At 44.9% G+C, this 57671-nt stretch carries 57 protein-coding genes; 5 read left to right on the forward strand and 52 right to left on the reverse strand.

Going from position 1 to position 57671, the window contains the following annotated elements; translation table 11 throughout:
• Positions 1–115 precede the first annotated feature (115 nt).
• The 39 genes from ACTNDQ_RS02000 to ACTNDQ_RS02190 form a co-directional block, all read right to left on the reverse strand.
• A complete protein-coding gene (locus tag ACTNDQ_RS02000; RefSeq protein ID WP_441063473.1) occupies positions 116–751 on the reverse strand; it encodes a hypothetical protein in 636 nt (211 codons plus the stop codon).
• A complete protein-coding gene (locus ACTNDQ_RS02005) occupies positions 748–1236 on the reverse strand; it encodes a flavodoxin family protein (protein ID WP_441063475.1) in 489 nt (162 codons plus the stop codon). The genes ACTNDQ_RS02000 and ACTNDQ_RS02005 overlap by 4 nt, the downstream gene beginning before the upstream one ends.
• Before the next feature lie 20 nt (positions 1237–1256).
• A complete protein-coding gene (locus ACTNDQ_RS02010; RefSeq protein WP_441063477.1) occupies positions 1257–1586 on the reverse strand; it encodes a DUF1697 domain-containing protein in 330 nt (109 codons plus the stop codon).
• A 9-nt stretch (positions 1587–1595) separates the two neighbouring features.
• Positions 1596–2786: an erythromycin esterase family protein gene (locus ACTNDQ_RS02015; protein WP_441063479.1), complete on the reverse strand. Its 1191-nt coding sequence runs from the start codon at positions 2784–2786 to the stop codon at positions 1596–1598.
• A 118-nt stretch (positions 2787–2904) separates the two neighbouring features.
• Positions 2905–3957: a hypothetical protein gene (locus ACTNDQ_RS02020; RefSeq protein WP_441063482.1), complete on the reverse strand. Its 1053-nt coding sequence runs from the start codon at positions 3955–3957 to the stop codon at positions 2905–2907.
• A 278-nt stretch (positions 3958–4235) separates the two neighbouring features.
• The gene (locus tag ACTNDQ_RS02025; protein WP_427819996.1) at positions 4236–4751 is read right to left on the reverse strand and encodes a GNAT family N-acetyltransferase; all 516 of its coding nucleotides are present in this window, start codon (positions 4749–4751) and stop codon (positions 4236–4238) included.
• 41 nt (positions 4752–4792) lie between these two features.
• Positions 4793–5407 (reverse strand): tyrosine-protein phosphatase, encoded by a 615-nt coding sequence (locus tag ACTNDQ_RS02030; protein WP_441063484.1) that lies wholly within the window; start codon positions 5405–5407, stop codon positions 4793–4795.
• A 49-nt stretch (positions 5408–5456) separates the two neighbouring features.
• On the reverse strand, positions 5457–5654 hold the full coding sequence (locus ACTNDQ_RS02035) for a hypothetical protein (RefSeq protein ID WP_441063486.1): 198 nt from the start codon (positions 5652–5654) through the stop codon (positions 5457–5459).
• 171 nt (positions 5655–5825) lie between these two features.
• The gene (locus ACTNDQ_RS02040; RefSeq protein ID WP_154431779.1) at positions 5826–6425 is read right to left on the reverse strand and encodes a methyltransferase family protein; all 600 of its coding nucleotides are present in this window, start codon (positions 6423–6425) and stop codon (positions 5826–5828) included.
• 57 nt (positions 6426–6482) lie between these two features.
• Positions 6483–6899, reverse strand: a complete 417-nt coding sequence (locus tag ACTNDQ_RS02045; RefSeq protein ID WP_441063489.1) for a hypothetical protein — start codon at positions 6897–6899, stop codon at positions 6483–6485.
• Between the two features lie 6 nt (positions 6900–6905).
• Positions 6906–7661: a lysostaphin resistance A-like protein gene (locus ACTNDQ_RS02050; protein WP_441029870.1), complete on the reverse strand. Its 756-nt coding sequence runs from the start codon at positions 7659–7661 to the stop codon at positions 6906–6908.
• 48 nt (positions 7662–7709) lie between these two features.
• Positions 7710–8609, reverse strand: coding sequence for an alpha/beta fold hydrolase (locus ACTNDQ_RS02055; RefSeq protein WP_441025449.1), 900 nt, complete (start codon positions 8607–8609; stop codon positions 7710–7712).
• Positions 8610–8649: 40 nt separating this feature from the next.
• A complete protein-coding gene (locus ACTNDQ_RS02060; protein WP_441063491.1) occupies positions 8650–9477 on the reverse strand; it encodes an alpha/beta fold hydrolase in 828 nt (275 codons plus the stop codon).
• Positions 9478–9483: 6 nt separating this feature from the next.
• Complete coding sequence (locus tag ACTNDQ_RS02065) at positions 9484–10644, reverse strand: linear amide C-N hydrolase (RefSeq protein WP_441063494.1); 1161 nt, start codon at positions 10642–10644, stop codon at positions 9484–9486.
• Between the two features lie 165 nt (positions 10645–10809).
• Positions 10810–10962, reverse strand: a complete 153-nt coding sequence (locus ACTNDQ_RS02070; protein WP_441063497.1) for a hypothetical protein — start codon at positions 10960–10962, stop codon at positions 10810–10812.
• A 6-nt stretch (positions 10963–10968) separates the two neighbouring features.
• Positions 10969–11736, reverse strand: coding sequence for an EFR1 family ferrodoxin (locus tag ACTNDQ_RS02075; protein ID WP_441063500.1), 768 nt, complete (start codon positions 11734–11736; stop codon positions 10969–10971).
• 128 nt (positions 11737–11864) lie between these two features.
• Positions 11865–12011, reverse strand: a complete 147-nt coding sequence (locus ACTNDQ_RS02080; protein ID WP_441033182.1) for a hypothetical protein — start codon at positions 12009–12011, stop codon at positions 11865–11867.
• Positions 12012–12086: 75 nt separating this feature from the next.
• The gene (locus ACTNDQ_RS02085; protein WP_441038265.1) at positions 12087–12581 is read right to left on the reverse strand and encodes a hypothetical protein; all 495 of its coding nucleotides are present in this window, start codon (positions 12579–12581) and stop codon (positions 12087–12089) included.
• Positions 12582–12725: 144 nt separating this feature from the next.
• Positions 12726–13322 carry a TetR/AcrR family transcriptional regulator gene (locus ACTNDQ_RS02090; RefSeq protein WP_441063502.1) on the reverse strand — a complete coding sequence of 199 codons (597 nt, stop codon included), beginning with the start codon at positions 13320–13322 and terminating at the stop codon, positions 12726–12728.
• Positions 13323–13616: 294 nt separating this feature from the next.
• Complete coding sequence (locus ACTNDQ_RS02095) at positions 13617–15089, reverse strand: recombinase family protein (RefSeq protein ID WP_441063504.1); 1473 nt, start codon at positions 15087–15089, stop codon at positions 13617–13619.
• Positions 15074–16579, reverse strand: coding sequence for a recombinase family protein (locus tag ACTNDQ_RS02100; RefSeq protein WP_441063506.1), 1506 nt, complete (start codon positions 16577–16579; stop codon positions 15074–15076). The genes ACTNDQ_RS02095 and ACTNDQ_RS02100 overlap by 16 nt, the downstream gene beginning before the upstream one ends.
• A 317-nt stretch (positions 16580–16896) precedes the next feature.
• Positions 16897–17019 carry a hypothetical protein gene (locus tag ACTNDQ_RS02105; protein ID WP_441063508.1) on the reverse strand — a complete coding sequence of 41 codons (123 nt, stop codon included), beginning with the start codon at positions 17017–17019 and terminating at the stop codon, positions 16897–16899.
• Between the two features lie 10 nt (positions 17020–17029).
• Positions 17030–18271, reverse strand: a complete 1242-nt coding sequence (locus ACTNDQ_RS02110; RefSeq protein ID WP_441063511.1) for a relaxase/mobilization nuclease domain-containing protein — start codon at positions 18269–18271, stop codon at positions 17030–17032.
• Positions 18220–18600, reverse strand: a complete 381-nt coding sequence (locus tag ACTNDQ_RS02115; RefSeq protein ID WP_441063513.1) for a plasmid mobilization protein — start codon at positions 18598–18600, stop codon at positions 18220–18222. Before ACTNDQ_RS02115 ends, ACTNDQ_RS02110 begins: the two co-directional genes overlap by 52 nt.
• A gap of 506 nt (positions 18601–19106) precedes the next feature.
• On the reverse strand, positions 19107–19307 hold the full coding sequence (locus ACTNDQ_RS02120; RefSeq protein ID WP_291805719.1) for a hypothetical protein: 201 nt from the start codon (positions 19305–19307) through the stop codon (positions 19107–19109).
• Between the two features lie 81 nt (positions 19308–19388).
• The gene (locus tag ACTNDQ_RS02125; RefSeq protein WP_291805717.1) at positions 19389–19841 is read right to left on the reverse strand and encodes a hypothetical protein; all 453 of its coding nucleotides are present in this window, start codon (positions 19839–19841) and stop codon (positions 19389–19391) included.
• The gene (locus tag ACTNDQ_RS02130; RefSeq protein ID WP_441063517.1) at positions 19838–20782 is read right to left on the reverse strand and encodes a ParM/StbA family protein; all 945 of its coding nucleotides are present in this window, start codon (positions 20780–20782) and stop codon (positions 19838–19840) included. Before ACTNDQ_RS02130 ends, ACTNDQ_RS02125 begins: the two co-directional genes overlap by 4 nt.
• A 251-nt stretch (positions 20783–21033) precedes the next feature.
• On the reverse strand, positions 21034–21348 hold the full coding sequence (locus ACTNDQ_RS02135; protein WP_055260427.1) for a helix-turn-helix domain-containing protein: 315 nt from the start codon (positions 21346–21348) through the stop codon (positions 21034–21036).
• Positions 21349–21436: 88 nt separating this feature from the next.
• Positions 21437–21937: a TnpV protein gene (locus ACTNDQ_RS02140; RefSeq protein ID WP_441063520.1), complete on the reverse strand. Its 501-nt coding sequence runs from the start codon at positions 21935–21937 to the stop codon at positions 21437–21439.
• On the reverse strand, positions 21882–22787 hold the full coding sequence (locus ACTNDQ_RS02145; protein WP_291805706.1) for a ParB/RepB/Spo0J family partition protein: 906 nt from the start codon (positions 22785–22787) through the stop codon (positions 21882–21884). The genes ACTNDQ_RS02140 and ACTNDQ_RS02145 overlap by 56 nt, the downstream gene beginning before the upstream one ends.
• A gap of 697 nt (positions 22788–23484) precedes the next feature.
• Positions 23485–24042, reverse strand: a complete 558-nt coding sequence (locus tag ACTNDQ_RS02150) for a hypothetical protein (protein WP_441063523.1) — start codon at positions 24040–24042, stop codon at positions 23485–23487.
• A gap of 54 nt (positions 24043–24096) precedes the next feature.
• Positions 24097–25131, reverse strand: a complete 1035-nt coding sequence (locus ACTNDQ_RS02155; RefSeq protein WP_441063526.1) for an alcohol dehydrogenase — start codon at positions 25129–25131, stop codon at positions 24097–24099.
• 84 nt (positions 25132–25215) lie between these two features.
• Positions 25216–26364, reverse strand: a complete 1149-nt coding sequence (iadA, locus tag ACTNDQ_RS02160; RefSeq protein ID WP_278796381.1) for a beta-aspartyl-peptidase — start codon at positions 26362–26364, stop codon at positions 25216–25218.
• 32 nt (positions 26365–26396) lie between these two features.
• Complete coding sequence (yfcC, locus tag ACTNDQ_RS02165; protein WP_021650661.1) at positions 26397–27917, reverse strand: putative basic amino acid antiporter YfcC; 1521 nt, start codon at positions 27915–27917, stop codon at positions 26397–26399.
• Positions 27918–28231: 314 nt separating this feature from the next.
• Complete coding sequence (locus tag ACTNDQ_RS02170; RefSeq protein WP_279201513.1) at positions 28232–29449, reverse strand: carboxynorspermidine decarboxylase; 1218 nt, start codon at positions 29447–29449, stop codon at positions 28232–28234.
• Positions 29449–30708 carry a saccharopine dehydrogenase family protein gene (locus tag ACTNDQ_RS02175; RefSeq protein ID WP_022426348.1) on the reverse strand — a complete coding sequence of 420 codons (1260 nt, stop codon included), beginning with the start codon at positions 30706–30708 and terminating at the stop codon, positions 29449–29451. Before ACTNDQ_RS02175 ends, ACTNDQ_RS02170 begins: the two co-directional genes overlap by 1 nt.
• 42 nt (positions 30709–30750) lie before the next feature.
• The gene (gene speB, locus ACTNDQ_RS02180; RefSeq protein WP_279201515.1) at positions 30751–31608 is read right to left on the reverse strand and encodes an agmatinase; all 858 of its coding nucleotides are present in this window, start codon (positions 31606–31608) and stop codon (positions 30751–30753) included.
• Between the two features lie 3 nt (positions 31609–31611).
• Positions 31612–32466 (reverse strand): polyamine aminopropyltransferase, encoded by an 855-nt coding sequence (gene speE, locus ACTNDQ_RS02185; protein ID WP_022426350.1) that lies wholly within the window; start codon positions 32464–32466, stop codon positions 31612–31614.
• 5 nt (positions 32467–32471) lie between these two features.
• Positions 32472–33938: an aminotransferase class I/II-fold pyridoxal phosphate-dependent enzyme gene (locus tag ACTNDQ_RS02190; protein ID WP_279201516.1), complete on the reverse strand. Its 1467-nt coding sequence runs from the start codon at positions 33936–33938 to the stop codon at positions 32472–32474.
• Positions 33939–34510: 572 nt separating this feature from the next.
• On the opposite strand from ACTNDQ_RS02190, the gene ACTNDQ_RS02195 reads away from it, so the two are divergent.
• On the forward strand, positions 34511–35896 hold the full coding sequence (locus ACTNDQ_RS02195) for an MATE family efflux transporter (protein WP_278796311.1): 1386 nt from the start codon (positions 34511–34513) through the stop codon (positions 35894–35896).
• A 90-nt stretch (positions 35897–35986) separates the two neighbouring features.
• Here ACTNDQ_RS02195 and ACTNDQ_RS02200 read toward each other — a convergent pair whose 3' ends face one another.
• The 3 genes from ACTNDQ_RS02200 to ACTNDQ_RS02210 all read right to left on the reverse strand — a co-directional run bounded on the left by ACTNDQ_RS02200 (position 35987) and on the right by ACTNDQ_RS02210 (position 39630).
• Positions 35987–36361 (reverse strand): GGDEF domain-containing protein, encoded by a 375-nt coding sequence (locus ACTNDQ_RS02200; protein WP_278796309.1) that lies wholly within the window; start codon positions 36359–36361, stop codon positions 35987–35989.
• A gap of 212 nt (positions 36362–36573) precedes the next feature.
• Positions 36574–38310, reverse strand: a complete 1737-nt coding sequence (locus tag ACTNDQ_RS02205) for an adenine deaminase C-terminal domain-containing protein (RefSeq protein WP_320810501.1) — start codon at positions 38308–38310, stop codon at positions 36574–36576.
• Positions 38311–38325: 15 nt separating this feature from the next.
• Entirely contained in the window at positions 38326–39630 is a 1305-nt protein-coding gene (locus ACTNDQ_RS02210) for an NCS2 family permease (protein WP_278796307.1), read from the reverse strand.
• 114 nt (positions 39631–39744) lie between these two features.
• Here ACTNDQ_RS02210 and ACTNDQ_RS02215 point away from each other — a divergent pair, with 114 nt between their 5' ends.
• Together ACTNDQ_RS02215 and ACTNDQ_RS02220 are read left to right on the forward strand one after the other, a co-directional pair.
• Positions 39745–40653, forward strand: a complete 909-nt coding sequence (locus ACTNDQ_RS02215; RefSeq protein WP_288786882.1) for a LysR family transcriptional regulator — start codon at positions 39745–39747, stop codon at positions 40651–40653.
• Between the two features lie 215 nt (positions 40654–40868).
• The gene (locus tag ACTNDQ_RS02220) at positions 40869–42251 is read left to right on the forward strand and encodes an alanine/glycine:cation symporter family protein (RefSeq protein ID WP_278796305.1); all 1383 of its coding nucleotides are present in this window, start codon (positions 40869–40871) and stop codon (positions 42249–42251) included.
• 107 nt (positions 42252–42358) lie between these two features.
• On the opposite strand, the gene ACTNDQ_RS02225 is transcribed toward ACTNDQ_RS02220, so the two are convergent.
• From ACTNDQ_RS02225 to ACTNDQ_RS02235, 3 genes are all read right to left on the reverse strand, one after another.
• Positions 42359–42862, reverse strand: a complete 504-nt coding sequence (locus tag ACTNDQ_RS02225) for a gamma carbonic anhydrase family protein (protein ID WP_021650673.1) — start codon at positions 42860–42862, stop codon at positions 42359–42361.
• 100 nt (positions 42863–42962) lie between these two features.
• A complete protein-coding gene (locus ACTNDQ_RS02230; protein WP_021650674.1) occupies positions 42963–43994 on the reverse strand; it encodes a LacI family DNA-binding transcriptional regulator in 1032 nt (343 codons plus the stop codon).
• Positions 43995–44219: 225 nt separating this feature from the next.
• The gene (locus ACTNDQ_RS02235; protein ID WP_015524474.1) at positions 44220–45710 is read right to left on the reverse strand and encodes an AAA family ATPase; all 1491 of its coding nucleotides are present in this window, start codon (positions 45708–45710) and stop codon (positions 44220–44222) included.
• 276 nt (positions 45711–45986) lie between these two features.
• Here ACTNDQ_RS02235 and ACTNDQ_RS02240 point away from each other — a divergent pair, with 276 nt between their 5' ends.
• Positions 45987–47360 carry an MATE family efflux transporter gene (locus ACTNDQ_RS02240; RefSeq protein WP_441063536.1) on the forward strand — a complete coding sequence of 458 codons (1374 nt, stop codon included), beginning with the start codon at positions 45987–45989 and terminating at the stop codon, positions 47358–47360.
• Positions 47361–47482: 122 nt separating this feature from the next.
• Here ACTNDQ_RS02240 and ACTNDQ_RS02245 read toward each other — a convergent pair whose 3' ends face one another.
• Genes ACTNDQ_RS02245 through ACTNDQ_RS02255 form a run of 3 tightly spaced genes read right to left on the reverse strand, consistent with a single transcriptional unit; the run spans position 47483 to position 49880 of the window.
• Positions 47483–47863: a hypothetical protein gene (locus tag ACTNDQ_RS02245; RefSeq protein ID WP_278796303.1), complete on the reverse strand. Its 381-nt coding sequence runs from the start codon at positions 47861–47863 to the stop codon at positions 47483–47485.
• A complete protein-coding gene (locus ACTNDQ_RS02250) occupies positions 47848–48417 on the reverse strand; it encodes a UbiX family flavin prenyltransferase (RefSeq protein ID WP_278796302.1) in 570 nt (189 codons plus the stop codon). The genes ACTNDQ_RS02245 and ACTNDQ_RS02250 overlap by 16 nt, the downstream gene beginning before the upstream one ends.
• Positions 48414–49880: a UbiD family decarboxylase gene (locus tag ACTNDQ_RS02255; protein ID WP_173739523.1), complete on the reverse strand. Its 1467-nt coding sequence runs from the start codon at positions 49878–49880 to the stop codon at positions 48414–48416. Before ACTNDQ_RS02255 ends, ACTNDQ_RS02250 begins: the two co-directional genes overlap by 4 nt.
• A 278-nt stretch (positions 49881–50158) precedes the next feature.
• Here ACTNDQ_RS02255 and ACTNDQ_RS02260 point away from each other — a divergent pair, with 278 nt between their 5' ends.
• A complete protein-coding gene (locus ACTNDQ_RS02260) occupies positions 50159–50926 on the forward strand; it encodes a LysR substrate-binding domain-containing protein (protein WP_441063539.1) in 768 nt (255 codons plus the stop codon).
• Positions 50927–50936: 10 nt separating this feature from the next.
• Here the strand turns inward: ACTNDQ_RS02260 and feoB are convergent, their stop codons facing one another.
• The 4 genes from feoB to spoIVB form a co-directional block, all read right to left on the reverse strand.
• Positions 50937–53315: a ferrous iron transport protein B gene (gene feoB / locus ACTNDQ_RS02265; protein ID WP_092070408.1), complete on the reverse strand. Its 2379-nt coding sequence runs from the start codon at positions 53313–53315 to the stop codon at positions 50937–50939.
• A 409-nt stretch (positions 53316–53724) separates the two neighbouring features.
• Complete coding sequence (gene glgA, locus ACTNDQ_RS02270) at positions 53725–55170, reverse strand: glycogen synthase GlgA (protein ID WP_278796297.1); 1446 nt, start codon at positions 55168–55170, stop codon at positions 53725–53727.
• Positions 55171–55228: 58 nt separating this feature from the next.
• Positions 55229–56035, reverse strand: a complete 807-nt coding sequence (gene spo0A, locus ACTNDQ_RS02275; protein ID WP_015524464.1) for a sporulation transcription factor Spo0A — start codon at positions 56033–56035, stop codon at positions 55229–55231.
• A gap of 324 nt (positions 56036–56359) precedes the next feature.
• Complete coding sequence (gene spoIVB / locus ACTNDQ_RS02280) at positions 56360–57565, reverse strand: SpoIVB peptidase (protein WP_278796296.1); 1206 nt, start codon at positions 57563–57565, stop codon at positions 56360–56362.
• Positions 57566–57671 lie beyond the last annotated feature (106 nt).

The raw sequence follows: 57671 nt of genomic DNA on the forward strand, positions 1-57671 counted from the left end.
TAAAAATGGAGTAAAATACTCGCATGTCTGGCATCCTAGCGCAGGGTGCCAGATTTCAGTTATGGGGTACACCTTAAAACTGTGCGCTTACGCAAGACTGAAAGTTTCAAGCGCTTTACTTATCCCAACATTTTTTCAAATCTTTGACTTTTCCACCATTTGCTTTAATCATTTGACGCCATCCTCTTTGTGTTCCCATTTTATATAAGAAACGTGGAAATGCAATAGATACATATATATTTTCTCGTACTTGCTTCTTTAGAATAGCATTAGAAAGTTCTACTAATGCTTTATCAATCGGTGTTTTAGGGCCATATCCCGATTCCTTTTGGGGCATCATTGCCAGTCCACCTCCGCCACCGACACCTATGCCACCACTCCAAATAAAGCCTGTCTTTAAGCACCAGTTCTGTAAAATTTTCAGAGCATATTCAGCTTGTATTCCTTCATAAAAACCGCAATTCACAATACCATAAACGTGTATTTGAGGATTATGTATGCGAACTTCTTCTAACTGAACTAAACAAGATAACAAATGTCCCGGAATTCCATCAACATAGAGCGGACATGAAAACACCCATATATCTGTTTTCTCCAATTCTTCGATTACTTCTTGCGAAATTGTAGGTGAATGAAATCCCAACCGAGTGACTTCTGCATTCTCCCCTACATATCCTTTTATATCTTCCAAAAGAGTACTACTTGCACTGTTATTCACTTTTGGACTCCCATTGATTAATGCAATTCTCATAAGACAATGCCCTCCAATTCCTCTACAGATTTATAGAAGTAAATACCCTTTACCACACCGTCATAATTGTCTGCGTTTGCTTCCAACAATTCTCTGGCTGTTTCTTTCTCTATATCTGTAATATTTTCACCATAGAAGTGCGAAGACAACGTAATAGTATTTTTATATCTTCGTTTATGATGCATTTCACCTTTTCGGATTACAAAATCCGGATGAAAATATGAAATCGCACGGTCTTCAACCATTTTCACAAAAGGACTTACACTACCATAATAGCAGCGACTAATAATGATTAATTCCGTACATTTACTCATATCTACACCTGTTTCGTGATAACCATCATGAATCACACATTTTCCCGGTGTTTTTACCCAACATCCAAAACATCCAATACAATGACGAATATCTCCATTAGGCTTTATGATTTTATATTCTCCTTCTACTGGAATATTAAAATTTTCAATATCAGTTATGATAAGCTTCATTTTCATTTACTCCTTCAAATTCAAAGTTTCTGTTCCCTATAAAAAATAATTTTTCGGGATTTACCAAATCCACAATATTTATTCCTGTCGAAAGACCAAAAAATAGTGTTATCACAAATACATATCTGTTCCAATTCTTTTGTCGGTTCTCCAATTTTCTCCGCAATGATTTCAGCGGTAGCAGGAGACATCACAAAAATTAGATTATCGTATATATCTTTGTCAGATGTTCCCCACCAATCGGGAGCCTTGCTTAATATATCTTCTAACTTTTCCTGCAAAATAACAAAAACCGGAATATCCAAGCCAAACCTTTTCTGTATCATATCATCATTTGTTCCTCCCTCCATATTTTTTCATTAATGCTTTATATCTGTTGGTGTCGCATTTATCACAATAATCATTCCGTCATATAATTCTGCTGGGACATCATTGATTCTATAGCTATTTGGTAAGATCTTATTCAAAAAGCTATAACCCTCTCCGAGTGATCCCATCAGCATACTCTGATTGATAATTTTCTTTATTTTTTCTGATTTTTGCAGTTTATCAAAATCAAGATACGTCATATCCATCCCAAGGGCATACGCTGTATTTGCCAAAGGATCAGCAGAATAAAATTTTCGCGTAATTCTTTTTCCATTTTTTCCAGGCAAATTGCATTCTGTTTTGTAAAAATCTGTGCCAATGACAAAATAATCATCACCATATTTTTCAAACAGTTCTTCACCCATGAATGTAGTATATGTACTCTTCTTTGCCACATGTCCGTTATGCCCCGAAATCATAAGCATAGATTCGTTTGCTTTCTGAACATGCTCATAAATCCAGTCGATGTTTTCAGCCATATAATGATCCCTTATTTTTGCATAATCTACATTTGACGCATTACTAAGCTCCTGATTTTGCAGATAACATCTCGCTGCCTGCGCATACATTTCCATCCCTGGTATATTCTTTAAAGTTTCCGCAGCATCTTCCATATCGGTATACTGCATCTTAAGTTCTGAAAATGCTTCATCTACACATTTTTGATCCAAGTCGGAGTTTTGCATATCAAACCCATAAAAGCTTAACATCTCTTCCGGTTTTGCCTGTTTATTATAATCTGCCATATAGCGAATCAATGCCCTCATTTCATCCGTCTGGTAAATATGAAAAGCAAGTGCTTCCACTGCATCATCTTCCGTATTTTTCCCCTCACCGTGTATATATTGATTTACCAATAAGCATCCACCATAATCTGCTTCTAAGGCAAAGGCCTTACAGTTATATTCCTCTACCATTTTTCTAAATATATCAAGCTTTAATTCCTGAAATTCTTTATTTCCGTGGGTCGCCTCTCCAAGAGCAAATATCTTTACATTTTCCGGTATCGCAATATCATCGATTTCCTCTGCAACTTTCAGAAATTCTTCATTATTTACCTGTGTTCCGGAGTTCATGCCCCCATAAGATATATATCTTATGAATGCCATGATTGCAGCTCCAAATAGAAACGCCACGATTATCTTTCCAATATATCGCTTTTTTGCATGATCTTTTTTCATCCGTCAACCAACTCCTCTCATCTTTTCACGCTTATAATTTCGAAAAATCTGACACCTGATATCACACACGGCTCAATATGTATATGTTCAGGATATGTGATATTTACATTTTCAAAACTTACAATTTCCACTCCACCCCGTCCTCGTCGGTCCATGTATCCGTACCGTTATAGGTAAAACGGCGTTCAATGCGATCCATATAGGTGCCGTCCGCTAATTTATATACCGTTGTCGTGTCGCCGCGGAGATTCACAAGCTCTACCACATCCGCTCCCGGATAACCCGACTCAGCTTCATCGTCTCCACCCTTTCCTGTTTCGCCCTCGCCCTGCGACCAGCAAAGCAAGAGCCCCTTATATTCTGTGTACAGAAAAGTCCCGTCATCCGTTTTCTCAGCTGTAAGCTCCATTTTCATGGAGCTTTGGTCAAAGTCATTGGTCATGTCGGCGGAGAGAATATCGCCACTCAGCGAATATGTACCGGTTCCGCCGTCCGCTCCGATATACCATGAGATATGTCCGTCGCTTGTAATCTCCATGCTGCTGCCGAACTCCATAGCGCCGGGAAGCGCCTCAATCGCGGTGGAATTGTCTTTTTCATCTTCCGCCAAATGCCATGGACCGACCAAATCGTCCGCTGTCACGGCATCCGGATTATTATGCTCCTGCACCGGCGGCACAATGGAAACGGAGGTGTCTGTCGATTCCCTGGTGGGCACCTCAGCGGGAAGGCTTTCTTCTTCTACAGCGGAATTCGAAGGCTCCGGTGTCGCCGCTGGTTCCGTGCTCGCAGGCACTTTGTCCACATCAACGTGGATCCTGCCCTTTGCATTCTGCCCTGCGACGACGATTGCATAGGGACCGTCCACAGGAGCCTCCACGGTAAATTCCGTCACGGTTCCGTCCCCCTGATAGAGCGATGTTCCGTCCGGTGACGTAATCTTCATCTCCAGCGACCCTTTCACCGTCTCGAATAAAATTTTGAGCGTATCACCCTGCTTCAGCTCCAGGGTGTGGGTGTCCGTGCCGTTCATGATTTTGACATCCAAGTGGTATGAATCCGCGTTCTTTGCGCTGCTTCCGTCAAAGGCGGAGCTAGACGCGCACCCGGCCAGAGATAGCAGGAGAGCACAGACGGTCATAACAATAACGAAAAATTTTTGCTGTTTCATAATGGTTTCCTTTCAGGGTTCAGATTTGGTTTGATTGAACATGATCAAGTTACTATTTCTTATCCATATTCATCCGAATCACATTAAAAAGGTTTGACAGCAATATGCACGCCAATGCGATTGCCAATGGTGTCGTGGTCTCATTTCTGTCAAAAATGCTGACGCACAGAAAGATCACACCCGCTGCGATCAAACCTAAACTTGCTATGATGAAAAGTTTATTCAATATTTTTTTCATTTCATTTTCTCCTCTTTCAAAAAATCTTACTCATGACTGCTTAACGCATGTCCCGGTTCATCAGATCAAAGTCAATGTACTGCCCGTTCAGCTTAAAGAAGGCCGGGAAGGTACACAGCTTGCGGAAGCCGAACTTCTCATAGAGCCGGATGGCGCGGAGATTGTCGCTTCGGACCTCCAGATTGATCTGCTCAAAGCCGTTTTCCACAGCAAACGCAAGAACGGCTTCCATGAGCGCGGAGGCGGCCCCGTAGCCCCAATAGGCTTTTCGCACGCTGATCCCGAACTCGCCCCGATGGCTCATGCGCCTCGGCTTGCGGTTCAAACTGGCATCTCCGATGATTTGACCGTCCGCCCAGGCAAGATACTGCACATTGTCCTTTGAAGCGACCTGCGCGGCCAGATACTGCGTTTCCGCCTCTACATCCAGCGGTACGCCCTCCGGGCCGAAGCTGAGATTGTCCGTCTCTCCGCCGACGCATTTCAAATAGTCCAGCAGGGCGGCGGCGTCCTCCGGCCGCGCCTGCGTAATCATAAACGGTGCATTTTTCTCCATACTCACTTATATACCTCCAGGTTTGATCCGATATTTCGTTTCTATATATCCGCTTCTCCGGTAAAAACGCTTTGCGCTTTCTCCTCGATTTGGGAAAGGGCAGCCAAAACCTTTTTTATATTCTCCTCTCTTGGGAGAATGGTATGAATGTTTACCTCCGGATGCTCCGCAGCGAACGCTTTCAGGAAGTCCAACAGGTTGTCCTTCGTTTTCATGTAATCCTCGATGATCACGCTGTCGCTGAATCCGAGCTGTTTCAGCAGGATCGCGGAAACCACGCCGGTTCTGTCTTTTCCCGCGCCGCAAAAGTACAGCACATTGCTTTCCGCCTTCACAATGGCACAAATGATCCGCTCCATCTGTCCATCTATCATCTTGACATAAGCATCGGCAACAGAATCCGGAGCTTCTGGTACGGCTCCGCCCCCGGTAACAGGCAGATGATAGTAGGTAAACCCGCTTTCCGTCTCCAGTCTGCACGGCTTTTCTGCATATTCAGTCTTATCTCGCAGGTCAATGATTGTAGTAACGCCATTTTTTCGCAGCCAGCTGACTTCTTCATCCGAAAGGCACCCCGGATAATCGCTTCTGATATACCGCAAGGTTCCCGTGGGCAGCGCTCTCGTATTCCTCGTTGATTTCAGCAAAGAACCCATACGGCTGCCCTCCAATCCTCCTTTTGGCAAAAATTCATTGGTATCCTCCTCACAATTTTTTTACGCACATACCGACCAGCAGTCCGACGAGCATCCCCATAGACAGGGTGACGCCGATGTACTCCGGGAAAATGGTGCCAACGGTGGCCCCGAAGCACATCCCCAGGCTCATCCCCATGGCCTCATAGCCGTTTTTCTTTTCCTGCTTCTTTTTCTTTTCTGCCAGTCCGGCGAAGAACACAGCCAAGCGATCCCGGCCACCACCAGCGGCAGCGCCGCCATCATAAAGTCACGCATAAATTTTCACTCCCTTTTTCTTTTAAGACACCACTGCGCAAAGACCGCCTGACGGCTTTGTGAGGTGTTGCCTTTACTCTACTACAAAATCTGTCCAATCAATATGGTTATACACCATCCTTTATCGCCGCCCAAGATAGCGGAATGTATGCCGCTTGTATTCCCGGTACGCCGCGCCGAATGTTTCCTCCAGATACCGTTCCTCCTGCAAAATTTGTAAATGCAGCATCACAATGGCAAACACCGTAAGCGGCACGGTCAGCAAGTTACAGTACATCAGCATCACACCGATATACATGAGGTCAAAGCCGAGAAAGGCCGGATTGCGGCTGAACCGATAGATGCCGGATGTGACCAGCTCTGTGCGATCCTGATCCGGGATGCCCGCCCTCCAGCTATCCTTCATACTGAGAACGGAAAGGAGAAAGATCAGATCACCGATCATCCCGGTGCCAAATCCGGTAAAGCGAGCGTTTGCCGCAAGGCAGCTCCAGCCTAACGCTATGGACACAAGCTGTGCAATCACAACGCCCAGCGTGGCCATGCTCATCAGTAGTTCCACTGTGTGAATGGACTTTTCTTTCCGCTGTCCGATTTGCCGCGTCCGGATGCCGCGGCGCTTCTGCGCCAGCATCTTGGCAAAATATATGCCGTAAAACACTGCCAGCACAAAAAGGGCAAGCAGGGAATAAGGGAGAAGTTCTTCCATCGGATATTTCATTATGCAACTCCTCAAATGAATCTTGTTTTAGCCATGAGCAAAGCGCAAGGCAACCTGTTACTTTTTTTGATTCTTCCTTGTGCAGGCCACTCGGATAAACGGTACAAGCAGCAGAAGACATACCAGAACAGAGCCGCTCAGCTGCCCGTAGGACATCCACACATTTGATTCCGGCGGGCAGGGATAGATCGCCGCCACAACCACCCGGAAAATCCAAAGGGCCAGCAAAAAGCCGTAGAGATAGAACGCCTCCGGGTTTCCTGCAAACACCTTTTTGCCCCACAGGATCACGGTAAGGCTCAGCCCGGACAGCAAAAAGGAAAAGCACAGGTTTACATAATTGATGGGAACCACCAATGTCTCATAGGGGATATAGGAAGCCCAGCCAAACATCCACGGCACGGTAAAGTGCCACAGCCCCACCAGCAGGCTGATCGCAGCTCCCGCATAGTACATGACCTGATACTTTTTCATCGGTTTTCACCTGCCTTTCATAGCCGGTTCCCTTTTGCGAGCAGTTATTCGGAACAGATAGAGGAAATAGACCAGCAAGACAATAAACTGTACCGCACCCAGAAATATCTCAAACTGAGCGGAAGCCTCCCCGCTGATGAAGGAACAGAAGTCATGCAGAGCGTGGAGCAGTACGCAGGGGAGAAGACTGCCGCTTTCAGCGAAAATCAGGGCAAATACCATCCCGTAGACCAGAGCGAAGCAGATCTGGAGAACTGTTTCCCCCAATTCTGCACCGCCAGCTATGTTCAGGAGATGGCTGAACCCGAATAGAACAGATGAGATTATCATTGCCTTTCCCACGCCGCGCTCCAACCACAGGCCGCAGATGATGCCCCGAAAGAAGATTTCCTCCGCCATACCGATTCCAAGCGTCAAAAACAAGTTTGCTAAAATCAATGCCGCACCACCGTTAAAGTTTATTCCCGCCGTAAAAGGGGAAAGGGCAATGAGCAAAAGCGGCGAAAAATAGAGCATTCTCTTCGCTGCCCCTTTTTCCGCACTGCGAAATCCCAGCTTTAAGATTCCTTTGTATCGGATGATGGAATTCGCCAATGTGATAATCACAAGCCCCCAGATTACAGCACCCCTGATCAGCGCGGAGGGAATGCCCTCTATTCCCGTGATCACCACGATTGCTCCTTGCGCGAAAAAGAACAACAGCAGCACAAGCATTGCCCCGGCAGTTTTCAGTACGATTCTATCTTTCCGTTTCATTTTCATTTTGAGCCTCCTGTCCCATTCCCCGGCAATGTGCCAAAAGAAGTTCTGTCAATGCGATCTGTCTTCCACAAAATCGGAAACCGCTTCTTTGATTTCCTCTGCGTGTCCTGTCAGCAAATGCCCGCCACTTTCAAAGGAAATGAACGTGCAATTTGGGAATCTTGCTACCGCCCTCTCCGTTTCGATGTAGCTTGCCAGCTTATCGTCCTTTGCGTGGAAAATCAGCGTGGGGACCTGTAAATCCTCAATCGGATACTCCCCAAAGTCCCTCGCCATATCGGGGTTGGTAACGGAAGCGTCCAGTATCACGCCGACTTTTCTGTCGTTTATGGGTAGCATACTGTAAATGGTGGACTGCTCCATCCCCATGATCGGCTCAAACATAGGGCTTAACAGGAACATGACGTAATCGTTGCACAGGAACGGGGGCGGTCCGGCATATTCGGCATATTTCTCCGGCTTCTCCACAGGCGGCATGGCGGAGCAGTATAAAATCAGACCCTTCGTGCGCTGGGGATAATCAAGGGCAAATCGGATCGCGACGCTGCCGCCTGCCGATGTGGCCAGAAGGTGCACCTTGTCAATGCCCAGCTTGTCCAGCAGCTCCACATAGGCCGCCGCCTGACTGGCGGGCGTTCCGTCGCCGGAAACGTCGCTTCCCAGGTATCCGAACCGTGAGGGAGCGATGATCCGATAGTCGGAGCAAAAGTCCTTACAGGTGTCATAAGCCTGGTCATAGCCGCCGAAAATGCCGTGGACGGATAAAATCACCTCGCCCTCACCCGAATCGACATAGGTTATTTCGCCGTAGCTTAATGCCGCCGTCTGGGCATTGTAAGCGGCAAGACGATTTTTACTTTCCCTCACCGCCGCACCGCATCGTATCCCCTGGACAATGAAATACATTGCCAGGGCAAGGAATACTCCCCCCGCTATGTAACTCCACATTCGCTTACACCTTCTCTTTTCAGTCACTGATTTCGTAAAATCAAACCTCCAGACACTTCGCCCGCTGAGCCAGCTGTTCGATCAGCCGGTTTACGATTTCCGGCTGGTCGGTGTTGGAGTTGTGTCCGGCGTCTTTGATCCATTCCAGCGGTATGCCAGAATTTTTATGCCACGCCTTGTTGTATCGAACACAAGATCCCGCCTTGTCCTGTTCGCCGCAGATGAGCAGGGCGGGGCATTTGATTTCATAGGGCAAATCCCGCTCCACAGCCTCGGCAAGGATTCGGAAGCCGTGACCGGCAATCTTTGCGTAGCGCTCCTGGTCGCCGTCATACACCAGCATCAGGTCCCGCATCAGGTTCCTTCCGTATTCCGACAGGGCGACGCCCTTTGTCCCGGACTTTAAGAGGGCCTTCCACGGATAGTAGCGATAGACTGGCTCCATTCGTTTCAGCAGCCAAAGCTCCGGCTCTGTCATATACTTTCGTTGCAGCGGCGCGGAGTCGATGGACACAAAGCCCTTCAGCTTTTCGTGGTAAGTTTGCGCATACGCCTGTCCCACATAGCCGCCCATAGACTGCCCCACGATAACGGGTTTTGTGATCCCCTCCTGCTCCAGAATTCCGTCCAGCCACCTTGCCTTGTCCATCAAATCGAAGGCAAAGGCAAAGGGCCAGGAGGCGGCGTGGCCGGGGGCGTCCCACACAAGGACATTGTATTTCCCCTCAAAATACACGATTTGTTTCTCAAACAACCGATGATCCGCTGTCAGACCGGGCAGGAACACCAACGTTATTGCGTCCGGTGAAATCAGATGCACCCAATAATGGATTTTGCCCAATGGTGTCGTATATGTTCTCTCGTTCATACTTCCTCACTCTCCCTTTTTGCACCAATCCTTTTGTCCCAGGGAGAGGGTGTAGGGATGCGCCCAGTCCTCGGTGTCGTAGAAGGTGGCGGTCAATTCCAGCTGGTCATAGACGCAGCTCCAGCAGGTTTTCTCTCCGCCGTTCTCGCCGGGGAAGTTGCTCTGCGCCACAGCCGCCAGGGCGGCGCGAACGTCCTCGGCGGTCATTACACACTTTGCCGCATTCCTCCGCTGGGTGAGCGTGTTAAAACGCACATAGGACTGGCCGCTGCCGGAGGTGCCGTCGTCCCCGTGGAGATAGAAGTTGGTCACCACCGGGGTGTCGGTCACTACAATCTCGCCGTTTTTCCACTCCACCGCCACGCTCCGCCCGGCAGCGTCGGAGAGGGAGAAGTGCTGGGCGCGGCCCAGGGAAAAGTGCATATCATACTGCGAAAGCAATTCCAACGCTTCCGCTACATTCGCCGCCTTGTCCAGCAGCAGCCGCAGACCGGAGACAATGGTAATGTCGGGCTTATCGGTATTCTGGTCGACACCCTCCTCGTGGCTCACCATGAGATCAGCCACGCACAGACCCTTTTCGTTCATGCCGTCCAGGATAGCGTAGACGGAAGCCAGTGCCATGAACTTATCGCCCATGCTTCCATCGGGCTTCCAGTCCTCCCCAAAGCCCAGGAAGTCCAAATTGCAGGTGGCGATGGACTCATAGCCATTCTTGGGGATGGTATGTACCAGCATTTTGTCACATTCTTCCCAGTCGAAGTTGCGGCCAAAGAGGGCCGCACCGTCGGGACTTGTCGCCGCGACGGTGGAGCAGCCGTAGTTTCCCCCGGCGGTGGAGGTGTCCGGCTTCCAGAAGCCGTGAGAGAGGAATGAGGCGATGTAGTCTCCCATCTCGGCGTCGCTTTTTGCCCCGCCCTGCTCCAGAAAGCCATCGAAGCCATAGTCTCCCTTATATTCCATACTCCACAGATGATCATCCAGCTTCTCGATAGTCATGGCCGCCGTGAGCTGGGTGCCGAACATGGTCCACGCTCCCGCAAGGGCTGCAATCAGCACAGCCGCAATAACAAGAAGCGCGATTATCGCCTTTCCAAGTCTTTCCGAGGAAGACGAGCCCGCTTCGTTCGATTTACAAAGCTCTTTTTCCGAAACGATCATTTTCATATACTCCTTCCTTGCCCATCGGGGCGCATTTATCATTTTATTCTGTACCTGCTTATATCGTAAGTCATTGTCGTGTAAACGAGAATTTATCTTACCCTTGCCATATAGTAATCCAATTGGTTCATCAAACTCCAGAATTGTTCTGCTTCATCCACGGATAGTGTTCTATACTCCATTTTCATATCCTCGCAAATTTTGATTTTCCGGTGAGCCACTCATCTCTTGAAATTGCAAACACACCGGCTTTTCATTGCCCTCATCCGAAAACGCATCTACCATCCCAATTTCTCTATCCACAAAGCCGCTTTCCGCCCTCATGCACTTTCACTCCCCAGAGCCGTATTTTTCAAACCGGCACTGCTCTATTACCTCGTCCCCGAGCAGCGTGATGGCCTTTTGGGGACAGCGGCTGATACAGCGGTAACACATGGTACACCGGTCTTCCGCGGTGGCTTTCCCGTCTCGCAGGGAGAGATTTTTCGTAGGGCATAAAGAGACGCACAGCCCGCAGCCCACGCATTTTTCGCTGATTTTCAGCTTGTCTGTGTATCCCGCCGTCTTGCCGTAAAACCACAGCCGCTGTCCAAAAAGTCCCTTCAGGTGGGAAAAGAAGGACAGCCCGTCCTGGGGGTAGTTTCCTTGCTTGATCTGCCGTGCGACAGCTTCTATCTTTTGGTCGGCCTGACGGACGATCTCCCGGTTTTCCTCTGGCGTTTTCTTCAGCAGTTTGCTGTCGCAGACGGAATCCGGCATTTTGATCTGCAAACCGCCGAGTATTGTCGCCCCGCGTTTTCTTAAAATTCGAGCCGTACATCCTGTTCCATCACCGCTGAAAAGCCCCATCGTATTGACGCAAAAGACCTTTTTCCCATTCCATAGAGAAGAATGATTTTTAATAAAATCACGCACTATGATAGGGGCATTGGAAAACTGCGTCGGGTAGCCCAGCACAATGATGTCATGCTTTGTCAATATTTGAATCATCTCTGTATGTTCTAACGGAAAACTCTGAGCAGGTGCGTCCAACAGTTTGACTAACTTTTCGACACAATGTTTTGTATTTCCAGTTCCGCTAAAATAGATTCCAATCATGAACGCATCTCCTTCCTTAAATGGGAATTTGCTTTTTTACAGTGCGGTTACCCAAAAACATACTGCTGAAATTGCATAAAGCGGTGTCATAATAAACATTTCCTTTCTACTCCACAGCTTATTCGCAATCATTTTTCCTTTGATTTTGACAATCTATTTCTTCTGTTTTCCATCATTTTCTGACTGTTTTCGATTTTCGTTTTTCTTTTTTCTTTTAGCTTTTCCTTTGCCTTAAAAATGGCTTCAATTAACATCCGATTTGCTATCTGTCCCATATTGTCACCTCCCGTACAAAACATCAAAGCTATTTCTCCAATCTCATCCGACAAACAGAAAGCCCTGTTCGTTCTCTATCCCAGCACCGCCACAATCAGGGCGCACAGCAAGCAGGGAACGAGACCAAGCGCCATGCCGATCACCGAGCGCACTACATGATACTTCTTCTGGTGATACGCCTTGTCCATGTGCTCCGTTCCCGGCAAACGGATGCGCTTGACGTTGGCAAACAGCACCCAGTCCAGGAAAAAGCAGTCGTACCAGTCCACCAGCAGCCATAGACCGTATGCGTACAGGAAGCCGGTCTTGAAATCCGTCGCTCCTGCCGCAAGCGCCAATGCCGTCAGAATGGATAAAGCCAGCAACACTGCAAAGCCCTTTTTCAAGAACACCGGGGCACTGAGCACCTCGGTGGGAATGCGCTCATGGGTTTCAAAATATTTCTCCTGAATGTCCTTGGGGTAATCGTGGATCCACCAAACCGGATTTTTGCACAGCGGGATCATGATCATGCAGGTGAACAGGATCAGCGCCCCAACACATTCCATTCCATAAATCGTCCAATTCACTGTTTTGTACCTCCTATAATGCGTTCCAATATAACAATGCAATATATCTTTTCATTTTCTCTGCACAATGCCTATATTTGCTTTTACACATTCCGTAATTTTCTGTCATTCATCTGTTCACTGGTGATGGTTTGTACGATCAACTTACTTCATCCCATAAATTTCAATAAAATGTGACAGATGCACACCTATCTGCGTCCACATTTCGTCCGTCCTGTCAGGCTCCCGGTCTGCAATCTCTATCATCACTGTTACCGGTGCTACGATTTCCAGCGCAAGCAGATTGGCATCAAACCTGCGAATCAAATTCTTTTCCATCATTTTTTCTAACATCAGAGCATACATTTCCTGATTTCCGGTCAGCTGGTGCTTTGATGTAAGTGCCGCAATCTTTTCATTTCTATACTGCTCCTTTGTACAAAATCTTCTGACCTTTTGTATCTGCGGATCCTTCATTGTGAATTCAACTCGTCTCAGACAATCTTCCTTGAATTCATCCAGTGATTCCGGAATCTTATCCAAATGAGAGCTATTTCCGAAATTCTCGTCATATTTATGTTCCATCATGGCAATCAGGGAATCGAGAATATCTTCCTTTCCCTTATAATGTGCGTATATGGATGGACCTTTTATTCCCACAGCTTCTGCAACTAAATCAATGGATGTCTGGTCATATCCCTTTTCAGAAAATAAATCAAGCGCTGCGAAAAGTATTCTGTCCTTTGTTTTTATCTTTTTCATTTCGTTTCTCCAATCTTTGTATTCCTAATAGTCGTTAGGGATATTATACCTAATATCCGTTAGGAAATCAATATGTCATGAAAACGAATCACAGCAATCTTTCATCCTTGTTGTTCAATATGAACGATACGAGAAAAAGGCATCCAGCAAAACTGCCAGATGCCCCTTTCGAATCGTGTTTCTTCATATTAAATTGTAATCTCATTAAATAGTAATCTCAATCCCACCCCGGAAGACTACCGTGCTGCCTTTCTCATCAATGCGGATGTGATCCGCCAAACCGCCCCACAGTTCTCAGCGAAACTCTGTCTGTTCTCCTGTCAAATCTTCCAGCTTAGTGATGAAGTTCGTGAGTATCTCCTTCGTGTCATTCTTTTCCTGGATGAGTGCCTCCAGTTCCTGAAATCGGCTGTGCTTTTCAGCATACAAGGTGCGGAGTTTCTTTTCTTTCTCTGCCTGCTCCGTCTGATCCAGGTCTACACTTGCATTCTTCTGGATGAGGTTCGAAAGGTTCTCTGCGATAATTCTCAGTTCCTGTTTCAGGCGTTCCTGCTCTGCGCCAAGGGAGTTCATCTGACAGACCGTTTCAATCAATTCCTGCAAATTCTCTATGGTTTCCTCTTTCGCATCAACCAAGGCATTCAGTGCCTTGAGGAACAGCTTCTTGATTTCTTCCTCGCTCAAATGCGGTGTGTTGCAGGGCGGGGTGTCTTTGCCGTACTTCCGATTGCAGCGGTAGATGACCTTCCGGTACTTGTCGGTGGAATGCCACACCTTGGAACCGTACCATCCACCACAGCACCCACACTTGATTTTGTTTGAGAAAATGCTCACTCCGCTGTAACGACCATTCTGTTCCCGGCGGGCAAGTTCTGCCTGCACAAAATCAAACTGGGCAGGGGGAATAATGGCTTCATGGTGTTCCTCCACATAATACTGAGGGATTTCGCCGTTGTTGGTCTTTCTCTTCTTCTGCAGGAAGTCCGTGGTGTACTGTTTCTGGAGGAGTTCATCCCCACGGTACTTCTCGTTGGTAAGGATCGATTTCACCGTGCTGATGTGCCACCTGTCCTTGCCGGAAGGTGACTTGATGCCCCGGCTTTCCAGTTCCTTTGTGATAGCGTAGAAGGAAAGGCCGCTGATAAAAAGCCGATAAATCAGCCGAACCGTGGCTGCCTGTTCCTCGTTTATCTTGAAATCCTTGTCGTACCCAAGAAACCAGCTGAAGGCAACGCTGCCTTTGCCATCAGCAAACTGCTTTCGCTTGCCCCAGGTGGTATTCTCAGAAATGCTCCGGCTTTCCTCCTGTGCCAGGGAACTCATGATGGTTATCATCAACTCGCCCTTGGCATCCAGCGTCCAGATGTTCTCCTTCTCGAAATAGACCTCAATGCCTTTATCCTTCAGCTTTCGGATGGTGGTCAGGCTGTCCACCGTGTTTCGTGCAAATCGGCTTACCGACTTGGTAATGATGAGGTCAATCTTACCATCAAGGGCATCTTCCACCATCTGATTGAATCCGTCACGCTTTTTGGTGTTCGTGGCGGTGATACCCTCATCCGAATACATCCCCACAAACTCCCAATCCTCATGACCTTCAATGTAGGTCTTGTAGTAGGTCATCTGCGCCTCGTAGCTGGTTGCCTGTTCCTCACGATCCGTGGATACTCGTGCATATCCGGCTACCTTCTTTTTCCTTCTGACTGCCACCGGCTCCGATGTGAACTGGTTAAGGGTAGCATGTATTTTTCTTACTTTCTTTGCCATGTCTTTACCATCCCATCCTTATATTCAAAACCTACCTGGGTGTCAGAAATGATCACCCGGTCAATGTCTGCGGATACTTTCGCCTGGAAGTTCTCTCCGAGAAGGCTTTCTGCCGCCTCAAACAGTTCGCTCTCCGTCAGGCGTTTCATTTGGCACTGTGTCCTCGGCTGGGAACAGCACCAAATCTTTGTTTTCTTTTTCCCATAATTGTCCCTTTCGCATTTACATCCGCATGACGCGCACCAGACCTTATTGGTGAAAGCATTCTGGCCCCGGCGGCCGCTAAACTGCCGGATGATGGATTTCCTGTTCCCATTCAGCAGGGAAAACTCAATACGGTCGGAATATAGAGTCACTTGCTGTATCTCTTTTGAGAAAGCACTCTCATCAAAGGAGCCGCCCAGCACTGTCTCCGCAGCCGCTGTGAGTTCCGTCTCCCAAATCGGTCGGCACTCGCATTGCTTCATTCCTTTCCGTTCTCTGGTGTTGCAGACCCACCGCTTTCTTCCTCCGCTGGTTCTCCGGCTAACACCGCATCCGCAGTATCCACACTTCACTTTGCCGGAGAAAGGTGTAAGGTTGTCCTGATTGTTCGGAAACTGCTCCGCTCTCTGCTGCCGGATTTCCAATGCCTTCTGGTAATCTTCCTCCGAGACCAAAGGCTCGAACATCTCATCCACCAGGTACATGGGAAGTTCACCTTTGTTCCTTCTGCGGATGTGACCTTCGGTGAAGAAGTTCTTCTGAAGGACCATCGTTCCGGTGTAGGACTGGCTTGAAAGTATCTCCTTGATGGTTGTCTGCTCGATCGGCATTCCCATCTGCCCGGTCACGCCTCGCTCTGCAAGGGTCTTTGCAATGCCATAGGCTGATTCCCCGGCAAGGTACCTTATGTAGATTTCCTTCACCACCTCGCCCTGTTCGGGGATGATGCGGAACATCTCTCCGTCCCATTCATATCCGTAGGATGCTTTGTGGCCGTTTGGGATACCTTGCTCAAACCGCTTTCTGGTAGCCCATTTGATATTCTCTGAAATGCTCCGGCTTTCTTCCTGTGCAAAGGATGCAAGCAGCGTAAGCATCAATTCTCCGTCTTCTGAAAGGGAGTTGATCTTCTCCCGTTCAAAGTAAACCGATATTCCCAGGTCTTTCAGATGCCTGGTCGTGTTCAGGCAATCAACCGTGTCCCTGGCAAATCGGCTGATGCTCTTAACCAGCACCATGTCAATTTTTCCTGCATCGCAGTCTGCCACCAGGCGATTGAAACCATCACTGTGTGCTGTACTCGTTCCGGTAATACCCTGGTCAACATAGACCCCTGCGTATTCCCATTCGGGGTTATTCTGAATGAGGGTGCTGTAGTAGCTGACCTGCGCTGACAGGGAATGCAGCAGCACCTCACAATCCTCGGAGACACGGGCATACGCAGCAACTCGCATCTTACGCTTGAGCTGCGTCACACCCGGTGTGATTTGTCTGATTCTTGGCATGAAACCGCCTCCTTTCACAGTGACATATTCCCGTAATAACCGCACTGTATCAAGTCTATATTGGAGAATAATGTGCCGAATATCGGACGGTATTTTTCTTGCATCCTCCGCAGCATCCGCACTTGATTCTGTTGGATAAAATACTCACGCCACTATACCGACCATTCTAAAGCACTGGCTTTTCCATAAACTCGTTACCAAATGAAAACAAATATAATGAATAGTAAGCAACAAATTAATAAACCTAACCACCCGAAATCTCGCTGTTTTTCTATCTCCATGGTTTTCTTTTTCATTTGTCTTTTTGTTTTTTCAAGTTAACAGGCAGCATCTCTTCTTTCCATTTTCATCAGTAATTCCAATGAACACATCCGCTTTTCTGCTTCCTGTTGCTTTTTCAGTGCCTCTTCAACAGCCTCCACAGAAGACTGTACTACCATTTTCTCCAGTTTAGAGTTCCGGTCCTGTACGTCTCTTATTTTTTCTTCGAGCTGCTCTTGCTCTTTCCTGCTCAGCAGCCCGTTCCTGTTCCGCAAATCGTCGTTGCTTCTCTGCAGCGACAGATTGATATTCTGCGTTCTGGACAATTCGGTTTGCAGTTTCTGATTTTCCTCGGTTAGCTTCTGAAGCTCGTCTTGTAGCTTCTGATTTTCGGATGAGATCTTCTGAAGATTTTCTCGAAGCTCCCGCATCCGTTCCAGACATTTCTGGATATTTTCCTGATCCTTTCTTTGTATTTCCAGAAGTCTGTCCCTTTCTGTCTTTACTTTCGACAATGCCTCCGCTTGTTCCTGCAACAGCTTCCTCCACTTGTCGATAGTATCGTGCAAGATCGGCATCTGCTGTGTCGTCTCTGCCGGTAATACACCTTTCTTTTTGCTCATTTCTGATAAATTCATCCTCTAATTCCCCTTTACTGATTTTAAGATGGAAAGTTTTAGAAAGATTACTGTCACGTACTTTCTTCCCTTCCGAATTTTGAAACGTAATATGCTTTCTATTTTCTGTCCAGTTTACGTTCCATCCCAAATTTCCCATTTCTTTGATAAATTGCTCTCGGCTGATGCAGGACTCCATAACAGTTAAAACCACCATTGCACAGTCTGCAACAAAGCTATCCTTTTTCTGTTGCCGGAACAGATTATATTTATCTTTACTCCATGCAATGACTTCCCCCGTCTCAATCTGGCTGCCATCAAAATGTTTTCCTTTTCCAGCAACAGTAAGCCCCCGTTCCCGGCACATCTGGTTCGTCAGCTGCTTCATCCGTTCCAGATCTTTTCTCGAATTATGCAATTTTTTCCCGTTTTCATAGCTCACAGAATTTGTAACCAAGTGACAGTGGATATGGTCTTTATCCTTATGGACACTGACCACCGTCTGGAAACCAGAAAACCATTTCTCCGCAAATGCAATGCCAAATTCCAATGCCTGTTCCGGTGTAATCTTTTCATCCTTATGCCAGGAAATCACATTATGGGCATACATCCTTCCCGAATCCTTTCCCCACAATCGTTTTTCTTCCAGAAATGACTGGTACACCAGATCATAATTCACTTCTTCGTAAGGATATGGACCGATGATATGGACAAGATGCTGATCTGTTTTTCCTTCCCGGAGGACATATTCAATACAGTTTCTCATTGCCCCATGGGAATTTGTCCGCTTATTAATTGTCTTATTGATCGCCATATCTTTTCACACTCCTTCCGATATCCTGATATATTTTCGTTGAGACTGTTAAAAACATCTGCTCTGGGATAAAAACCTCCTGCATTCATATGATGCGCAATCTGGTTGAGATTGGTTGTAGCACCTCGAAGCTGCCGGTTTGTTTCTTCCAGTCTCTGATTTAATATTTTCAATTCTTCCATAACCTCTGATGATACTATCTCCACATTTTCAATCGCAGCAAGTACCACTGCCTGCTGTGTCTGTCCGGATTCTTTCATCTTCTGCCGGAGCAGGGTATATTCTTTGTCATTCATCCGTATCGTAACGGTATGGTTTCTTTTTCTCATAATCAATTCACTCCTTTTATCTCTGTGCTGTCATATATAATTTAGCCAATGGACTTCTGGCTGTAAGGGGATTCCATAAGGGTGCTAGACATCCTGTAGATGTCCGTTTAGCACCGACCGGAGTGGCAACGGAGACAAGTCCTAGTCAATAGCGTAAGTGTTCCTGTGGAATGTCCAGTGGACATTTCGCAGGAATACTTACGCTATTGACGGGCCGGGGTTCCAAGGGGCGGAGCCCTCTGGCAAGTTTAGGAACAGCCCAAAGGCCGGCTCCGGTGCAGAGTGGCCTGCCACTTTGCGAAACTTGCCTGTCATCTCTCCACCACTTAGCCAGCCCCTGCTAATCAGTTTTCTCCTCCATGCGATACCAAATTTTGATCGAGATGACAGTGGTTTTGTGGTGCAGAAGCAGACTGTAGAGGAAATAGAAAAGCTCCCCTTTCAACAAATTTTCTCTTTCCGAAGCAGGCTGATTATGCACCACTCCGATGCGGAGTATCGGACAATTATGTGCCGTATCCGGCACTCTTATCTTTTTCTCCCATGCTTATGCAGCGTTTCCCGGCTGCCAACGCTTTTCTGTCATAATTTCTCACTATTTCTGCTTCTTTTCTTCTCAACCATTCTCTTTTTCTGATGAAAGACATAAAAATAACAGCCATAAACATTTCCCCGATTCTCACCAATAGAAATGCTATCACTGCCATTGTCTTTTTCTTCTATTTTGTTTTCGCAAAACAATTTTGTACTGTCAGTCGGTTCTCCTGTTACTGCCATTTTGTAATTAGCTAAAAACTGTCTGCAAAATCCAATGCCGCATCCATATCTGCCTCCTGTTCCCAGTCCAGCGTATTATCTGTAGCCTCATTATCTGGTTTCTCCATCGTCATTGCCATATTCGGCAAATTATTATCTCCTACCGATTCCTTCACAAACGGTACAAGCATTTCCAGAAGATTCTTCGCCATAGCCATCGGGACGGATTCCTTCACACCATCCCGGATAGCTGTTTCCACTCTTTCCAGAAACGCATCTTCCTTTTCTCTGGTTTCCAGATACGGATCAGCTTCCTTTCGATATATTCTGGAGAAGTAATCATTCAAAGCCACCACAACCGCTCTGGTATAGGACTTATACTTCTGCCTGTCCATTGTCTGCAAATATTCCCATGCCTGTCTGTCCTGTTCATCACAGAGGTTCAAGCGAATATTTGTATTAATGATTTTCCGTTCTTTTCTCATACAAGCACCCCTCCGTTTTTCTGAATTTTTCTTGCTGTCATGGCTTCATAGCCTTTGGCTGTAGCACAAATATCACGCACGATGGTCACTCGGTCTTTATCATAGTCACCAAAGTTCTGAATCATGCAGCCGCCTCCACCGACCACATACAGACGCATCAGTTCCGGGTTGTATTCCCGTTCTCTCAACTTATGGAAAATCTCTTTTGTATACTCTCCGGCAGCTTTACGAATCACAGAGAGATATTTTTCTCCAATATCGGCAGTTCCTGTACGGATCACCTGCTCAATCACCAGATCATCCACCACCGTTCCCAGCTCCTTCAGCAATGATTCCCTGACAGCAAGCACACACTGATGTGTTCCATATTTCTCTGTAAAGCATTTTTTCTCTACCGGGCGAGAATTGTTGATATACATAATATTCATAGTTCCATTTCCGATATCAGCCAGCATATTGATTCCTTTAAAGTCCTGTAATCGGTAAAAAGCTGCTGCAAATCCCTGTGGATAAATATCAGCTCCGACAAACTCCACATGATATTCTTTATTGCGGAATGTGAAGTCCACGCTATCATTCTGGAGAAGATACTTCTGGAAGTCTTCTTTCTGTGAAGCCACCCAGGTCAGTGGAAGTCCTGCCGCAAGATGCACCTTCACCTGATTCATTCCCTTTCCGTCTAATTCTCTGGCAATCGCAGCCAGCGTCAGCACATAATAGTCTAGATCCTGTGTTTTCTCTGCACAGAACTCTTTGTGTTCTTCACCGATCTGGTAATACAGCCCATTATAAACAAGAAGGTTATTCTGAAAGATGGGCTCCTTCTCATATCTGACTACACCAGACGTAAAGCACCTGGTTGCTGTTTTCATGTTTCCATAACCGTGATCAATTCCAATCACCATAATTGTTTCATTTTTGTCGTTTTTCATCATTCTCATAATCATACCTCGTTCTTTCTTTTCTTATCCGATCCTATCAATACTTACGTGAATTGATAAGATGGATATTTTATTTACTGGTTCTTTAATTATTCATATTTGATAATATGGATTATTAATAGTGATGGATTTTCCAATATGGGATTACCCATATCTGGTTTTCCTGTTTTCTGATATCTGGAGATAGGAATTTCCTATGACCTGATTGTCCCAAATTGGACTATCCACCTTTAGGCTCTTCTCATCTCCATTCAATCATTTTCTTCTCCTAATGGAACTTCCCGGATAATATATTCGGTATCTCCATAAAAGCCATATTCGTTACGCAATCTGTGACGTTCCACATATCCATGATGCTCTAATTCCTTAATTGCGGAACGAACAGAATCAATTCCATCTCTGCTCAATGTTGCCAGTCCCTGCATGTTATAATTCCAATCGTCTGGTAGGCTTAACATCAGCGACAATAAGCCTTTCGCTTTCAATGTCAGATTCTTATTCTTGAAATGGTGATTACTCATTACCGTATAATTCTTAGTTCTCTCCACACGAAAAATCTGTGCCAAGCTCCTCACCTCCTTATGAAAAAAGACACAAATCAATTTTCATGACCTGTGCCTTTTCCTTCATTTATTCTGTTTATTTATTATTTCATTAAACGTAAATCAGTTCTTCTAAAATGATTTCCTCTGCGATTGCTCTGTGTTTGTTAGCAGCCCTTACCCAAGCCATCTGGTCAACCCCTTTCTCTGGCAATGGATCACTTTTTTCCAGCTCTCTCAGGATAATCTCTTCCCGTTTCCTTGCCGCCTGGTCAATCTCCAGAAGATGTTCTCCTATTGTGTCCTGTAAAAGCATTACCTGATATTTCGCCCGTTTATGATTTTTCAAATAATCTCTGCGGAGAAATCCATATTTTCCAAGTTGTGTCATCTGTTCTCCGGATTTATACTCCAGTTCTGGAAGCAAATATCCGTTTACATTCCTATAATTCAGTTCCATAGCTTCTTCACACTCCATTTCGTAATCATATATTGCGTCACCATCGTCTGACGTTAACTTTCTCCCAAAAATTGGAAAAAGTCTTTCTCTATAATACCTAATGCACATTACTTTTCCTATTCTTCTGTGCCCACCCTTTGAGTAACTTTTCAATCAAGTCTGCCTGTTGAGCCGGCGTATAATCTGCCGGGAAATACTTTCCGATCCGCTCAAGTGGGATTTTGATTTGTTCCCTCTGGTTCGGCTTGATTTCCTCCAAAATTTCGTAAATCATATCCATATCAAGACATTTTTGTTGGCTCATCCGCTTTAACCGGTTCGCCTGCGAAATGTTTGGGACACACTGTTCCAGTTCCATCACAGCATGAAGTTCATACTGTTCTGCTTCCGTCAGGAAGGAAATTTCCACCGCTGAACGAATTGCAAGCAGCTCCCGGTCAACCATATCCAAAATCTTTGGAATCAATTTTGTCAGACGGATATATCTTTTAATCTGTGTCACACTTTCCCCCACCATCCGGGCAAGCTGTTCATTGCTGCGATTGTTTTCCATATACTTCGGTCCCAATGGGTCCGAAGTCATATCATCTACTCTGCCTTGATGTTTCATTGCTTCTAGTCGCATCTTATAGGCAAATGCCTTTTCACTCGGCAGAATTTTTTCTCTTTGGAGATTACTGTCTACCATCGCAATGATTGACTGGTCATCGTCCAAATCACGGATAATGGCTGGCACTTCTTCCATACCTGCCCATATGGCTGCCGCCTTTCTTCTGTGTCCTGCGATAATTTCATAACCGTCACCATCCGTATTATGGCGGATTAACAGCGGAACCAAAACCCCTTCCTTTTCCATGCTTTGGCGTAATTCAAACAATTCCTGATTTTGCTCCACCTTAAAAGGATGGTCTTTAAAATCATGAAGTTCTGAAACCTTTACCAGAACAATACCTGCACCCGACTCGTAATCCTTTGATGAACACATTACTCTTTTCTTTGTCATCTCAATTATCCTCCATTTTAATCTGAATAAAAGAAAAGGACTCTTACCTCTCAGAAATTCTGAAAAACAAGCGTCCTTTTGACTGTTTTAACGATATTCAAATAAAAATGAAATTTTCTTTTTCATGTGTCCACTCATACCAGATGCAGAACTACCGATACCTCGATTCCGTCCATAATCTGCTTTTTTCGTCCCTGTTTACCTGTAGGTGCGAAACTCATATATCTCGCAAAGTGCCTAAAACAAAGGACTTCTACGAATTCACCCGATGTAGACAACATACCGTCTCCACATGGGCAGTGCAAGAGAACAAATCCATATATTATGGAAAGAAAACTTTTAATTTTGAAGTGTAGTAGTCACCTGGTAGAACCCGATTAACGATTATCAGCAAGGGGTGCATACAATATATACCCGATTAACGATTGCCCCTACATTCCCGAATTTAAAGTCGTTTATTTGTAGTCTCCTGGTAGTCTCACCCCCGGCGGACGCCAAATTATGCCCCAGTTTGCCCCATAATTCCGAGGATTGCGAGTAGTCATGGAGTTTGCCGTGGCAGATGAAAAATATTTTTATCATTGTTTTATTTCTCCTTGATTTGCCCGGAAATGCCCTGTTTTGCAATGGATTTCGGGGATTTGTGAAATGTGTGTTTTAGCTGCCATCTTGGCAAAATGGGGCAAGATTAAGCAAGTTATTGCGGGCTGTTAGTAGTAGAATTGAAAAGGTTACTACTAAGGATTTCTCCAATACCTGTCACGCTGAGAATAACTCCTGACAGAATTCCAATAAGCACCGGTGTTGACAGAATTCCTTTTATCGCTTCTCCTGCTGTCTGATGGCTTCCACCTGCACTTTTTACCATAGCCACGTAAACAGTAAAAATTGCAAGTACATGTCCAATATCCATCAATGCAAACTGCGTGATCTTATCATTTCCGAGCAGAATACCAAACAAAGCATATCCCAGCATTCCAGCCTCATATCCTGTCAGTGTAAAGGGAAAATAGACATCCTTTTCTTTTACAAGTTTACAAAGCAGCCTTTCTGCAAAAATCCCACCTGCGGTCACTACGAAGAAGATAACCGGAAATATCACAGTATCTGCTTTAATACTTGCCCGATAAAAAGTATAAAACAATGAGATTGGAAGTGTAAAATTCATAACCAATGCCTGAAGTCCTTCAATTCCCTCTGGGCGGATCAGTTTTTTCTCTCTGCAGATTATCCCAATAATAAGCATTATGATCACGGGTAAAATTACTTGTAATAAACTTACTATTGTTCAGCCTCCCGTACCTGTTTCTCAGCATTCCACTGCTACTTTAATCACACCATCTCTCTTATTTTCGAACAATTCATATGCCTCTTCAATCCTGTTTAACGGATAGGTATGCGTAATCAGAGGTTCCGTGTTGATCTTACCTTCTGATATCAGCTTCAAAGTTTCTTCGCAATCGCAGCCATCCACTCCACCTGTTTTAAAAGTAAGATTTTTACCATACATATCTGGGAGTGGTAACATCTGCGCTTTATCGTAAAGCGCAACCACTGTCACGATTGCATTTGGTCGGGCACATTCCCACGCCAGTTTAAATGTCGATTCTGCTCCGGCAACTTCAAGGACTGCATCAGCTCCACCATGCTTACTATTAGTCTTAACAAACTCTTTACAGTCTTCCGGTGAAACAGTAAGAGTCTCCGGATAATGCTCATTAATAAAGCGAATACGTGTCTCGTCCTTTTCACATATAATGATCTTCGCTGGATTTTTCAGCATAACACTAAGTAAAGTACATATTCCTGTTGGACCGGCTCCAATGATCAGTACAGTATCTTCCTCTGTGATTTCAGAAATACGTGCTGCCCAATAACCAGTAGCAAGAACATCTCCTACCAGTAAAGCCTGTCTGTCCGTAACACCTTCCGGGATTTTATTCAATCCCTGATCTGCAAAAGGAACCCGGACATATTCTGCCTGTCCCCCATCGATACGACAGCCAAGTGCCCAGCCACCATTCTTGTCGGTACAATTGTTTACATATCCTTTCTTACAGAAAAAACACTCTCCGCAAAAGGTTTCTACATTTACAGTCACCCGGTCTCCCGGTTTTACATGCGTCACCTTAGAACCGACTGCCTCAACAATACCTACCATCTCATGGCCAACTGTAATTCCCGGGACTGCACGCGGAACACTTCCGTGTTTAATATGCAGGTCACTGGAACAGATGCTGGCCAGTGTCACCTTTACAATGGCATCTCGTTCATGCATGAGCACTGGTTTCGGTTTTTCCATTAGTTCAAATTTTCCCTTTGAAACATATGTATAAGTCAGCATTATTTCGCCCCCATCTATTAGAATGTATGCTAGTAAAATATCCGGTACGGAACACATCTGTTCTTATACCGGATATTTCTGATTCTATTTTGTATACACTGTTTTACCTCTTGCTATTACCTCAACAAGCTGCAGGTCCTGATCCAGGATACAAAGATCCGCATCATAGCCCTCTTCAATCTTTCCTTTTCCATTAAGGCGAAGGATTTCTGCCGGATTGGATGTTATTGTTGAAAGTGCAATTTCCAACGGGATATCCGCTTTAAACACACACTCTTTAACTTCCTTCAAAAGGCAACTGGACTGTCCAACGCCCATTCCAAGGAATTCACCATCACTACTGTACATCGGAAGGCTTCCCTGTCCATCAGAAGAAATTGTCATGCGGTCAGGATTTACTCCTGCATCTAACATCCGTTTGATACCATTACATACTCGTACCTCATCACAGATAGTTTCCCAATAGTCAATATCTTCATTTCCGGTAAAATCTACTGCTCCGCCTTTCAGCGCATATTCCATTGACTTGCAGAAAAGCAGCTCATTTCGATTGATATGTGTTGGCAGTATTTGAGAAGTCGGTATCTCTGTCTCATCTACCACCCGTTCAATAAGATCTAAGCATCTCGGACTGTCACCAAGATGAACATTTACAATACCAGCTTTCCCGGAAAGAACACCACCAAGTCTTGTATCCGCAACGACACGTACAAATTCCTCAAAAGTCGGCTGTGAAGACCGATGATCAGAGATCGCGATTTCTCCAGTTCCAATGATTTCCTGAATCATCATAATATCTTTCACAATACTGTCAGTCAACGTACGAACCGGAATCTGATAACTGCCTGTATAACAGTATGCAGACATTCCCTGCTCATTCAATCCTTTTGTCTTTGCAACCAGTGCACATATATCACGACCGATCCCATCTGTTCCAAGGCAGCCAACAACTGTTGTTACTCCAAACTTCGTAAGTCCTTCCATAGTTGCTTCCGGAGTACGATTGGCGAATCCACCTTCGCCACCACCTCCTAGTACATGAACATGACTATCAATGAATCCCGGAGTTAAAAGTAACCCCTCTCCATTGATCATTTCTGCCTCAGAAAGAAATCCGTCTGCGGATATATAACCTGGATCTTTAATCTTAATAATCTTATCATTGATCATAAGTACATCTTTTTTCCCCAGATGCTGTGGAGCATAAACATCAATATTCTGAATTAATTTCATCATAAATCACTCCCAATTATCCAATACATGTTTTAGAATCCAATCCCAACTGCAATAAGAACTGTAATGATTGCACCAATCATTAAGACGCCAAGGAATTTCCACATGAATTTAATCCAGTTAGACCACTCAATCTTTGCAATTGCAAGAGATCCGATCAGACATCCGGATGTAGGAACAATCAGATTTGTAAATGCATCACCAAGCTGGAATGCAACTACAGCTGTCTGTCGTGAAACACCTAACAGGTCTGACAGTGGAGCCATGATCGGCATTGTGATCGCAGCCTGTCCTGTTCCGGATACAACAAAGAAGTTAAATACGGACTGGAACAGATACATAAGTACTGCTGCAACCGCTCCGGAAACTCCAGACAATGCATTTGAAATATTATACATAATTGTATTGATAACTGTAGGTGTGGTCGGATCAGATCCACCAAGAACCTGCATGATACCCTGTGCCATAGCAACAACAAGTGCAGCACCAATCAGATCTTTTGCTCCATCTTTGAAAGATATTGCAATATCATTCAGTTTCATATCGTTCAGTTTAAAGATAACTCCGATCACACCGGAAACAATTCCCATAATGAAGAACTGTGTAGCAATCTCCGGCATGTAGTATCCCTGAGTCATAACTCCCCAAACTACCCATACTACTGTAGCAGCCAATGTTAGAAGAACTAAAATGTGTCCAAGACCAAATGAATGTCCTTCGTCAATTCCTGTTTTTTCATTCTGCTCACGGAAATATGAATCAGTCTTATATGCGATTGAGATTGTCGGAGTCTTTTTGATCTTTGATGCATAGAACATAGTCATTCCACAGCCGAGTGCTGTAAATACTACCCACATTACCATACGGAATCCTGCTCCGGAGAATACGTCAATACCTGCAATACCCTGTGCAATACCTACAGAGAATGGATTCATCCAAGATGAACCAAAACCAATCTGTGTTGCAACATAAGTAACAAGAACTGCGATAACTGAATCATATCCAACTGCTACAAACAACGGACAAAGAATCATAGTAAACGGAAGCGCTTCTTCTCCCATCCCGAAAACTGCTCCACCAAGAGAAAACAGTACGAAAAGTATCGGAATCAGTAGTTTTTCTGCTCCCTCTGCCTTACGGATCAATCCGATCAATCCGGATTCAATCGCACCTGTACGGATCATGATACCGAATGCACCACCTACTACCATAAGAAATGCGATAATCTCGATTGCAGAACTATTTACGATTCCATTATACATATAGTTAAAAAATCCTGTTCCACCATCTCCACTAAAGAGTGCTACTCCTTCTGTTACTACATTTCCTGTATCATCTGTCAGATACTGGAAACTTCCGTCTTTGATTACTGTACGGGTTTTCTCAACACCATTGATCATATATGAAATATCCTGTGTTTCGTAAAATCCCTTTGGTACAAGAAATGTCATAAGTGCTGCGAAAACAACTACAAAAAAGATGATAATGTAGGTATCAGGCACTTGGAATCCCTTGTTAAAAGACTTTAACCCTTTTCCTTCGTTTTTGCTCATTTTTGAATCTCCCTCCCATTTTTGATATACTATATTAGTGTACCACAAAATGCTTAAAATCCAACTAAAACTTTACATATTTTATCAAATTTATTTATTTTATAAGAACCTGTCAAATCATCTTAACCAAATGCAGATCCACACCTTTTTGAAACATGAAATAATCCCAGTATTTCCTGTATTTATGACACCAATAGCTACACCATGTCAGATTATGATCATTGGACCAGACTATATAAAAAAATGGTGTTGGATATTATGTTCAGCACCATTTTTCATTAAACCTGTCAATATTATTTTTCAAAAAACTGCTCTTATTTCCTGCAGCGTCCAAGTCTGCCTTTAAAATCTTCATACCCAAAATCAGTAAGACGTTCCATAGTTTTATCGCCATGTCTCAGCCATATATCAGGCAAAGGCATTCCATTAAAGGTATTGTTCTTGCAGGTTGTATAAATGGCCATATCACCAAACATGAGGATATCTCCGTACTTCAACGGCTCTGAAAAGCTGTAATCTCCTATGATATCTCCTGACAGGCAGGTTGGTCCTCCGAGCCGGATTGTGACTGCATTTTCTCCCGGTTCATCTGCTCCAAGAAGAGGAGGACGATAAGGCATTTCCAGAACATCCGGCATATGACAGGCAGCACTTCCATCCAAAATTGCAAGCCGGGTATCACCATTTTGCAGCACATCCAGAACAGTTGTCAAAAAGAATCCTGCATTTAAGGCCCATGCCTCTCCGGGCTCCAGATAAACATCTACCTTCCATTCTTCCTTTGCTGCTCTGATGCACTTCTCAAGCCGTGCAATATCATAGCCTGGTCTTGTAATATGATGTCCACCTCCCAGGTTCAGCCATTTCATCTGAGAAATCAGATCTCCGAATTTCGTCTTTACTGCTGTAAGAGTAGTTTCCAGATCAAAAGAGTCCTGCTCACAAAGGGTGTGAAAATGAATACCATCCAATAATCCGATCAGCTCCGGATGCTTTCTCACAGCAGTCTCCCACTGTGCTCTTGTGGTACCCATGCGGCTGCCTGGGGCACAGGGATCATAAATAGCATGTCCCTCCTGGGTAGAGCATTCCGGATTGATCCGAAGCCCTGCACTTTTCCCGGCCTCCTTCACTCTTTTTCCAAAGCGAAGAAGCTGAGAAGGAGAGTTAAACACTATATGATCTGCAAAGCTAAGCAGCTCCTCAAATTCATCCTCACGATATCCGGCGCAAAATACATGTACCTCTTTTCCGGGCATCTCCTGGGCACCAAGCCTAGCTTCGTACAGTCCGCTTGCTTCTGTTCCTGTCAAATATGGTTCCAAAAGATGATAGCAGTCATAATTACTGAAAGCCTTCTGTGCCAGGAGCATTTTGCAGCCTGTTCTCTTGGCAATATTCCCCATTAATTCTGCATTTTTTATAAGCGCCGCTTCGTCGAGAACATAACAAGGTGTTTTGATCTTCCGCAGCTCCGGCGGAATAATTCCGCCGGACGCTGCAAAGGGTGGTCTTGTATCTGTTCTTTCCATTAATCCACCAGCTCCGGATCATGATTTTCGCTGCGTGGAAGTCCATATTTGTCAAGTGCTTCCAGGAACGGATCCGGGTCAAATTCTTCTACTGTGTACACTCCCGGGCGGATCCATTTTCCGGTAAGCATCATTAATGCTCCGCACATAGCCGGAACGCCTGTCGTATAGCTGATTGCCTGACTTCCAACCTCTTTATAACATTCCTGGTGGTCACAAACATTGTAAATATAATAGGTTTTCTCTTTTCCATCCTTTACCCCGGTGAAAATGCAGCCAATATTAGTTTTTCCCTTAGTACGTGGACCCAGGCTGGCCGGATCCGGGAGAAGAGCCTTCAAAAACTGGATAGGAACGATTTCCTGTCCATTATAGTTGATCGGAGTAGTAGAAAGCATTCCCACATCCTCCAGACAGCGCATGTGATCCAGATAGCTCTGTCCGAAGGTCATAAAGAAACGGATTCTCTTTACTCCCGGAATTGTCTGGGCAAGGGACTCGATCTCCTCGTGATGCAGAAGATACATATCTTTATCGCCGACCTGATCAAAATCATATTCCCGCTTGATCGCCATCGGAGGAATTTCCACCCAGTGTCCATTCTCCCAGTAGCTTCCGGGCGCACTTACCTCACGAAGATTGATTTCCGGATTAAAGTTGGTTGCAAATGCATATCCGTGGTCTCCTCCATTGCAGTCCAGAATATCAATGGTATCGATCTGGTCGAACTCATGCTTTAATGCATATGCACAATATGCCTGGGTAACACCCGGGTCAAAGCCGCAGCCAAGAAGTGCTGTAAGTCCTGCCTCTTCAAATTTCTTCCGGTATGCCCACTGCCAGGAATAATCAAAATATGCGGAAAATCCCGCTTCCTTGCAGCGTTTTTCGTAAATAGCACGCCATTTGGGATCATCCGTATCCTCCGGCTCATAGTTTGCCGTATCCATATAGTTTACACCACATGCCAGACATGCATCCATGATGGTCAGATCCTGATACGGAAGCGCAATGTTCATTACCAGATCCGGTTTGTAACTATTGATCAGCTGGATCAGCTGGTTTACATCATCCGCATCCACCTTTGCGGTGGTAATAACTGTTTTTGTTTTTCCTTCCAGTTTCCGGGCAAGTGCATCACATTTTTCTTTTGTCCTGCTTGCTATACACAGTTCTGTAAATACAGTATCTGCCTGACAACACTTCTGAATTGCTACACTGGCTACTCCGCCGCAGCCGATTACAAGTACTCTGCTCATGTTTTTTGTCTCCTTTTTTATACTCAATTTTCGTAACTGTTTTTATTTTGCCACCGCCAGCAGCAGTTCCCTGACCACCTTACATGCTGTAGCTGTGGAAACACCGCTTGGATCCAGCATAGGTGCCAGCTCATTGACATCTGCTCCCACAATATTTAATTCTGATACCTTCCGGATAGCAGCGAGCAATTCAAGGAAGCTTACGCCTCCTGCCTCCGGTGTACCTGTTCCCGGAAATACAGATGGATCCAGACAGTCCAGATCAATGGTAAAATATACCGGAACCTGCTTCCTGGCCAATTCCTGTACGGTTTCTTCCAGGCCTTCAAAGGTAAAGGGATGAAAATCTGTATGCTCTTTTGCAAACCGGAATTCTTCTCTCTCCCCGCTTCGGATACAAAACTGATGTATCCTCCCATCTCCCAGAATATCATAGCATCTGCGGATAACACACGCATGACTTAAATGGGCACCAAGATAATCGTCTCTTAAATCTGCGTGCGCATCAAAATGAATAATATGAAGTCCCGGATATCTCCTGGCGGCAGCTCTCACAGCAGCCAGTGTCACCAGATGCTCTCCCCCCAGAAGCAGCGGCATTTTTCCCTCTTTCAGAATTTCCTCTGCACAATCCTGTATATCAGCAAGCGCCTTTTCACTGCTGCCGAAGCAAAGCTCCAGATCTCCACTGTCAAATACCCGGATATCCATAAGGTCACGATCCTGATAAGGGCTGTAGGTTTCCAGTCCAAAGCTTTCATGACGAATGGCAGAAGGACCGAACCTGGCTCCCGGACGAAAGCTTGTGGTCGAATCAAAGGGAGCTCCGTAAAGAACAATTTCTGCTTCCTCAAAGCTGCTGTCACAACCGATAAAATTTTCAATATTTGGTAAGATCATAAATCAGCCCTCCACCTCCTGAAGCATTTCCTCCAGAAAAGCCGGAAGATAAAATGCACCTTTGTGAAGCCTTGTAGTATAGTAACGGGTGCGAAGATTCAGTGAATTCCATGCCTTCGAATCCAGGTCATCCACAGGATGATATTTTTTACTTGCAAAGCCAAACAGCCAGTAGCCGGCAGCAAAGGTAGGAATATGAGCCTGGTAAACACGGCTGATCTGGAAAGTACTGGCAATTCTTTTGTGACTGCGCTGCATGGCATGCGCATCCTCGGAATAAAAAGGACTTCCCTGCTGATTAACCATGATTCCATCCGCCTTCAGCGCATTATAGCAGTTTCCGTAAAATTCACGGGTAAATAATCCCTCCGATGGGCCAAAGGGATCCGAGGAATCTACAATAATAAGATCATATTTATTTTCGCAGCGGCGTATATATTTCAACGCATTTTCATAATGAAGGTGCACTCTCCTGTCATCCAGCCTGCAGGCATTTCCCGGAAGATATGCGCGACAGGCTTCTACTACCATAGGATCCATCTCTACCAGATCAATATGGCTGACACGGTCATACCTGGTCAGTTCACGTACAACTCCGCCGTCTCCTGCTCCGATCACAAGAATATCTTTAGCTTCTTTGTGAATAGCCATAGGTACATGAGTGATCATTTCGTCATAAATAAATTCGTCACGCTCTGTGAGCATTACATTACCGTCCAGTGTGAGCACCCTGCCAAATTCCGGTGTCTCAAAAATATCAATCCTCTGATAGTCACTCTGCTTTGAATAAAGCTGACGGTTTACCCGGATACTATGCTTCACATCCGGTGTATGAAATTCCGAAAACCACATTTCCATTTTCTTTACCTCCCTGCCAGTACGTTTAAACGCAATATATCCGGATCTTCAGGGCCTGTCATATTGCATCCTTTTGCCTTGGCATATTCAATATAATCCAGGATTTCCGGAGTGATTCGTTCCCCCGGAGCCAAAATCGGGATTCCCGGAGGATAACACATTACAAACTCGCTGCATACTTTGCCTTCGGTTTCTCTGAAAGGAAGGCTACATTTTTCTGCATAAAAAGCTTCCTGAGGACTTGTCACTACCTGAGGATCGATATATTCCTGATCCAGCAATCCTGATTTATCCTTCTGGAATCGCCTGCGGATCTCCGCAAGAGCACTTACCAGCCGCTCTATTTCCTGGGCACGATCTCCGATCGACAGATAAGCCAGAATATTTCCAATATCACCAAATTCGATCTGAATATCATATTCATCTCTCAGTATATCGTAAACCTCGATCCCTGCAAGTCCGATATCCAGGGTATGTACACTTAATTTCGTAATGTCAAAATCAAAAACCGAATCTCCATTCACCAGCTCTTTTCCAAATGCATAATAGCCGCCAATAGCATTGATCTCTTCCCTTGCATACTCTGCCATATCTGCTACCTGATGAAAAATCTGGCGTCCTCGCTGTGCAAGATTCCGGCGCGAAATGTCAAGACTTGACATCAGAAGATAGCTGCCTGAAGTAGTCTGAGTCAGATTGATGATCTGACGGACATAACCGGCATGAACACCTGGTCCTGTAAGAAGAAGGCTGGACTGGGTCAGGCTTCCGCCGCTTTTATGCATGGATACAGACGCCATATCTGCACCAGCTGCCATTGCCGAAACCGGCAGACCTCCGCCAAAATAAAAATGAGTTCCATGTGCCTCATCTGCCAGACACAGCATTCCTGCTTCATGAGCCATGCGTACAATTGCGCGAAGATCACTGCAGATTCCATAATAGGTGGGATTGTTCACCAGCACAGCCACCGCATTTGGGTGCTCCTTAATTGCCTTTGCCACCTGTTCACGTCGCATTCCAAGAGAAATCCCAAGTCTCTGATCCACCTCCGGATTCACATAGACCGGGATTGCTCCGCACAGAACCAGCGCATTCAGCACACTTCTGTGGACATTTCGGGGAAGAATGATCTCATCTCCCCTCTTACAGGCAGTTAGCACCATAGTCTGCACTGAGCTTGTAGTTCCTCCAACCATAAGAAATGCATGCGCTGCTCCAAATGCATCTGCTGCCAGCTCTTCCGCCTCCCGGATCACGGATACAGGATGACAGAGATTATCAAGCGGCTTCATGCTGTTTACATCCACACCTACACATTTTTGTCCCAGAAATTCAGTAAGCTCCGGATTTCCTCTTCCTCTTTTATGTCCCGGCACATCGAAAGGTACTACTCTCATACGCAGGAATTTTTCCAGAGCTTCATGAATTGGAGCATGATTCTGGTCCAGTTTAAAACGACTTCTGTTCATTGCTTCTCCATTTCCAGTTCCTTTATCCGCACAAAAAAAGCAGGCCGATACAAAACCGTAAACCTGCTTAGATCATTCTTCCTGATTTTATTTTCATCGCATATAAATATGAGAATCCCCATATTTACATGAGATCAGAATCCGGATGATATATGTCAGAGTCTATATAGCAATCATACTTTTACTACTCTTATTGACCGTTTCACAAGTCTGCGCAACATGCGCATGACGGTTATCAAAGGAACCAACTTATAAAATTTGAGCTTCTAACTCAATCAATAAGGCAACCAAAGTTACCATCAGCGGCAGTGGACCCGGCTGTCCGTATGGCCTTGACCCCAAAATGGAGTGGTCCAAAATAATTGCTTTGAAAAGACTCTTTCTTGTCCTTCAAAATCTTCACAAGCATATCATATCTGAAAATTCATGTCAACTATCAAAATCGTTTAAATACTTATAGTATGAACCATTTATAATAATGTCAGAAGGATATTCTTTTCTTGAATCCCTCATATTTTCATGCTAATATGTATAATTAGGTCAAAAACTACAAAATACAAAATGGAGGAAATATGAATCAAAAAAGTACATCTGCTCCCATAGCAGAAAACAAAATGGGGACCATGCCCGTAGGAAGGCTTGTACTAAACATGTCTCTGCCAATGATGATCTCCATGCTGGTGCAGGCATTGTACAATATTGTAGACAGTGTTTTCGTTGCCATGCTTTCCGAAAATGCTCTGACGGCAGTTTCCATGGCTTTTCCACTGCAGACACTTCTGATCGCAGTAGGTGCAGGTACTGGTGTGGGTATGAACGCACTGCTTTCCAAATCCCTTGGAGAAAAAAATTTTAAAAAAGCTGATCGGACAGCCAGCAATGCTGCTTTCCTGTATGGCTTAAGCTATCTGGTTTTCCTGATCCTTGGATTTACAGTAGTAAAACCATTTTATGCCAGCCAGGTACATAACGCAGACCCTGAGATCCTTAAATTTGGGATTGAATATCTGAGCACAGTTATGATATTCTCCTTTGGTCTGCTTGGACAGTTTTTCTTTGAACGTCTACTCACATCCACAGGAAAAACCATATTCAGCATGACTTCTCAGCTGTGCGGTGCCATCACCAACATCATCCTTGACCCGATCCTGATCTTTGGTCTGTTCGGTGCTCCGAAAATGGGTGTTACCGGAGCTGCTGTAGCTACTGTGATCGGACAGTGTGTAGCCTGCATTGTTGCAGGAATCTGCAACCATAAATTTAATCATGAAGTCCGGCTCAGCTTCAGGGGCTTCCGTCCTGACCTTAAGATCATCGGCCATATTTATGCAGTAGGTATTCCATCGATCATCATGCAGTCCATCAGTTCTATCATGACCTACTGCATGAATCTGATCCTGGTACAGTTCACAGTCACTGCAACTGCAGTATTTGGTGTTTACTTCAAATTACAGAGTTTTTTCTTCATGCCTGTATTTGGACTTAACAACGGCATTACACCGATCATTGCCTATAATTATGGTGCACGCCACAGAAAGCGTATGCTTAAAACTGTCAAAGTCAGCATGTTCATCGCATTCTGTTTTACATTCATTGGTTTTCTTGCCTTTGAATTTATTCCGAAAACACTGCTGGGGCTGTTCAGTGCTTCCGAAGATATGCTTACCATCGGAATCCCTGCACTTCGTATCATAGGAATCCACTATCTGATCGCATGGTTCTGTATCGTTGCGGGAACTGTATTCCAGGCACTCGGAAAAGCTGTATTCAGTATGATCGTATCTATCATGCGTCAGCTGTTTGTCCTGGTACCTGCTGCTTATATCCTTGCTTCCATCGGCGGACTTCACGCAGTATGGTGGTCTTTCCCCATTGCGGAGATCATTTCTCTGATCGTGTCCGTAGCTTTCCTGGTTGTCATAAACAGAACGATCATTCAAAAAATTCCGGAAGCCTAAGGACATCAAAGCTTCCCATTCCAATTTATACAAAAAGAAGACAGAAGATTTCCTTTTTTCTCTTCAGGATATCTTCTGTCTTTTTTATTGTTATTTATAGATCCGATAGCCATCCCTTCCGGAACGTTTTACCTGATAAAGGGCAAAATCTGCTTTTTGATACAGTTCCATAAAGTTATCTCCATCCTGTGGTGCAAAAGCAATTCCTGCACTAAAAGTAAATGTATGCTCTCCCATGCCTTCCATACGGATCTCCCTGAGCTTTTCATGAAGTTTTTTTATTCTGCTCTCCATATTTTCCCGTGAACCGATATTACAGAGCAGGATCACAAACTCATCCCCGCCGATACGCCCGATCACATCCTGTTCCCGGAACTGCTCTTTAAGAAAACCTCCCAGCATTTTTAATACATTATCTCCCATGACATGTCCGTAAACATCATTCACTTCTTTAAAATGATCCATATCCAGGATCAGTTTTCTCCTGATCTAACCTTTTTTGTCCTGCATTTTTATTTTACCATGATTTTTGTTTTTTCTCTATAACAAAAAATCTGCAGATTCCAATCATAAGATTGAAAAATGCAGATTTTTTACAACGATATCTGATTATTATGCCTTATTATGCCGCCTTCCGCGACTCACGTCCGGCTTATATTGCTGCAATAAGAACAACGTTATTTATTTTTCTTTGTGTTTACGATCAGCGGAATAATTTCTCCTTTTTTTACATCCACCAGTCCCTTATCAGTCAACTTCAGTGCCGGGCTTACCGGTAATCCAAGTGTTGCCACTGACATGATCGGATTATTATGCACATATCCCAGATCTGTAAGGCTTTTTCTTACCGCCTTCAATGCAAGGCCATTCTCCCTGATTGATTTTTCGGATAAAAGCCCACATACCGGAAGTGCAAGTTCAGAAAGGATCCTTCCATCTTTTACTGTCAGAAATCCCCCCTGCAGTTCCTGGATCCTGTTTACAGCAAATAACATATCATCCGGAGAGCTTCCTGCCACAAAGAGATTATGATGATCATGAAAATATGTTGTTGCCACAGTTCCCTTTTTCAAGCAGGAGCCTGTAAGAAATCCATAGCCGATATTTCCGTTCTTCCCATGACGTTCCACCACCATAGCCAGAAGACATCCGCTGTTTTCCCAGCAGATCTTTCCGGCTTTCACCGGCATTTCCACCAGTTTTTCAGTAGTATGGGTACGATCCGGATTGATCTCTATCACACGAACCGTTGCATATCCTTCCTGAAAAGGAGCATTCACCTGAAAATCCTTCAGAAAAATCTCCGGAAGCTGTACACTCCGGTAAAAATCTGCCGGAAATTCATATGTGGAAGCAGACAGCGGCAACTGCGGTTCATCCTTTGCATAAATCGGAACACCATTTTTGAATACAGCTTCCGGTTTAAGAACGGACGGATCTTTAAGCAGCATAAAGTCCGCAAGTTTTCCCGGTGCGATAGCTCCTCTGTCATAAAAATGCATCCGCTGACATGGTGTATATGTGGCACAGTAGATTGCCTGTTCCATCGGAAATCCCATATCGATCGCTTTCTGTACCACTGCATTCAGCGGTCCCTGCTCATACAAAACATCTGCCATAGTATCATCTGTTACAAAGGAACAATACTCGTAGAGCTGGTTCTGGCAGATATATTCCAGGATTTCCGGTTTCAACATTTTATCCTGGATCTCAAAAAACATTCCGTTTTCGATCCGCTGCTTTACTTCCTCAAGAGTATGTTCTGTATGATCACCATTAATACCCAGATAAAGAAACTTTGCAAGATCCAGATCCAGTAATGACGGACAGTGTCCCTCGATCACATATCCCGGATGGTCTTTTTTCAGATATTCCAGAAACCGGCTGATCTCCAGATCATTTTCCCGGATGATCTGCCGGTAATTCATGATTTCGCCTACACATACCACATCTTTTTCTTCCAGCAGATGCTTCATTGCACTGCAGTCAATGATCCCGCCTGTTGTTTCCAGCTTTTCACTGGTTGACGGAACGCTGCTTGGAATCCCGTAAAAAATATCGATAGGTGCATTCTTTGCCGCAGAGATCATTTCCAGAATCCCTCGGATCCCTTTGACATTGGCCATTTCGTGAGGCTCTGAAACCACCGTCGTCACACCATTTTCTCCTGCACATTTTCCAAAAAAAGCCGGTGTGGCCATAGAACTCTCAATATGCATGTGAATATCTGTCAGTCCTGGAATCATGTATGATCCCTTTGCATCGATCACATTGTCAGTCTGAAGATCCGTATCCTGTTTTCTGTCTATGTAATAAAATTTTCCATCTTTCACCGCAACATTGGCAGATATGAATTTCTTAAGATAGGAATTAAATACCTTTGCGTTTTTGATCAGCAGATGAACCTGCTCCATACCATTTCACCATCCTTAGATAATTGAATAAAAATACAACAGACAGACTGCTACCAGTACATACATGACCGGTTCAACCTTTTTGATCTTTCCTGCTGCGATCTTCATAACGAGATAAGCCGGAAGCGCCACGCAGATACCATTTGCGATATTATTTGCAAAAATCGTAAAGGTTACACATAAAAATGCCGGAATATACTCTGTAATATCCGAATAATCAATATTTCTCATAGCACCAAGCATATTGATGCCGATATAGATCAGCACCGGACCGGTTGCCGCAGATGGGATCACAAGAGCCAGTGGTGCCAGAAACAGCGAAAGTCCGAAGAAAATGCTTGTAAAAATAACCGTAAGTCCCGTTTTTCCTCCTGCTTCTACGCCTGCAGATGACTCCAGATAAGTAGTAAGACTCGGCATTCCAAACAATGCTCCAAAGCTTGTTGCAATCGCATCTACCTTAAAGCATTTATCAATACCCGGAAGATTTCCATCCTTATCCAGATAGCCTGCCTTTGCTCCCACTCCCAGAACTGTTCCGAATGTAGAAAAGAAATCCGGTACAAACAGAGCGATCAGAAATGGAATATAAGCAAAATTCAGCGCTCCCATAAAATCAACTTTCAGGAACTGATGGCCGATACCTGCCGGAAATGCAAAAATGGATTCCGGAGCATGTGTAACACCGAAAGGAATTCCTGCCAGAGTGGTCATCAGGATCGCAAGAATCATACCACCCGGAATATTTCGTACCTTGATCACCAGAAGAATCAGAAATCCAATCACTGCTACGATCACAGATGGAGATGCAAGATCTCCAAAGGAAAGACAGTTTTTTGCATCATTTGCCACGATCAGTCCACAGTTTTTTGCACCAAGAAGTGCGATAAACAGACCAATACCGGCACTAACCGCTTGTTTCAGGCTTACCGGGATCACACGTACCACGGCTTCTCGCAGACCAAAGAATGAAATTATGATAAAAAGAACACCACTCCAGAATATCACACCTGCTGCGATCGGCATACTTACGCCTTCATTGGTAATCATAGACGCAATAATTCCAACGCTTCCAAGTCCCGGAGCCAGAGCAAACGGTCGATTGGTAACCAATGCCATTGCACAGCTGGTCACAATGATCAGAATGATCATAGCTGTCAGAGTCGTGTGTTTATCATAACCGGCGCCTGCCAGAATATTTGGGATCGTGGCAAGCACATACGCCATAGTTACAAAAGTTGTCAGTCCTGCCAGAAGTTCTGTTTTTATATTTGTATTGAACTCAGACAGTCTGAACTGTTTTTCCAGCCAGTTTTTCATTTATTTTTTCCCCCTTGATATGATGATAGGATGTATTGTAAAATATGCATATCAGGAAGTCAAATTCATATTATACATAAAAATTATGCCAAAATGGAATAGTTGGAGGAAAACATGAACTATCATGAACTGAAGTACATTCTCTGCATTGCCAAATATCAGAATCTTACAAAAGCCGCACAGGAGCTTTATATTTCCCAGCCAACCCTGACCAAGCATCTCCAGAAACTGGAACGAGAAATGGGGACCAAGCTGTTCAGCCGCAGCGGAAACAGCTATACACCTACCTTTGCGGGCCGCAAATATATGGAGTATGCCCGAAAGATCCTGCAGATACAACAGGACTGGGAAAAAGAGCTGAAAGATCTTACAGAAAATAATGAAGGAGAACTGAACGTTGCTTTCCCACTGATGAGGAGTACCTGTATGGTTCCTCAGATCATGACCTCTTTTTTTCAAAAATATCCTAAAGTAAAGGTCAATATCCTGGAAGAGGCATATTCTATCCAGGAAAAACTTCTGCTCAATGATCAGCTTGATTTTGGCATTTTCAATGAAGTACATAAACACCCCAAGCTGGAATACGAACTGCTGAAAAAAGAAGAAATCCTTCTGATCATGCCTCCGGAGCACCCATTGGCTGCTGCCGGCAGTGTATCCACTCACGGCATATACCCGAAGCTTGATCTCTCACTTCTGGCAGAAGAGCCTTTTATCCTGCATTTTCCGGAACAGACTACCGGACAGCTTTCGCTGGAAGCATTGAAAGCTGCCCATATCAAGCCTTATGTGCCAATGCAGAGCCGCAACACAGAAACCTGTGTCAAACTCTGCATGCAAGGACTTGGTATGTGTTTCACCCCGGAAACCTATGTCCAAAATATGGACCTCCCTGTAAAACCAGCCTGTTTTTCCATTGGTGAAGATGGCGTCTTCAGCACACTGACAATTGCATACCGAAGAGGTACCTATCTCCCACAGTACGCCCGGGATTTTATATGTACTGCGAGGAAGGTCCTGTAGAGTTTTGATCAACATATATTGAAGCAAAAAATCTTCTGTTCAGAGGGAATATTTTTGTTGCATTATTCTGAATATTCCTGTATAATCAACATAATAATCAAAACTTTAGAGCGTAACGTACAAGGGCGTACAGCACATATTTCCTGTGTCTGTACGCCTTTGTGTTATTTCTGCAGTCCTGCGATATTTCGCTTTGAGAAAGGGAGGAGATTTCTATGACGAATGCAATCGGAAGTGTGATAAACCAGATCGACAGTCTGGTGTGGGGCTGGTGGATGATCATTTTACTTCTGGGCACCCATATTTTCATGACCATCCGTACCGGTGTGATCCAGCGTAAGATTGGTACCGCCATTCGCCTGTCTGTCACCAAAGATACCAATGCGGAAGGTGAAGTCAGCCAGTTTGGCGCCCTGACAACAGCCCTTGCTTCCACTATTGGAACCGGAAATATCATCGGTGTCGGTACTGCCATTGCTCTTGGCGGTCCCGGTGCAGTCCTCTGGTGCTGGCTTACCGGTGTCTTCGGAATCGCCACCAAATACAGTGAGTCTCTCATCGCTGTAAAATACCGCGTCAAAACCAAAGACGGCCGTATGCAGGGTGGTGCTATGTATGCCCTGGAGCGCGGATTAAATATGCGCTGGCTTGGTCTGATCTTTGCCTTTTTCGGTGGCTTTGCTTCCTTTGGAATCGGATGTGCTACCCAGGTCAATGCCATTGCAACGGTATGTAATGAGAACCTTCATATTCCGCCGGCAGCGATCGGCATTGCTGTGGCAGTTCTTACTGCCCTTGTTATTTTCGGCGGGATCAAATCCATCGCCAATGTGTGTGAACGTCTTGTCCCGTTTATGGCATTTTTCTATGTGATCGGATGTATCATCATCCTGGGGATCAATTTCGATTTTATCATTCCCGCAGTAAAAACCATCTGTAAATTTGCTTTTACCCCTGGTGCTGCTGCAGGAGGTCTTGTAGGACGTGGTATCATGATGGCCATGCAGTATGGAATCGCAAGAGGACTTTTTTCCAATGAATCCGGTATGGGTTCTGCCCCCATCGCCGCTGCTGCCGCACAGACAAGAAATCCGGTTCGTCAGGCTCTCGTTTCCAGCACCGGTACATTCTGGGATACCGTTGTGGTATGTCTGATGACCGGTCTTGTTCTGGTAACCAGTATTATGAAAAATCCTTCGATCGACATGGGAAATATCACTGATGGCGGTGTTCTTACTACACTGGCTTTTCAGCAGATCCCGGTTCTTGGTCCTGTGATCCTTGTAGTGGGTATCATTTCCTTCGCATATTCTACAGTCCTTGGATGGGCATATTATGGCGAGCGATGCGTGGAGTATTTTTCCGGTAAAAAGGGACTCATCCCCTATCGTGTGCTGTACATTGCGGTAGCTGCCATCTCCCCTGTTATCTCTCTGAACCTGGTATGGACCGTAGCGGATATCCTGAATGCACTGATGGCTATTCCAAACCTGATCGCAGTATTACTGCTTTCCAATGTGATCGTAAAAGAGACCAAAAAATATATCAACGATCTGGATGCACGGGATGACACACCGGTGGAAGTGATCGATAAATAAAAAAACGATAAATATAAGCATTTTATATAACAAAGTTACAGCTCCGACTGCTTCTCATATTACAAAGCAGTCGGAGCTGTCCGTTTACAAATGTCTTCTTCACTTTTTTATAATACATCCTGCGCTTTCATCTCTTCGGACACAGCAAGATATTCTTTGCTGTTTTCCACGATACCAAGCTTCTCTTCCCAGGTAAGGTTTCGTTTGATCCTGGCCGGACTTCCCATTACCAGGGAGCCATCCGGGATCACCGTATTTTTAGTCACAAGGCTTCCGGCTCCTATGATACAGTCATTTCCGATCTTTGCACCATCCAGGATCACGGCTCCCATTCCGATCAGTGTCCTGTCTCCGATGGTACATCCATGGATCACCGCATTATGTCCCACAGTAACGTTGTTTCCGATATGGACCGGCATGTTGTGGCTCACATGAATGGTACAGTTTTCCTGGATATTGGTTTCTTCTCCGATCACTACCGGCGCATCATCTCCGCGGATCACCGCATAATATAATACACAGCTGTCACGGCCGATCGTTACATTTCCCAGGATCACAGACTGCTTTGCGATCCTGGCACCTTCTGCGATCTTTACATTTTTATAATTCATTTTTCCTCCTGAATCTGCTTTTTTTCTGTACAGAACACTGGTATATAATCTGACTATAGACTCCGTGCACAACAGCAATTTTAATGTTTATACTGACTTTTTAACCCATATTATATTTCGTCCGGATCACAATATCTGTATACTGGTATTCCTTTTCCGGTGCCTTGCTGTCAAAGAGAAGCTGGAACAAAATAATCACCGGAGAATGTCCCTGTACAGCCGCATCCTGACCGATAAGGAAATTGATCGTCCCCTCTTTCAGCCATTTCAGATTTTCTTCCAGGAAATCATTGGCGATCACATGCATGGTTTTATCCTTTCCAAGCTTCTGCAAGGTCTGGCAGACACCCTTTACACCATGACCCGTAATATAGATCCCGGTCAGCTCCGGATAAAGCTCCAGAAATTCTTCCACGATCTTGGATGCCACCCATTCGTCATCATAAGAATACCTTATATCCACGATCTCGATTCCCGGAAAACTTTCTTTAATCTCTGTCGTAAATCCTTTCTGCCTGCTGATCAGACCAGGATTGGCAACCTGTCCGGAAATTATGGCAACCTGCCCGTTTCCGCCTGTCATCTCCCACATCAGGCCTGCTGCCGTACGACCGGCCTGAAAGGTATCCTGTCCCACAAAGCATAACCTTTTTGTATCTTCCAGATCCGCATTAAAGGTAACTATCGGAATTCCATACTCTTCCTGATACTGATCGATCCTCGCTCTCAAAAGCTGATCCTCTGATGGAGTCAACGCGATTCCATTAAACCCCTTTTCCCGGAGTTCTTCCATTGCAGCCATTACTTTTTCCGGTTCCACGCCTTCGATCTCATAGATCTTTACTGTTCCGCCAAAACTCTCCACTTCTTCTTTTGCTTCCAGGACTCCCTTTAAAACCTGCTGCATAAAAGGAGTCTCCATATACTGAAGGATCACACCGATACGGATTTTCCTCTTTGCCATGGCAAGGGCACGACCGGCACGGCTGGGCTGGTATCCCATCTCCCGGGCGATCCTTTTGATCCTTTCCTCTACTTCCGGGCGGATACGGCCTCTGTTATTCAGTGCCCTGTCCACAGTGCCTCTTGAAACTCCTGCTGCTTCCGCAATCTGTTGTAATGTTACTGCCATATTTTACCCTCCAAAACCTCTCCTGTGCGCTTTGTGTTCACGCGCACGCTCTTTTGTCCCATTATACACATTTACACTTTCTCAGGCAATCCCTGATTTCATTATTTTTATAATTTTCCTTTACGATCAGACAGGTCCGGCATAAACAGGTGCATTCCCTCAGCCAAAAATGCTTCCGAAAAAATCTCCGGAAGCATTTTTATCATTGCAAAACAGATCCCTTTGTCAGTCCAGAAGCTCCTGTACCATCTCGGGGGTAAAGGTTACAGCCTTCACATGATCCACCTCGATCTGATACAGGGCATTGGCCGCAATATGCTCCGCAGCCTGCTCCAGATCACGGATTCCTGTGGTATCTTCAAATTTCTTAATTACTGCGTCCAGCGCCTCATCCGTTACGATACATTCTTCCTGTTTCAGGCTCATACGTTTCAGAACCTTGGGAAGCGCAAATCTGGAAAAGATGATCTTCTTTTCCTCCGGTGTGTAATCCGGAATATCGATCACTGCAAAACGTGACATCAGAGGTGCGCTGATCTGTGCCTTATCATTGGCTGTGGCAATAGGATAGACACCAACTGTCGGAACCATACATTCCATATAGTTATCTGTAAAACCAAGGTTATCCAGCAGTGTCAGAAGCACGTCTGCCGGATTTCCGTTTCCTTTACCTGATGCAGCCTTGTCAAGCTCATTGATGATAAATACCAGATTGGATTCTCCTGCCATGGAAAAAGCCTCCATGATGATTCCAGGCTTGGCGTTTGCATAAACACGAGAGCTTCCTGTAAGCTGTTCCGGATCATTGATCGAACTCATATCCAGGGTTGTCCACGGCATTTTCAGGATTCTTGCAACTGCATAAGCGATCTGAGATTTACCGGTACCTGCCGGTCCTACAAGAAGCAGTCCGTAAGCAGGAAGTGTATGCGTACGGTTGATCTGAATGATCGTCTCAATGATCCTCTGTTTTACACGCTCCATTCCATAAAGCTCCTCATCCAGGATACGGCGTGCTTCCTTCGGATCAATAGACTCAAAATAATTATGCTTCCACTGAATATTCATCATGATGGAAAGTGCTCTCTGGGCATGGCGTCTTTCCTCCTGAGAAACCTCATGAGAACGGGCAACTGCCAGATTTCTTCTTGCCCAGAGGCGGATATTATCCGGCATAGTCTTTCCGGCACAGTTCATAAAGTCGGTGATACTCTGAATACTGGTAAGCTTCATATCGTCACCGTCTTCTTCCTCCTCATCGTTCTCATTTTCTTCTGCCGGCGCACTGCTTGCAAACAGACGCTCGATCATAAACTGAAGAAATCCGTCCTCAGCAGAAAGCTTGGTGCCTCCGCCAAAAGCAATTTCACGGATTTTGTAAACAGCATATCCTTCTTCTGTATTCTGTCCTGAAAGACGGATGTTAATATGATTTTCTCCGAGCCATTTGATCAGGCTTGTAAAACGGGAATCGATCTTCAGGATGTCTGCCGGAAAAACACCGTCCTCTTCCTTAAACTCAAATGCAGTCTGCTTCGCAGGATTGGAAAAATATCCGCAGGAATGATGTTTCCACTCTCTTTTGCTGTTATCCAGGATCAGCACCGGTTTCTCCGGTGTGGCTTTTGTTTCATTAGAACGAAATGTTGTATATGTGCACTGGCTTTTTGTCTCTTTTTTATCTGCCGGCGCTGCGCTGAAATCAAAAACTGGCATATTTTTTACTCCTCTTTCTCTGAAAAATATCTCCATTCAGTTTATCATGGATTGGAAATCTCAACAACTGCTGATATAATTTTTTATGCATTTTTTGTATTCGTCATTTTTCCGTAAGTTGTTTAAACAATTTTGCAGTTTGCCGATTGACACTGCCTGTAAACTATGTTATCGTGCAATCATGTCTGCTTTCATTTTTACAAAAGCTGACACAGTTACCATGTATGTGATTTACGGTTTTTCACGTCATTGTAATTGTATTTTTTGGAGGAGGAAATGAGAAATCAACTTTCACAGCGGGATGATTTTTATCCACAGATCGTTAAGCTTGTCATCCCCATCATCATTCAGAATCTGCTAAGTGCAGCGGTCAATTCCGCCGATGTTATCATGCTGAACTTTGTAGGTCAGTCATCCATCTCCGCAGTATCCCTGGCAGCGAATTATTCCAATGTCCTGTTTATGGTATATTACGGTCTTGGTACGGGAGCCACCCTGCTTTGTGCCCAGTATTATGGAAAGGGAGATTACAAAGCCATTCAGATCATCGAGGGAATCGCTCTTCGTTTTTCCATGATCATCTCTGTTCTCGTGGCGCTCGTTGCATTTATCATGCCGCAGATGATGATGAAACTGTTCACCAACGATCCGAAACTTCTGGCCATTGGTTCTTCTTATATCCGCATTATGGGTATCACCTATATCTGCTGGGGTATGACGGAGGTTTATCTGGCTGTTCTTCGAAGCATTGGCCGGGTAACTACCAGCATGGCGATGAATATGCTGGCATTTGGACTGAATATCCTTTTGAATGCGACTTTTATCTTCGGATTGTTCGGAGCACCCAAGCTTGGTGCTACCGGTGTGGCTATTGCTACTGCACTTTCCAGAATGATCGAGCTGATCGCCTGTTTTATTGTTTCTGCTTTCAGCAAAAATGTCCGACTGGATCTCCGATGTATGTTCACTAAAAACAAACTGCTGTTCAGTGATTTCGTGCGGCTTTCCCTGCCGGCTCTTGGTAATGATATTTCCTGGAGTATTGGTTTTTCCATGTACTCTGTGATCCTGGGGCATCTTGGTACGGATGCGGTTGCTGCCAATTCTCTGGTTGTAGTAGTCCGTAATATCGGCTCTGTTTTCTGTTTCGGTATTGCCAGTGCAGGAGGTATCCTTCTAGGCAATGTTATGGGGCAGGGCGATCTGGAACGTTCCAGGCGTTATGCTTCCAAAACACTGAAGCTTACTGTTATTGCAGGTTTTTTGGGCGGACTTATCGTTCTTGCCATCACACCGTTTGTAATGAGATTTGCGTCCCTGACACCCACTGCTATGCATTATCTGAAATATATGCTTCTGATCAACAGCTACTATATTATGGGGTCTGCCGTAAATACAACCCTGATCGCCGGTGTGTTCCGGGCAGGTGGTGATACAAAGTTTGGTCTGATCTGTGATACCATTGATATGTGGGTATATGCAGTACCCCTTGGATTCTTCGCTGCTTTTGTACTGAAGCTGCCGGTTATGTGGGTGTATTTTCTGCTCTGTACGGATGAATTTGTGAAGTGGCCATGGGTGATCAAAAGGTATCTCAGTGGGAAGTGGGCTAAGAATATTACCCGCGAGAATATATTTGAAAATAAATAGAATACAGAAATATTTTAGACGGCTGGAATCTGCGTTATTTTTCAAAAATTCGCTGTTTGAGCGAAGCAAGTCTCGGACTTTTGGAAAATAACTTTAGCAGATTCCAGCCGTTCGTTACTCAACTACCGCTGCAATCCTTCTATCACCATCTCTGTCAGACGCACAACACTTTCCTGTACCTCCCGGATCTCCTTCTCCGAAATACCATCCTTATGAAATCCCCCGGTGCAAACCACTCTCTTTCCCAGCTTTTTCGAAACCTGCTCCGCCATCCACCGGCAGATCACCTCGTCCTTATGTCCCGGAAAATTCAAAACTGAAGAAGTCGCACTCACAGAACCATCCCCTGTCAGAGACACTCTCGGTTCCGTCTGCACCACGCATCCCAGATGAGGCCTCTCCCCGCCTTTCAGACAGATAAGCACATCCTCTCCGACAAATGCAGCACTGACCTCCAGCTCACAGCCGGCAGTACCCACACACTCTGTTACAATCCATTCCATCTGCGATACTCCTTTGCTTCGATCCCAAACGGTTCCAAAAGCTTTGCCGCAATATGATACACCATATCATCAATGCTCTCCGGTTTATGATAAAACGTCAGCATCGGCGGAATGATCCGCACTCCCGGAAGCATGGAAAGCTCATAAAGATTTCGGAGATGAATCCCGCTTAACGGTGTTTCTCTGGCTGCCAGCACCAGTGTTCTCTGTTCCTTGACCGTCACATCTGCCGCACGCAGAATAAGATTATCCGCATAGCCACTGTGGATCCCCGCGATCGTCTTCATGCTGCAGGGCACGATCAGCATCCCCTCTGTTTTGAAAGAACCACTGGCCGGTTTTGCCCCAATTTCTCCCGGTGCACATACATGATCTGCCAATCGTTTCACATCCTCCGGTTCCAGCTCCGTCTCCTGGCGAAGAGTCAGCTCTGCACTGGAACTCATGATCAGACAAGACTCAAAATCCGGATTCTCCCGGATGATCTCCAGACATTTTACAAGGAGCGGCAGGCCGCTTGCACCTGTCGCACCAACTATAATTCTCTTTTTCATTTTTTCAGCCATTTCTCCGGATCCAGTTCCATAAAACGGGCTCTGTGAAAATCTTCCTTCAGATCATAAGGCACCGTACAGTCAAAAATAGTCTTGCACGCAATTCCATGATCACGGATACTTGGAGAAAATGCAGGATCATTGGACGGATCAAGAGGATGACAACGGACACCCGGAATGGTGATCACATCCACATCCCCCTGGAATCTTGTATTCATCGCCCAAAGTACGTCATTCATATCAAAGCAGTCCACATCTTCATCTACCAGAAATACATTTTTCAGCTCACTGAAGGCGGAAAATGCAAGAAGTGCAGCCTGACGCTGTCTTCCCTCATCACTTTGAGAAAGCTTTTTAAACTGAAGGACAGCCATATACTTTCCACCTCCGGCACTGCTGCAGTATACGTTCTGAAGTCTTCCAGGCATTGCTTTTTCCACCATGCCATAGATGCTGGCCTCTGTAGGGATTCCCGCCATGGATACGTGCTCCTCACTTGGCCCGATACAGGTCTGCATGATCGGATTTTCACGATGTGTCACTGCTGTAACCTTGATCAGCCAGCACTGATCACTTGCAGGCCCTGTATATCCCGGAAACTCCGGCATGGCGTATCCGGTATTGCTGTTCTGATCTTCCTTTACACGCACACCTGGGATCACTTCGCCCTCGATCACGTATTCCGCATTGGCGATGGCACGCTCGTTAACGGTTAAACATTTACAGAGTTTCACCGGCTCTTTGCGCAGTGCACCGGCTACAGACAGCTCATCATACCCCAGTGGTGTTGTAGGCGGCTCAAAACAGGAACCGATCTCAATAGCAGGATCAACTCCGATACTGATAGAAATCGGCAGCCTTTGTCCCAGCTCCTCAGCACGCTCTGCCATTGCTCCGATATGTCTGGCACCAGGTGTAAAGAAAATGGAAAGCTCATCTTTTCCCTGAATGCAAAGACGATGAATGGTCACATCGTGAACTCCAGTATCCGGGTGTGTGGCGTAGCACATGCCAAGTGTGATATACGGGCCCGCATCATCCGGTGTGTTCGTTGGCGCAGGAACCAGCTTATAAAGGTCAAAATCCGGATCTGCTGCCTTATGCACCACCTGCTGACAGGGTGCATCGCCTTCAAGATCGACCGGTGGAATTGGATTCTCCACGCTTTTGCAGAGCATCTTTCCAAGATTTTCCGGCTGAGTGTCAAGTAAAGCAGCAACTCTTTTTCTGCTTGCCAGAAGACCGATAGCAACCCTTGCATCCGGGTGTCCTTTTATACGATTAAAGATCATGGCAGGTCCTTCCTTTGTGGGACGCTTCACCGTTCCACCGGCTCCTACATAACGATATACCCCTGCAAGCTCTGCCATCGGATCAACTTCCACCTCTGTTTCGATCAGCTGATCTGGCATCTGCTCCAGAAGTGCCAGAGCACTTCTCAGATCTCTTACTTTTTCTGCCATAAAAAACATCCTGCGTTATCTTTATATTACTGTTCACTCCGTTTTCAGTAACATCTTTATTTTCTTATGTTATTTTATCTCTTTTTTACATGGTGAATCAATTCTTTCTATGATATAATTGTTTCCAATATGGAATGATTCGTCACTATTTTCTAAAAGGCAGGTGTTACCATGACTCTTGAACAGATCGACTATTTTATCTGTGCAGCTCAATCCCGGACTTTTTTGATGCTGCAGAAGCTATGCATATCTCCCAGTCCTCCCTTTCCAAGCAGATCATGAAACTGGAAAAAGAACTGGAGCTTACCTTATGGGACCGCAGCAAGCGTACTGCTGTGCTTACTCCTGAAGGAGATTTTTTTTACAAAGAAGCACTTAAGATTTCCAGACAGTATCATCGCTCTCTGGAAGCAGTGTACCATTTTAAGGACAGTAAACTCCAGGCACTTCATATTGGAACACTTCCTTTTCTTTCTCAGTACCATCTTACTTCTGTGATACACAGTTTTTGTAATACACACCCGGAGCTTTCTTTTTCTCTGAAGGAGGTAGAAGACGAAGAACTTCTTTCCGGTCTTGAAAAAGACTTTTTTAATCTGATCTTTGTACAAAAACACATGATAGACCCGGAGCTCTATACTTTTCATGCTCTCACAGCAGACCGTCTGGTTGCTGTTTTTCCTGAAGCTCATCCCTCCGCGTCCAAAAAATCGGTCTCTCTTTCCGAACTGAAAAAAGAATCTTTTATCCTGATGCCTCCGCACACCTCCATTTACCGTTTCTGTATGCAAAGTTTTCATAATGCAGGAATCCACCCTCAGCTTCTGCGTACTGCCCGCGCAGAATCTATTGTCAGCGCAGTGGAAATTGGCGAAGGGATCAGCCTTCTTACAGAAAGCAGCTTTCAGTTCTTTCGTCAGCCTTCGCTTGTTGCTGTCCCGGTTAATGGACTGGAAAAGCTATCTGTTGGAATTGCCCATAAAAAAAATATGGCTCTCACAACCTCTGCAGAATGTTTTCTGCAGTTTGTGAAAAGCCATATGTAAGGTATTTTTTCTATAATCCAAGCATCATTCCCACACCATGTACCGCAAACGCAACGATCCATGCAGTGGCACACTGTACTGCTACAATACCAGCGGCAGCTCTTACAGTTCCCATCTCCCGACGCACAGTTGCAATAGCTGCAACACAGGGTGTATAGAGCAAGGTAAAGATCAAAAATACGTAAGCAGTAAACGGTGTAAATAAAGTCTGAAGCAATGCCGTATTTCCGCCCAGAAGGACTGTCAGCGTAGACACAACGCTCTCTTTTGCCATAAAGCCCGTGATCAATGCGGTGGATACTCTCCAGTCACCAAAGCCCAGCGGAGCAAAAAGTGGTGCCACGATGCTTCCGATCTTTGCCAGAAGGCTCTGATCTGTGCTGGTAACAAGGTTAAGACCTGCATCAAAGTTCTGCAGGAACCACACGATCAGCGTTGCCGCAAAAATAATTGTAAACGCTTTCTGGATAAAGTCCTTCGCCTTTTCCCAGATCAGCTGTCCTACACTTTTTGCAGAAGGAAGCCGGTAATTGGGAAGCTCCATGACAAACGGAACCGGCTCTCCCTTATATTTCGTCTTTTTCAGGATCAGCGCATACAGGATCCCACAGAGAATTCCTGCAAAATAAAGGCTGATCATCACAACTCCTCTCCACTGCTTCGGGAAAAATGCACTGGTGAGAAGTCCGTAGATCGGAAGCTTGGCACTGCAGCTCATAAACGGAGTAATCAGGATCGTCATTTTCCGGTCACGTTCACTGGATAATGTTCTGGTTGCCATAATGGCCGGCACCGAACAGCCGAATCCGATCAGCATCGGCACAAAGCTTCTTCCGGAAAGTCCGATCTTTCGAAGGAGCTTGTCCATAACAAAGGCTACACGAGCCATATATCCGGTATCTTCCAGGATTGACAGGAAGAAAAACAAAGTAACGATCGTAGGAAGAAATCCGATCACGCTTCCGATACCGCTTAAAATTCCATCCACAACCAGTGACCGCAGTACTGAGCTGACACCTGCCACCTCCAGTCCCCTGCCAATAAGTGCAATTACCCAGTTCACGACCATAGTCATTCCGTCTGAAAGCCAGGCTCCCAGATAATTAAACGTCATCACAAATACAATTGCCATAATTCCCACAAAACAGGGAATTGCTGTATATTTTCCGGTAAGGATACGATCTATGGCGACACTTCGTTTATGTTCACGGCTTTCTGCCGGTTTTACCACAGTTTTCTCACAAAGCTTTTCAATAAAATTGAAGCGCATGTTCGCAAGAGCTGCCTCACGGTCCAGACCGCCATCCTTCTCCATAACATGTACCAGCCCATCAAGAACCTTTTTTTCACCTTCAGGCAAAGCCAGACGTTTTTCAATCAGAGAATCTTTCTCTACGATCTTCGTAGCTGCAAAACGTACAGGAAGTCCTGCTTTTTTTGCATAGGGTTCGATCAGATGTACGGCTGCATGGATACATCTGTGAAGTGCGCCTACCGGATCCTTCGGTGACTGATTGTCAGTACAGAAATCAATTCTTCCTGGTGCTTCTCTGTATCTTGCAACATGGACTGCATGATCGATCAGCTCATCAATTCCTTCATTCTTCGCTGCTGAAATAGGTACAACCGGAATTCCTAAAATCTCCTCCAGTTCATTGATCCGAACAGAGCCTCCATTTGCCCTTACCTCATCCATCATATTTAAGGCCAGCACCATTGGGATTCCAAGCTCCATCAGCTGCATGGTAAGATAAAGATTTCTCTCAATATTGGAAGCATCTACAATATTAATGATTCCTGTCGGCTTCTCATTCAGCAGAAAATCTCTTGTTACGATCTCCTCGCTGGAATACGGGGAAAGTGAATAGATTCCAGGAAGATCCGTTACCGTTGCCTCCGGATGCCTCCGGATGCTTCCTTCTTTCTTGTCAACAGTTACACCCGGAAAGTTACCAACATGCTGATTGGAACCTGTCAGCTGATTAAAAAGAGTTGTCTTTCCACAGTTCTGATTACCTGCCAGTGCAAACGTGATCGGTTCCCCTTTGGGAATCGTATCACCGATCCGGTTCTTACGATAATCTCGAGCCTTTCCAAGTTCTCCCACACCAGGATGAGCAATCGGCTGATGCCGTTCATTTTCTTTCTTCGTTTCCGTCATGGATTCGATCGATACGATCTCAATCTTTGCAGCTTCCGCCAGCCGCAATGTCAGCTCATATCCGCGCAGCACAAGCTGTACCGGATCTCCCATAGGAGCTGTTTTACGAAGAGACACTTCTGTCCCCGGTGTAAGCCCCATATCCAGAAGATGATGTCTCAGCTCCCCCTCGCCACGAACACTGATGATTCTGCCACATTCTCCAGTCTTTAATTTGTCCAGTGTCATATTGTCACCTCATCATAAGTACAATTTACATGGTCAATACATATATCTGTATTATCCACTGGTACATCGTTTCGTAAATAACTATATCAATCGGATTCACAGACAAGTGAATGGTATAGTTATTTCAAAAACGATGTACTAATATAAATGTAACACAATTTAAGTTATTTGACAATAACTGATTAATCTGATAAGTTTCGTATAAATAATACAAATTCAAAAGTTATTTATCATTAACATTTATATTTTTTCTCACTTTAGCACAATTTCTGTTTGATAAACAAACATCTTCATATTTTTTTTGCAGACATACAATAACATCCATGTATATTCCCGCAATAAAAAAGCGCAAACGACATATTATCTGTCGTCTGCGCCTTTTTATTGCGAGAACTGCTTCGGTGAATCCTTACTCACCAATTAACCAATTGTACATTTCCTCATACTGACGTGCGGAATTGTTCCAGGAAAAATCTGCAGCCATCGCGCGATCTACCATTTTATTCCATTCACGTTTCTTGTCATAATATACACTCTCTGCATAACGGATCGTAGCAAGCATTTCATGTGCATTGTAATTTACGAAGGAGAATCCTGTTCCGGTTCCCTCGAATTCATTGTACGGGACAACTGTATCCTTCAGACCACCGGTCTCTCTGACGATCGGAAGAGTTCCATAACGAAGGCTCATCAGCTGGCTTAAGCCACATGGCTCAAACAGTGACGGCATCAGAAATGCGTCAGATGCTGCATAAATTCTGTGAGACATTGCCTCATCATAGTAGATCTGTGCAGATACCTTGCCATGATACTTCCAGTCAAAATGACGGAACATATTCTCATAACGTTCCTCACCGGTACCAAGAGCAACGATCTGAACCGCATCCTGACACAGTTCGTCCATGATATAAGCGATCAGATCAAATCCCTTCTGATCTGTCAGGCGGGATACAATACCGATCATCATAGCTTTCGGATCCTGCTCAAGTCCAAGATCTTTCTGAAGCTGGATCTTGTTCTTGATCTTCTCCTTGCGGAAGTTCTTTGCATTGTAGTTCTTGGTGATATTCGGATCTGTCTCCGGATTGAATTCATTGTAATCAATACCATTTACAATACCACGCAGGCTGTTGGCTCTCGCATTGAGAAGTCCGTCCAGCTTCTCACCATAAAACGGTGTCTTGATCTCTTCTGCATAGGTATTACTTACTGTGGTAATGGCATCTGCAAATACCATACCGCCCTTCAGGAAGTTTGCGTCCTTGTATGCTTCCAGTTTATCCGGCACAAAGTAGTAATCGGAAAGGCCTGTGATATCTTTAACAGTCTTAACATCCCATACACCCTGGAATTTCAGGTTATGTATTGTCATAACAGTCTTGATTCCACGGAAGAATTCATTCTCCTGGAAAGAATCGTGAAGGTAAACCGGAACAAGTCCTGTCTGCCAGTCATGACAGTGGATGATATCCGGTCTGAATCCAATCACCGGAAGAACCGATAACACAGCTTTGGAAAAGAAAGCAAATTTCTCAAGATCCCATGGTGCGCTGTCATATGGTTTCGGACCGCTGAAATAATATTCATTGTCAATGAAGTAAAACTGGATCCCGTCATACTGCATCTGCATAATGCCTACATAGCAGTTCTTAAATCCCAGATCCATATAAAAATGGGTCACATACTCCATTTTGTCTTTCCATTCCTGTTTCATACAGGCATATTTCGGTAAGATCACGCGGATATCAAAATATTTTTTGTCAAAGCACTTAGGCAGTGAGCCGGCAACATCAGCGAGTCCTCCTGTTTTGATAAAAGGTACTGCTTCTGATGTAGCAAACAGAATTTTTTTCATCTGTATTCCCCTCCCTGGGTACACCCGTTTTTATTTATGATTATACTCCAAAATTCATCTAATTTAAAGACCGATTTTTATATTCCAGTCTGATTTTATCTGCGATCAGTGCTATAAATTCAGAATTCGTGGGTTTCCCTTTTCCGGTGCTTACAGTATATCCAAACAATTCATCAATGGTATCCATCTTTCCCCGGCTCCATGCCACCTCGATCGCATGTCGGATCGCCCGCTCCACTCTGCTCGGTGTTGTCTGATGGCGTTTCGCAATGGTTGGATATAATACTTTGGTAATGGAATTGAGCATTTCCATGTCATTGACAGACAAAATGATCGCATCCCTTAAATACTGATACCCCTTGATGTGTGCCGGAACTCCAATCTCATGAATGATATTCGTCACATCGGTTTCCAGATTCCTCTCCGGCTGAGGCTTTTTGGTTTCTGTGATACCTGGCCTTGCAATCTCCCGCACTCTTCTGTCCCCAATCTTCCGAATATGTTTGATCCGGTTTAAAAGTGTGGTGTTGTCAAAAGGCTTCAAAACATAATAGTCTGCTCCAAGACTGAATGCATCCTCTGTAATCCTCTCCTGTCCAATTGCAGATAATACGATAAACACTGGAACTTTTTTGACATTTGCGTTATGGGAAAATTTCTCCATAACGGAAAGGCCGTCCATCTTCGGCATAATGATGTCGAGAATCACCACATCCGGCTCCTTATCTTTGATTATGTTACAGATTTCTTCTCCGTTGTGTGCTTTTCCGACCAGTTCAAGGTCTTTATCTTCTTCGATCATCTGACCGAGCATGTCTGTCATTTTCGCGTTATCATCAGCAATTGCAACATTTAATTTGTCCATGAGGACCCTCCTAACTTCTATCTCCTTGGGTTTCCAGACATACCCCCTGTCACCACGGCAGTAACCGACACTGTTAGCTGCCTGCGCTTTCCCCTTGCTGGCGACAAAATTATTATAGTGGAAATCCTGTAGTAAAATCAAGATAAAAGTAGTTATTTTATCACACTTTCGTACGATATTTTTCGACATTTTTTCTCTTATATATCACAAAATTCACTAAAATGCAGGTATTTCAATCTGTATCCGGCATTTTTCCCCATATAAAAAAGAGGCACTTTTCCCGGACTTTTTCCATGTTTTTGTGCCTCTTTCCTCAACTGCAGATTATGCATTGCCTGTCATATTTTCAATAAAAATCCCATATCCGCCGGTAGAATCCTGCACAAATACATGAGTCACGGCACCAAAGAGTTTTCCGTTCTGAAGCACAGGACTTCCAGACATTCCCTGAACGATCCCACCTGTTTTTTCCAGGAGTTCTTTATCTGTGATCTGGATCACGAAGCTCTTATTAGAATCCTCATGGTTCATATCGATCCTGGTGATCTCTGCGGCATATTCTTTTACTTCGCCGTCTGTGCAGCAGAGAACAGATGCGGGTCCAATTTTCAGATCCTGTTTGTAACCTACAGGAATCTTCTTCAGATCCATATTTTTCACCTGGTCAGCATCCACAGTTCCAAAAATGCCGTTTTTACTGTTTTCGGAAATCTCACCCAGTATATTGTCAGCTTCGTATCGGATCAGACCAGATAGTTCTCCGGGATTTCCTTTTTCTCCTTTCCGGATCCCCAGGATCTGGGCGTTGTAAAGATTTCCATCTGCGATACTTAAAAGTTCGCCGGTATCCACATCGCTGATCCCGTGACCAAGAGCACCGAACCCTCCATTTTCGTCCACATAAGTCAGGGTTCCGATTCCCTGTGTATCGTCCCTCACCCAGATTCCAAGCTTGTATTTTCCTTTTTCATCTTTCACCGGCGTCAGGGACAGGGGAATCGTCTCTTTTCCCCGGCGGACCTTCAGTGTTACAGATTCTCCGCAAAGATCTGCAAGATCCTCCAGAAGATCCTGCTTGCACTGGATCCGGTTCTGATCAAAAGCCACAATATAATCTCCCGGCTTTACAATGTCCCGGGCCGGTTCTTCCATCTCACCACTTTCCGAAAGGATCTCGCCTGTATCAATGATCAGAACTCCTTTCGTCTGCATATAAATACCTACTGCATCTCCGCTTGCATATACTTCTTTTGCAGTTATATTTTTTACCTTCACATCCTTAAAAGGGATCACTCCCAAGAGTCTGCAGTGCAACTTATAGCTGTCTTTTCCTGAAACGGTGATCGCATCATCAAAGCTGATAAAAGGGCGTTTAAGAAGATTGGCTACTTCCCGGCTGTCCTCATGATCCACCAGGATCTGATCCGGGATCTTTCTGTCCAGAAGCCGGTAGCCCAGCCATCCCATCAAAATCAGATCCAGCGCAAGAAATACAAGGAGCCAACATCGATATTTTCTTTTTCTGTTCATCTTACGTCACATCCTTTGTAATTTTCTGATACAAGCAAATCCCCACCCACTGCTTATTGCTTTTCGCAACTGAAGCAGGAGACTGACTTGATTCGGTTAAAAAAGA

It is taken from the genome of Blautia massiliensis (ex Liu et al. 2021) (assembly GCF_052064225.1).
Lineage (GTDB): Bacteria > Bacillota > Clostridia > Lachnospirales > Lachnospiraceae > Blautia_A > Blautia_A fusiformis.

Excerpts from the sequence above, each read along its gene's own strand:
- glgA (WP_278796297.1), bottom strand. The coding sequence starts at position 55,170 with ATGAAAAAAATTCTGTTTGCTACATCAGAAGCAGTACCTTTTATCAAA.
- ACTNDQ_RS02020 (WP_441063482.1), bottom strand. The coding sequence starts at position 3,957 with ATGAAACAGCAAAAATTTTTCGTTATTGTTATGACCGTCTGTGCTCTC.
- ACTNDQ_RS02130 (WP_441063517.1), bottom strand. The coding sequence starts at position 20,782 with ATGAGAATGATGAAAAACGACAAAAATGAAACAATTATGGTGATTGGA.
- ACTNDQ_RS02065 (WP_441063494.1), bottom strand. The coding sequence starts at position 10,644 with ATGAAAATGATCGTTTCGGAAAAAGAGCTTTGTAAATCGAACGAAGCG.
- yfcC (WP_021650661.1), bottom strand. The coding sequence starts at position 27,917 with ATGAGCAAAAACGAAGGAAAAGGGTTAAAGTCTTTTAACAAGGGATTC.
- ACTNDQ_RS02255 (WP_173739523.1), bottom strand. The coding sequence starts at position 49,880 with ATGGCAGAAAAAGTAAGAGATCTGAGAAGTGCTCTGGCACTTCTGGAG.
- iadA (WP_278796381.1), bottom strand. The coding sequence starts at position 26,364 with ATGAAATTAATTCAGAATATTGATGTTTATGCTCCACAGCATCTGGGG.
- ACTNDQ_RS02155 (WP_441063526.1), bottom strand. The coding sequence starts at position 25,131 with ATGCTGACTTATACATATGTTTCAAAGGGAAAATTTGAACTAATGGAA.
- ACTNDQ_RS02105 (WP_441063508.1), bottom strand. The coding sequence starts at position 17,019 with ATGGTAGTACAGTCTTCTGTGGAGGCTGTTGAAGAGGCACTGAAAAAG.
- ACTNDQ_RS02025 (WP_427819996.1), bottom strand. The coding sequence starts at position 4,751 with ATGGAGAAAAATGCACCGTTTATGATTACGCAGGCGCGGCCGGAGGAC.
- ACTNDQ_RS02040 (WP_154431779.1), bottom strand. The coding sequence starts at position 6,425 with ATGAAATATCCGATGGAAGAACTTCTCCCTTATTCCCTGCTTGCCCTT.
- ACTNDQ_RS02075 (WP_441063500.1), bottom strand. The coding sequence starts at position 11,736 with ATGATTGGAATCTATTTTAGCGGAACTGGAAATACAAAACATTGTGTC.
- spo0A (WP_015524464.1), bottom strand. The coding sequence starts at position 56,035 with ATGGACAAATTAAATGTTGCAATTGCTGATGATAACGCGAAAATGACA.
- ACTNDQ_RS02260 (WP_441063539.1), top strand. The coding sequence starts at position 50,159 with ATGAAACTGGAAAAAGAACTGGAGCTTACCTTATGGGACCGCAGCAAG.
- ACTNDQ_RS02170 (WP_279201513.1), bottom strand. The coding sequence starts at position 29,449 with ATGGAAAGAACAGATACAAGACCACCCTTTGCAGCGTCCGGCGGAATT.
- ACTNDQ_RS02010 (WP_441063477.1), bottom strand. The coding sequence starts at position 1,586 with ATGGAGGGAGGAACAAATGATGATATGATACAGAAAAGGTTTGGCTTG.
- ACTNDQ_RS02095 (WP_441063504.1), bottom strand. The coding sequence starts at position 15,089 with ATGGCAAAGAAAGTAAGAAAAATACATGCTACCCTTAACCAGTTCACA.
- ACTNDQ_RS02240 (WP_441063536.1), top strand. The coding sequence starts at position 45,987 with ATGAGAAATCAACTTTCACAGCGGGATGATTTTTATCCACAGATCGTT.
- ACTNDQ_RS02200 (WP_278796309.1), bottom strand. The coding sequence starts at position 36,361 with ATGGATCATTTTAAAGAAGTGAATGATGTTTACGGACATGTCATGGGA.
- ACTNDQ_RS02050 (WP_441029870.1), bottom strand. The coding sequence starts at position 7,661 with ATGAAAATGAAACGGAAAGATAGAATCGTACTGAAAACTGCCGGGGCA.
- ACTNDQ_RS02080 (WP_441033182.1), bottom strand. The coding sequence starts at position 12,011 with ATGGGACAGATAGCAAATCGGATGTTAATTGAAGCCATTTTTAAGGCA.
- ACTNDQ_RS02190 (WP_279201516.1), bottom strand. The coding sequence starts at position 33,938 with ATGAACAGAAGTCGTTTTAAACTGGACCAGAATCATGCTCCAATTCAT.
- ACTNDQ_RS02220 (WP_278796305.1), top strand. The coding sequence starts at position 40,869 with ATGACGAATGCAATCGGAAGTGTGATAAACCAGATCGACAGTCTGGTG.
- ACTNDQ_RS02015 (WP_441063479.1), bottom strand. The coding sequence starts at position 2,786 with ATGAAAAAAGATCATGCAAAAAAGCGATATATTGGAAAGATAATCGTG.
- ACTNDQ_RS02175 (WP_022426348.1), bottom strand. The coding sequence starts at position 30,708 with ATGAGCAGAGTACTTGTAATCGGCTGCGGCGGAGTAGCCAGTGTAGCA.
- ACTNDQ_RS02110 (WP_441063511.1), bottom strand. The coding sequence starts at position 18,271 with ATGGCGATCAATAAGACAATTAATAAGCGGACAAATTCCCATGGGGCA.
- ACTNDQ_RS02045 (WP_441063489.1), bottom strand. The coding sequence starts at position 6,899 with ATGAAAAAGTATCAGGTCATGTACTATGCGGGAGCTGCGATCAGCCTG.
- ACTNDQ_RS02115 (WP_441063513.1), bottom strand. The coding sequence starts at position 18,600 with ATGAGAAAAAGAAACCATACCGTTACGATACGGATGAATGACAAAGAA.
- ACTNDQ_RS02120 (WP_291805719.1), bottom strand. The coding sequence starts at position 19,307 with ATGGCAGTGATAGCATTTCTATTGGTGAGAATCGGGGAAATGTTTATG.
- feoB (WP_092070408.1), bottom strand. The coding sequence starts at position 53,315 with ATGACACTGGACAAATTAAAGACTGGAGAATGTGGCAGAATCATCAGT.
- ACTNDQ_RS02210 (WP_278796307.1), bottom strand. The coding sequence starts at position 39,630 with ATGAAAAACTGGCTGGAAAAACAGTTCAGACTGTCTGAGTTCAATACA.
- ACTNDQ_RS02125 (WP_291805717.1), bottom strand. The coding sequence starts at position 19,841 with ATGAGAAAAGAACGGAAAATCATTAATACAAATATTCGCTTGAACCTC.
- ACTNDQ_RS02145 (WP_291805706.1), bottom strand. The coding sequence starts at position 22,787 with ATGACAAAGAAAAGAGTAATGTGTTCATCAAAGGATTACGAGTCGGGT.
- ACTNDQ_RS02250 (WP_278796302.1), bottom strand. The coding sequence starts at position 48,417 with ATGAAAAAGAGAATTATAGTTGGTGCGACAGGTGCAAGCGGCCTGCCG.
- ACTNDQ_RS02060 (WP_441063491.1), bottom strand. The coding sequence starts at position 9,477 with ATGAACGAGAGAACATATACGACACCATTGGGCAAAATCCATTATTGG.
- ACTNDQ_RS02225 (WP_021650673.1), bottom strand. The coding sequence starts at position 42,862 with ATGAATTATAAAAATGTAAAGATCGCAGAAGGTGCCAGGATCGCAAAG.
- ACTNDQ_RS02070 (WP_441063497.1), bottom strand. The coding sequence starts at position 10,962 with ATGAGGGCGGAAAGCGGCTTTGTGGATAGAGAAATTGGGATGGTAGAT.
- ACTNDQ_RS02230 (WP_021650674.1), bottom strand. The coding sequence starts at position 43,994 with ATGGCAGTAACATTACAACAGATTGCGGAAGCAGCAGGAGTTTCAAGA.
- ACTNDQ_RS02055 (WP_441025449.1), bottom strand. The coding sequence starts at position 8,609 with ATGTGGAGTTACATAGCGGGGGGAGTATTCCTTGCCCTGGCAATGTAT.
- ACTNDQ_RS02090 (WP_441063502.1), bottom strand. The coding sequence starts at position 13,322 with ATGAAAAAGATAAAAACAAAGGACAGAATACTTTTCGCAGCGCTTGAT.
- spoIVB (WP_278796296.1), bottom strand. The coding sequence starts at position 57,565 with ATGAACAGAAAAAGAAAATATCGATGTTGGCTCCTTGTATTTCTTGCG.
- ACTNDQ_RS02245 (WP_278796303.1), bottom strand. The coding sequence starts at position 47,863 with ATGGAATGGATTGTAACAGAGTGTGTGGGTACTGCCGGCTGTGAGCTG.
- ACTNDQ_RS02205 (WP_320810501.1), bottom strand. The coding sequence starts at position 38,310 with ATGGAGCAGGTTCATCTGCTGATCAAAAACGCAAAGGTATTTAATTCC.
- ACTNDQ_RS02195 (WP_278796311.1), top strand. The coding sequence starts at position 34,511 with ATGAATCAAAAAAGTACATCTGCTCCCATAGCAGAAAACAAAATGGGG.
- ACTNDQ_RS02215 (WP_288786882.1), top strand. The coding sequence starts at position 39,745 with ATGAACTATCATGAACTGAAGTACATTCTCTGCATTGCCAAATATCAG.
- ACTNDQ_RS02030 (WP_441063484.1), bottom strand. The coding sequence starts at position 5,407 with ATGGGTTCTTTGCTGAAATCAACGAGGAATACGAGAGCGCTGCCCACG.
- ACTNDQ_RS02000 (WP_441063473.1), bottom strand. The coding sequence starts at position 751 with ATGAGAATTGCATTAATCAATGGGAGTCCAAAAGTGAATAACAGTGCA.
- ACTNDQ_RS02235 (WP_015524474.1), bottom strand. The coding sequence starts at position 45,710 with ATGCCAGTTTTTGATTTCAGCGCAGCGCCGGCAGATAAAAAAGAGACA.
- speB (WP_279201515.1), bottom strand. The coding sequence starts at position 31,608 with ATGATCTTACCAAATATTGAAAATTTTATCGGTTGTGACAGCAGCTTT.
- ACTNDQ_RS02005 (WP_441063475.1), bottom strand. The coding sequence starts at position 1,236 with ATGAAGCTTATCATAACTGATATTGAAAATTTTAATATTCCAGTAGAA.
- ACTNDQ_RS02100 (WP_441063506.1), bottom strand. The coding sequence starts at position 16,579 with ATGCCAAGAATCAGACAAATCACACCGGGTGTGACGCAGCTCAAGCGT.
- speE (WP_022426350.1), bottom strand. The coding sequence starts at position 32,466 with ATGGAAATGTGGTTTTCGGAATTTCATACACCGGATGTGAAGCATAGT.